Annotated in this window: 42 protein-coding genes (1 of these 42 running past the window's edge); 25 read left to right on the top strand and 17 right to left on the bottom strand. The window is 68.5% G+C overall.

What is annotated here, in order from left to right:
- The 4 genes in view from hutU to hutI are tightly spaced (each overlapping or abutting the next) and all read right to left on the bottom strand, a layout consistent with a single transcriptional unit that may run on beyond the window.
- On the bottom strand, positions 1-48 hold the 5' end (the start) of the coding sequence (hutU, locus tag ACIQCS_RS22200; RefSeq protein ID WP_345847978.1) for a urocanate hydratase. It extends 1,608 nt beyond the left edge of the window; only the first 48 of its 1,656 coding nucleotides appear in the window; its start codon is at positions 46-48; its stop codon lies beyond the left edge, outside the window.
- On the bottom strand, positions 45-857 hold the full coding sequence (gene hutG, locus ACIQCS_RS22195) for an N-formylglutamate deformylase (protein ID WP_345847976.1): 813 nt from the start codon (positions 855-857) through the stop codon (positions 45-47). The genes hutU and hutG overlap by 4 nt, the downstream gene beginning before the upstream one ends.
- The gene (gene hutH / locus ACIQCS_RS22190; protein ID WP_345847974.1) at positions 854-2,383 is read right to left on the bottom strand and encodes a histidine ammonia-lyase; all 1,530 of its coding nucleotides are present in this window, start codon (positions 2,381-2,383) and stop codon (positions 854-856) included. The genes hutG and hutH overlap by 4 nt, the downstream gene beginning before the upstream one ends.
- Positions 2,380-3,567: an imidazolonepropionase gene (gene hutI / locus ACIQCS_RS22185; protein WP_345847973.1), complete on the bottom strand. Its 1,188-nt coding sequence runs from the start codon at positions 3,565-3,567 to the stop codon at positions 2,380-2,382. The genes hutH and hutI overlap by 4 nt, the downstream gene beginning before the upstream one ends.
- Before the next feature lie 184 nt (positions 3,568-3,751).
- Here hutI and ACIQCS_RS22180 point away from each other — a divergent pair, with 184 nt between their 5' ends.
- The 7 genes from ACIQCS_RS22180 to ACIQCS_RS22150 all read left to right on the top strand — a co-directional run bounded on the left by ACIQCS_RS22180 (position 3,752) and on the right by ACIQCS_RS22150 (position 11,590).
- Complete coding sequence (locus ACIQCS_RS22180; RefSeq protein ID WP_345847971.1) at positions 3,752-5,092, top strand: formimidoylglutamate deiminase; 1,341 nt, start codon at positions 3,752-3,754, stop codon at positions 5,090-5,092.
- Positions 5,089-5,781 carry a UTRA domain-containing protein gene (locus ACIQCS_RS22175; RefSeq protein WP_345847969.1) on the top strand — a complete coding sequence of 231 codons (693 nt, stop codon included), beginning with the start codon at positions 5,089-5,091 and terminating at the stop codon, positions 5,779-5,781. Before ACIQCS_RS22180 ends, ACIQCS_RS22175 begins: the two co-directional genes overlap by 4 nt.
- A gap of 71 nt (positions 5,782-5,852) precedes the next feature.
- On the top strand, positions 5,853-6,737 hold the full coding sequence (locus ACIQCS_RS22170) for a LysR family transcriptional regulator (RefSeq protein ID WP_280278835.1): 885 nt from the start codon (positions 5,853-5,855) through the stop codon (positions 6,735-6,737).
- Positions 6,738-6,808: 71 nt separating this feature from the next.
- Positions 6,809-7,843: an N-acetyltransferase DgcN gene (dgcN, locus tag ACIQCS_RS22165; protein WP_345847966.1), complete on the top strand. Its 1,035-nt coding sequence runs from the start codon at positions 6,809-6,811 to the stop codon at positions 7,841-7,843.
- Positions 7,801-8,790, top strand: coding sequence for an N-acetyl-D-Glu racemase DgcA (gene dgcA, locus ACIQCS_RS22160; RefSeq protein WP_345847965.1), 990 nt, complete (start codon positions 7,801-7,803; stop codon positions 8,788-8,790). Before dgcN ends, dgcA begins: the two co-directional genes overlap by 43 nt.
- Positions 8,787-10,349, top strand: a complete 1,563-nt coding sequence (locus ACIQCS_RS22155; protein WP_345847964.1) for an amidohydrolase family protein — start codon at positions 8,787-8,789, stop codon at positions 10,347-10,349. The genes dgcA and ACIQCS_RS22155 overlap by 4 nt, the downstream gene beginning before the upstream one ends.
- Positions 10,349-11,590 (top strand): dicarboxylate/amino acid:cation symporter, encoded by a 1,242-nt coding sequence (locus ACIQCS_RS22150; protein ID WP_208413820.1) that lies wholly within the window; start codon positions 10,349-10,351, stop codon positions 11,588-11,590. The genes ACIQCS_RS22155 and ACIQCS_RS22150 overlap by 1 nt, the downstream gene beginning before the upstream one ends.
- Before the next feature lie 30 nt (positions 11,591-11,620).
- Here the strand turns inward: ACIQCS_RS22150 and ACIQCS_RS22145 are convergent, their stop codons facing one another.
- Positions 11,621-12,886 carry an amidohydrolase family protein gene (locus ACIQCS_RS22145; protein ID WP_345847961.1) on the bottom strand — a complete coding sequence of 422 codons (1,266 nt, stop codon included), beginning with the start codon at positions 12,884-12,886 and terminating at the stop codon, positions 11,621-11,623.
- An 8-nt stretch (positions 12,887-12,894) separates the two neighbouring features.
- The gene (locus tag ACIQCS_RS22140) at positions 12,895-14,904 is read right to left on the bottom strand and encodes a prolyl oligopeptidase family serine peptidase (RefSeq protein WP_401531830.1); all 2,010 of its coding nucleotides are present in this window, start codon (positions 14,902-14,904) and stop codon (positions 12,895-12,897) included.
- A 128-nt stretch (positions 14,905-15,032) separates the two neighbouring features.
- Here ACIQCS_RS22140 and dacB point away from each other — a divergent pair, with 128 nt between their 5' ends.
- Complete coding sequence (dacB, locus tag ACIQCS_RS22135; protein ID WP_345847959.1) at positions 15,033-16,472, top strand: D-alanyl-D-alanine carboxypeptidase/D-alanyl-D-alanine-endopeptidase; 1,440 nt, start codon at positions 15,033-15,035, stop codon at positions 16,470-16,472.
- A gap of 90 nt (positions 16,473-16,562) precedes the next feature.
- Here the strand turns inward: dacB and ACIQCS_RS22130 are convergent, their stop codons facing one another.
- A complete protein-coding gene (locus tag ACIQCS_RS22130) occupies positions 16,563-17,750 on the bottom strand; it encodes a dipeptidase (protein WP_345847957.1) in 1,188 nt (395 codons plus the stop codon).
- Positions 17,751-17,817: 67 nt separating this feature from the next.
- Here ACIQCS_RS22130 and ACIQCS_RS22125 point away from each other — a divergent pair, with 67 nt between their 5' ends.
- Positions 17,818-18,231 carry a hypothetical protein gene (locus tag ACIQCS_RS22125; protein ID WP_345847955.1) on the top strand — a complete coding sequence of 138 codons (414 nt, stop codon included), beginning with the start codon at positions 17,818-17,820 and terminating at the stop codon, positions 18,229-18,231.
- On the opposite strand, the gene ACIQCS_RS22120 is transcribed toward ACIQCS_RS22125, so the two are convergent.
- Together ACIQCS_RS22120 and ACIQCS_RS22115 are read right to left on the bottom strand one after the other, a co-directional pair.
- On the bottom strand, positions 18,228-19,232 hold the full coding sequence (locus ACIQCS_RS22120) for a serine hydrolase (RefSeq protein ID WP_345847954.1): 1,005 nt from the start codon (positions 19,230-19,232) through the stop codon (positions 18,228-18,230). The genes ACIQCS_RS22125 and ACIQCS_RS22120 overlap by 4 nt on opposite strands.
- Positions 19,229-20,776 (bottom strand): permease, encoded by a 1,548-nt coding sequence (locus ACIQCS_RS22115; protein ID WP_345847953.1) that lies wholly within the window; start codon positions 20,774-20,776, stop codon positions 19,229-19,231. Before ACIQCS_RS22115 ends, ACIQCS_RS22120 begins: the two co-directional genes overlap by 4 nt.
- 261 nt (positions 20,777-21,037) lie before the next feature.
- On the opposite strand from ACIQCS_RS22115, the gene ACIQCS_RS22110 reads away from it, so the two are divergent.
- From ACIQCS_RS22110 to ACIQCS_RS22100, 3 genes are read left to right on the top strand one after another with little or no spacing between them, the layout of a single operon-like run.
- A complete protein-coding gene (locus ACIQCS_RS22110) occupies positions 21,038-24,037 on the top strand; it encodes a TonB-dependent receptor domain-containing protein (RefSeq protein WP_345847952.1) in 3,000 nt (999 codons plus the stop codon).
- A 37-nt stretch (positions 24,038-24,074) separates the two neighbouring features.
- Positions 24,075-25,244, top strand: a complete 1,170-nt coding sequence (locus ACIQCS_RS22105) for a serine hydrolase domain-containing protein (protein ID WP_345847950.1) — start codon at positions 24,075-24,077, stop codon at positions 25,242-25,244.
- Between the two features lie 4 nt (positions 25,245-25,248).
- Positions 25,249-26,490 carry a threonine synthase gene (locus tag ACIQCS_RS22100; protein WP_345847947.1) on the top strand — a complete coding sequence of 414 codons (1,242 nt, stop codon included), beginning with the start codon at positions 25,249-25,251 and terminating at the stop codon, positions 26,488-26,490.
- 96 nt (positions 26,491-26,586) lie between these two features.
- On the opposite strand, the gene ACIQCS_RS22095 is transcribed toward ACIQCS_RS22100, so the two are convergent.
- The gene (locus ACIQCS_RS22095; protein WP_401531826.1) at positions 26,587-27,147 is read right to left on the bottom strand and encodes an alpha-ketoglutarate-dependent dioxygenase AlkB; all 561 of its coding nucleotides are present in this window, start codon (positions 27,145-27,147) and stop codon (positions 26,587-26,589) included.
- A 150-nt stretch (positions 27,148-27,297) separates the two neighbouring features.
- Here ACIQCS_RS22095 and ACIQCS_RS22090 point away from each other — a divergent pair, with 150 nt between their 5' ends.
- Positions 27,298-27,606, top strand: coding sequence for a metalloregulator ArsR/SmtB family transcription factor (locus ACIQCS_RS22090; protein WP_345847944.1), 309 nt, complete (start codon positions 27,298-27,300; stop codon positions 27,604-27,606).
- Here the strand turns inward: ACIQCS_RS22090 and ACIQCS_RS22085 are convergent.
- The 4 genes from ACIQCS_RS22085 to manD all read right to left on the bottom strand — a co-directional run bounded on the left by ACIQCS_RS22085 (position 27,585) and on the right by manD (position 31,954).
- Entirely contained in the window at positions 27,585-28,508 is a 924-nt protein-coding gene (locus tag ACIQCS_RS22085; protein ID WP_345847942.1) for a 1-phosphofructokinase family hexose kinase, read from the bottom strand. The two genes, ACIQCS_RS22090 and ACIQCS_RS22085, sit on opposite strands and share 22 nt — an antisense overlap.
- Entirely contained in the window at positions 28,508-29,509 is a 1,002-nt protein-coding gene (locus ACIQCS_RS22080; protein WP_345847941.1) for an AAA family ATPase, read from the bottom strand. The genes ACIQCS_RS22085 and ACIQCS_RS22080 overlap by 1 nt, the downstream gene beginning before the upstream one ends.
- A gap of 80 nt (positions 29,510-29,589) precedes the next feature.
- The gene (locus ACIQCS_RS22075; RefSeq protein WP_345847940.1) at positions 29,590-30,726 is read right to left on the bottom strand and encodes an endo-1,4-beta-xylanase; all 1,137 of its coding nucleotides are present in this window, start codon (positions 30,724-30,726) and stop codon (positions 29,590-29,592) included.
- 16 nt (positions 30,727-30,742) lie between these two features.
- Positions 30,743-31,954, bottom strand: coding sequence for a D-mannonate dehydratase ManD (gene manD / locus ACIQCS_RS22070; RefSeq protein WP_345847939.1), 1,212 nt, complete (start codon positions 31,952-31,954; stop codon positions 30,743-30,745).
- A gap of 132 nt (positions 31,955-32,086) precedes the next feature.
- Here manD and ACIQCS_RS22065 point away from each other — a divergent pair, with 132 nt between their 5' ends.
- A complete protein-coding gene (locus tag ACIQCS_RS22065; protein ID WP_345847938.1) occupies positions 32,087-34,243 on the top strand; it encodes an alpha-glucuronidase family glycosyl hydrolase in 2,157 nt (718 codons plus the stop codon).
- A 197-nt stretch (positions 34,244-34,440) separates the two neighbouring features.
- Here the strand turns inward: ACIQCS_RS22065 and ACIQCS_RS22060 are convergent, their stop codons facing one another.
- Complete coding sequence (locus ACIQCS_RS22060; protein WP_345847935.1) at positions 34,441-35,460, bottom strand: cupin-like domain-containing protein; 1,020 nt, start codon at positions 35,458-35,460, stop codon at positions 34,441-34,443.
- Positions 35,461-35,520: 60 nt separating this feature from the next.
- Here ACIQCS_RS22060 and ACIQCS_RS22055 point away from each other — a divergent pair, with 60 nt between their 5' ends.
- Positions 35,521-36,225: a DUF6445 family protein gene (locus tag ACIQCS_RS22055; protein ID WP_401531823.1), complete on the top strand. Its 705-nt coding sequence runs from the start codon at positions 35,521-35,523 to the stop codon at positions 36,223-36,225.
- A gap of 56 nt (positions 36,226-36,281) precedes the next feature.
- Here the strand turns inward: ACIQCS_RS22055 and ACIQCS_RS22050 are convergent, their stop codons facing one another.
- Positions 36,282-39,623 carry a TonB-dependent receptor gene (locus ACIQCS_RS22050; RefSeq protein WP_345847931.1) on the bottom strand — a complete coding sequence of 1,114 codons (3,342 nt, stop codon included), beginning with the start codon at positions 39,621-39,623 and terminating at the stop codon, positions 36,282-36,284.
- Between the two features lie 272 nt (positions 39,624-39,895).
- Here ACIQCS_RS22050 and ACIQCS_RS22045 point away from each other — a divergent pair, with 272 nt between their 5' ends.
- From ACIQCS_RS22045 to ACIQCS_RS22020, 6 genes are read left to right on the top strand one after another with little or no spacing between them, the layout of a single operon-like run.
- The gene (locus ACIQCS_RS22045) at positions 39,896-41,347 is read left to right on the top strand and encodes a tryptophan halogenase family protein (RefSeq protein WP_345847929.1); all 1,452 of its coding nucleotides are present in this window, start codon (positions 39,896-39,898) and stop codon (positions 41,345-41,347) included.
- Positions 41,344-42,765, top strand: coding sequence for a tryptophan 7-halogenase (locus tag ACIQCS_RS22040; protein ID WP_345847928.1), 1,422 nt, complete (start codon positions 41,344-41,346; stop codon positions 42,763-42,765). The genes ACIQCS_RS22045 and ACIQCS_RS22040 overlap by 4 nt, the downstream gene beginning before the upstream one ends.
- Positions 42,762-44,279: a tryptophan halogenase family protein gene (locus ACIQCS_RS22035; protein WP_345847925.1), complete on the top strand. Its 1,518-nt coding sequence runs from the start codon at positions 42,762-42,764 to the stop codon at positions 44,277-44,279. Before ACIQCS_RS22040 ends, ACIQCS_RS22035 begins: the two co-directional genes overlap by 4 nt.
- Positions 44,276-45,796 carry a tryptophan halogenase family protein gene (locus ACIQCS_RS22030; RefSeq protein ID WP_345847924.1) on the top strand — a complete coding sequence of 507 codons (1,521 nt, stop codon included), beginning with the start codon at positions 44,276-44,278 and terminating at the stop codon, positions 45,794-45,796. The genes ACIQCS_RS22035 and ACIQCS_RS22030 overlap by 4 nt, the downstream gene beginning before the upstream one ends.
- Positions 45,793-47,457, top strand: coding sequence for a glycoside hydrolase family 43 protein (locus ACIQCS_RS22025; protein WP_345847922.1), 1,665 nt, complete (start codon positions 45,793-45,795; stop codon positions 47,455-47,457). The genes ACIQCS_RS22030 and ACIQCS_RS22025 overlap by 4 nt, the downstream gene beginning before the upstream one ends.
- A complete protein-coding gene (locus tag ACIQCS_RS22020) occupies positions 47,454-49,298 on the top strand; it encodes a glycoside hydrolase family 9 protein (RefSeq protein ID WP_345847920.1) in 1,845 nt (614 codons plus the stop codon). Before ACIQCS_RS22025 ends, ACIQCS_RS22020 begins: the two co-directional genes overlap by 4 nt.
- A gap of 150 nt (positions 49,299-49,448) precedes the next feature.
- On the opposite strand, the gene ACIQCS_RS22015 is transcribed toward ACIQCS_RS22020, so the two are convergent.
- The gene (locus ACIQCS_RS22015; protein ID WP_345847919.1) at positions 49,449-51,851 is read right to left on the bottom strand and encodes a glycoside hydrolase family 3 N-terminal domain-containing protein; all 2,403 of its coding nucleotides are present in this window, start codon (positions 51,849-51,851) and stop codon (positions 49,449-49,451) included.
- 140 nt (positions 51,852-51,991) lie between these two features.
- Between ACIQCS_RS22015 and ACIQCS_RS22010 the strand changes: the two genes are divergently transcribed.
- The 4 genes from ACIQCS_RS22010 to ACIQCS_RS21995 all read left to right on the top strand — a co-directional run bounded on the left by ACIQCS_RS22010 (position 51,992) and on the right by ACIQCS_RS21995 (position 57,532).
- A complete protein-coding gene (locus ACIQCS_RS22010; protein WP_345847917.1) occupies positions 51,992-53,086 on the top strand; it encodes a LacI family DNA-binding transcriptional regulator in 1,095 nt (364 codons plus the stop codon).
- Positions 53,087-53,370: 284 nt separating this feature from the next.
- Positions 53,371-54,780 (top strand): sugar porter family MFS transporter, encoded by a 1,410-nt coding sequence (locus ACIQCS_RS22005; RefSeq protein WP_345847916.1) that lies wholly within the window; start codon positions 53,371-53,373, stop codon positions 54,778-54,780.
- A gap of 232 nt (positions 54,781-55,012) precedes the next feature.
- Positions 55,013-56,788 (top strand): IlvD/Edd family dehydratase, encoded by a 1,776-nt coding sequence (locus ACIQCS_RS22000; RefSeq protein WP_345847915.1) that lies wholly within the window; start codon positions 55,013-55,015, stop codon positions 56,786-56,788.
- A 51-nt stretch (positions 56,789-56,839) separates the two neighbouring features.
- Entirely contained in the window at positions 56,840-57,532 is a 693-nt protein-coding gene (locus ACIQCS_RS21995) for a GNAT family N-acetyltransferase (protein ID WP_345847914.1), read from the top strand.
- Positions 57,533-57,671: the final 139 nt, after the last annotated feature.

The following is a 57,671-nucleotide window of genomic DNA, read 5'->3' as shown; positions in this document are numbered from 1 at the left end:
CGTGCCGGTGGCGGGCTTGATGATGCGGCTGTTGTCGAGGCGAGTCATTCCGGGGCTCCGGCGAAATTGAGGCAGGCGGTGAGGATCTGGGCGAGCGCGTCGCGCATCGGCGCGGCGCGGGTCTCGTCATAGGGGGTGGGCCAACGGCCCTCGTCGAACGTCGCGGGTTCGTCGATATAGCCGCGGCAGGCCAGCTCCATCTGGATGGCGTGGACGCCTTGTTCGGGCCGGCCATAATGGCGTGTGGTCCAGCCCCCGCGAAAGCGGCCGTCGGTTACCTGGCTCCACGGCGTGGCGGCGCAGGCGGCCTCGACTGCTCGGGTGAGCGCGGGCGCGCAGGTGGTGCCGCCATTGGTGCCGATGTTGAACTGGGGCAGTTCGCCATCGAACAGACGGGGGACATGGCTGCGGATCGAATGAGCGTCGTAGACGACGACTTTCGGATGGATTGCACGGAGGCGAGCGATCTCGGCTTCGATTGCGGCATGGTACGGCTCGAAGAAATGCTCTCGCCGCCAGGCGATCTCCTCCGCACTCGGGACAGGGCCTCGGTAGAGAGGCTCATCATCGAACGTGGTGGTCGGGCACAGCCCGGTCGTCGCCTGGCCCGGATAGAGCGAGGCGCCGGAAGGATCGCGGTTCACGTCGATCATGGTGCGGGAGATCGACGTGCGAATCGTCGTCGCGCCAAGATCGGCGGCAAAATCGTAGAGCCGGTCGATCCACCAGTCCGCGTCCTTGCGCGCCAGCCAGCTTGAAGAGAGATGGCGCTCGAGATCGTCGAGGATGTCCGTTCCGGTATGTGGAAAGGCGACGATCAGCGGCGCCTCGCCGTGATGGACCTCCAGCCAGCTCATGCGATCCCCGGCAGCGTGATCGCCGCCGCCTCGGCTACCGCACCGGCGCGGACCAGCGTGGTCGCAGTTTCGATATCGGGGTGGAAATGCCGGTCATGGTCGAGCGTCGGCACGTCGCGCCGCAGCCGGGCGCGAACGCGCTCCAGTGCCTCCGACGAAGTGAGCCCGCCATGGAAGTCGCAGCCCTGCGCGGCGGCAAGCAGCTCGATGCCGATTACGCCGGCGCAGTTCGCCGCCATGTCGAGCAGGCGGCGGGCGCCGTGCGCGGCCATCGAGACATGGTCCTCCTGGTTCGCCGAGGTCGGGATCGAATCGACACTGGCCGGCATGGCGCGCTGCTTGTTCTCGGAGACGAGCGCGGCGGCGGTCACCTGGGGGATCATGAACCCGGAATTTAGCCCCGGTCGGGGAGTGAGGAAGGCCGGCAGGTTGGAAAGGGCCGGATCGACCAGCATCGCGATCCGGCGCTCGGCGATCGAACCGATCTCGCAGATTGCCAGCGCGATCATGTCCGCCGCGAAGGCGACCGGCTCGGCGTGGAAATTGCCGCCGGACAGCGCCTCGTCGGTATCCGGGAAGATCAGCGGGTTGTCGGAGACGCCGTTCGCCTCGGTCTCCAGCGTCGTCCCCGCCTGGCGCAGCAGATCGAGCACCGCGCCCATCACCTGGGGCTGGCAGCGCAGGCAATAGGGGTCCTGCACGCGCGGATCATTGTCGCGGTGCGAGGCGCGGATCGCGGAGCCCTGCATGAGGGTGCGCAGCGTCTCGCCCACCGCGATCTGGCCGGGGTGGCGGCGCAGCTGGTGGATGCGCGGGTCGAACGGCGCGTCGGTGCCCTTGGCCGCCTCGGTCGAAAGCGCGCCGGTGACGAGGGCGGCCTGGAACAGCGTCTCGGTCTCGAACAGCCCGGCAAGGGCGTTGGCGGCGGAGAATTGCGTGCCGTTGAGCAGGGCGAGCCCTTCCTTGGGGCCGAGGGTGACGGGCGCGAGGCCGGCCTCGGCCAGCGCCTGCACGGCCGGCAGCACGCGGCCATCGACCTCGATCGAGCCGACGCCGATCATCGTCGCCGCCATGTGGGAGAGCGGGGCGAGGTCGCCGCTCGCGCCCACCGATCCCTGGCTCGGCACCACCGGCGCCAGCCCCCGGGCCAGCATCGCCTCGAGCAGCGCCACCGTTGCCGGCTGCACGCCCGACGCGCCCTGGGCGAGGCTGGCGAGCTTGAGCGCCATCATCAGCCGGACGATCGCGGCGGGCGAGGGGGCGCCGATCCCGGCGGCATGGCTGAGCACGATGTTGCGCTGGAGCGTCGCCAGGTCCTCGGCCTCGATCCGCACGCTGGCGAGCTTCCCGAAGCCGGTGTTGATGCCGTAGACGGGCTCGCCCCGCGCCAGGATGCGCGCCACCGCTGCCGCGCTCTCGGCGATGCGCGGAGCGGCGGCGGGATCGAGCTTCGGCACCGCGCCGCGCCAGATCGCGCGCCATTCGGCCAGCGGCACCGCGCCGGGGATCAGCAGGATTTCGGTCATTCGCCCTTCCAGATGCGGGCATGGAGCGGGTTCAGCCCCATGCGGTAGACAAGCTCGGCCGGCCGCTCGACGTCCCAGATCGCGAGGTCGCAGGACTTGCCGGGTTCGATGGTGCCGATTTCGTGATCGAGGCCCAGCGCCCGCGCCGCCTCGCGGGTCACGCCGGCCAGGCATTCCTCCACGGTGAGGCGGAACAGCGTCGCGGCCATGTTCATCACCAGCAACAGGCTGGTGAGCGGCGAGGTGCCTGGGTTGCAATCGGTGGCAAGCGCGATCGGTACGCCCGCGTCGCGCAGCGCCTGGACCGGCGGCAATCTGGTCTCGCGGACGAAATAATAGGCGCCGGGCAGGAGCGTGGCCACCGTGCCCGCCCCGGCCATTGCCGCGATCCCGGCATCGTCGAGATATTCGAGATGGTCCGCGGACAGCGCGCCATGGGAAGCGGCGAGTGCCGCGCCATGCTGGTTGGAGAGCTGCTCGGCATGGAGCTTCACGCGCAGCCCATGCGCCCGGGCGGCTTCGAAGACTCGCCTGGTCTCGTCGGGCGTGAAGCCGATATCCTCGCAAAAGGCGTCCACCGCGTCCGCCAGCCCGGCCTTGGCCACGGCCGGGATCATCGTCTCGCAGACGAGATCGACATAGCCGGCGCGGTTATCGGCATATTCGGGCGGCAGGGCATGGGCGCCGAGGAAGGTGGCCGCGATCCGGACCTTGCGCGCGCGGCCCAGCGCCCTGGCCGCGCGCAGCATCTTCAGCTCGTCCTCGAGCGACAGGCCATAGCCGGACTTGACCTCGACCGTGGTCGCCCCTTCGGCGATCAGCGCGTCGAGCCGGGGCAGCGCGCTCGCCACCAGCTCGGCCTCGCCGGCCGCCCGGGTGGCGCGCATCGTCGAGACGATCCCGCCGCCGGCCCGCGCGATCTCCGCATAGCTCGCGCCTTGCAGGCGCAGCTCGAACTCATGGGCGCGGTCGCCGCCATGGACCAGATGCGTGTGGCAATCGATCAGCCCGGGGGTGATCCAGCGGCCCGCGCAATCGACCGTCTCGGCGGCCGCGGGCGCCTCGCCGGCCCGGCCCACCCAGGCGATCCGGCCGTCCTTCGCCGCCACGGCGCCATGCTCGACGACGCCCATCCCGGGGGCCGCCATCGTCGCGATCCGTGCATTGGTCCAGAGTCGGTCCATGCGCGCATCCTTGCCTGCCTGGTTGATTATGTCTAGACATAATGAAAGGCCCGTCGCACACTTTGTTCGTCATCCCGGCGGAAGCCGGGATCTCGCGCGGCTCTTGCCCCGCAATCGCCTGAGATCCCGGCTTCCGCCGGGATGACGGCAATGGGGCGGGAATGACGGGAATGGGAAGGCCTGGATGGATCTCTGGTTCGAAACCGCACTGCTCCCCACCGGCTGGGCCGAGCGTGTCACCGTGCGCATCGCCGAGGGGCGCATTGCGCAGGTGCTGATGGGCACCGATCCGGCGCCCGGTGCCGGGCGCCACCGCGCTGCGGTTCCGGGCCTCGGCAATGTCCATAGCCATGGCTTCCAGCGCGGCATGGCCGGGCTCAGCGAGCGTCGCGGCCGGCCCGACGACGATTTCTGGAGCTGGCGCGAGATCATGTACCGGTTCCTCGACCGGCTCACGCCCGAGGATATCACCGCGATCACCGCCCTCGCCTATGCCGAGATGCTGGAGACCGGCTACACGCGCGTCGGCGAGTTCCACTATCTCCACAACGACGTGGATGGCGCGCGCTATGCCGATCCCGCCGAGACCGCCGGGGCGATCGTCGCCGCGGCCGGGCAGACCGGCATCGGCCTGACCCTGCTCCCCGTCTTCTATGCGCACAGCGATTTCGGCGGACTGCCCGCCAAGCCCGGCCAGCGGCGCTTCCTCTCGGATATCGACGGCTTCGCGACGCTGGTCGAGGCGAGCCGCGCCAAGCTGCCCGCCGACGCGGTGCTCGGTGTCGCACCGCATTCGCTGCGCGCGGTCACGCCGGAGGAACTGCTGGCGGTCACCGCGCTGACCACCGGCCCGCTCCACATCCATGCCGCCGAACAGACGAAGGAAGTCGAGGCCTGCCTCGCCTGGAGCGGTGCGCGGCCGGTGGAGTGGCTGCTCGACAATCTGGACATCGGCCGGCGCTGGACGCTGATCCACGCCACCCATCTCACCGAAACCGAGACCGACCGTCTCGCCGCCTCGGGCGCAGTGGCCGGTCTTTGCCCGGTCACCGAGGCCAATCTCGGCGACGGCATCTTCCCCGCCGAGCGCTATCTCGCGGCCGGCGGGAAGATCGCCACGGGCACCGACTCCAACATCCAGATCGACGCTGCCTACGAACTCCGCGCGATCGAATATTCGCAGCGTCTGGCGCTCCGGCGCCGCGCGATCCTGTCGCCCGAAGGCGCCTCGGTCGGCGAGACGCTGTTCGGCGCGGCGCTCCGAGGCGCGGGGCAGGCGCTCGGTGTCGAAACGGGGATTGCGCCCGGCGCGCCCGCCGATATCGTGAGCCTGAACATGGACCATCCAGGCTTTGCCGGCGCTTCGGCCGACACGCTTCTCGATCGCTGGATCTTCACTGGCCGTGCCGGCGCGATCGACTGCGTCTGGCGTGCCGGCACGCTGCAGGTCGTGGGCGGAAGGCACCGGGAGAGCGAGGCTATCGCTATTCATTATCGGAAAACCCTGGAGCGCCTGCTCGGGTGACGCTGCAGGAACGCATCCGCTCGGACATCGAGGCGCGCATCCGCTCGGGGGAATTGCGGCCGGGCGACCGCATCCCCTTCGAGCATGAGCTGGTCGCGCATTATGGCTGCGCCCGCGCGACGGTCAGCAAGGCGCTGGAGCGGCTCGTCCATGCCGGGCTGATCGAGCGGCGTCGCAAGGCCGGCTCCTTCGTCGCGCATCCCCAGGTCCATGCCGCGGTGCTGGCGGTGCCCGATCTCGCCCAGCTGATCGCGGCGCGGGGCGAGGCCTATGGCTGGGCGCTCGACACTTGCCGGGTGGTCAATCGCGATCCCGACATCGAAGTCTCCGGCATCCCGGCGCCCGCGCTGCTGATCGAGGGCGTGCACTTCGCCGGGGAACAGCCCTTTGCGCTCGAGCGCCGGCTGATCGCGCTCGATACCGTGCCGGTGCCCCGCGCCGACACGTTCGAGACCGAGGCGCCCGGCTCGTGGCTGCTCCACCATGTCCCCTGGACCGATGCGCGCCACCGCATCCGTGCCGTCTCCGCCGGCGGCCCGCTGGCCAGGAAATTGAAGCTCGATGCCCATGCGGCCTGCCTCCAGGTCGAGCGCTGGACCTGGCGCACGGGCAGGGCGGTGACGTTCGTCCGCCAGACCTTCCCGGGGGATCGTTACGACCTGGTCGCGGAGTTCACGCCGGGGGGATGACGAAGATGGGCGGGACAATCACACCGAACCGGGGCCTTTCCCCCTTTCGCGCAGTTCGATAGGCTGGCCGGATGAACCTGCGGCACATCGAAATCTTCCACGCCGTCTATGTGAACGGCTCGGTCAGCGGCGCCGCGCGTGCGCTCAACGTGTCGCAGCCCTCGGTTTCCAAGATGCTGCGCCATGCCGAGAGCCTGCTCGGCTTCCAGCTCTTCCACCGCACCAATGGCCGCCTCGTCCCCACCGAGGACGCGCACACGCTGTTCACCGAAGTCTCAGAGATCCAGGACCGCGTCTATGCGCTGCGCGAGGCGGGGCGGAACCTCAAGCGCGGCGCCGGCGGCATGCTGCGCGTCTCGGCGCTGCCGTCGCTGGCCCTCAACGCGCTGCCCACCGCCGTCGCGCGCTTCATGCGGGGGCATGAGGGCGTCCGCTTCGATCTCCAGACCGTCCATCACGACGATCTGCTCCGCAAGCTCTACGAGCGCGAGACCGATGTCGCGATCGCCTATGAAGTGCCCCATGCCGCGCCGATCGGCCATCGCTGGCTGGGCGAAGGCGAGCTGGTGGTGCTCTATCGCGAGGAGGACATGCCCGACGCGCCGCCGCGTATCGAGCTGGAGCGGCTGCGCGGCCGCCCGTTCATCAGCCTCGCCAACAGCGGCCCGATCGGCCAGTTGTTCAGCCAGGAATGCGCGCGGCTCGAGCTCGATCTCGACGAAGTGATCTCGGCCCGCACCTTCTACATCGCCACCGCGCTGGTCGCGCAGGGCGTGGGCATGACGGTCGTCGACAGCTTCACCGCCCAGGCCTCGCTCGTGCCCGGCCTGGCGATGCGGCCGCTCAAGCCGCAGCTCACCTTCGACGTGCACGCCATGTTCCTGCTCAACCGGCCGCCCACCGCGCTCGCCACCGATTTCCTCAAGGCGCTCGCCAAGGTGATCGATACGCCATAACGGCTGGCTATGCCGAGGCGCGCACTCGCTATGCGCGGTGCCCGATGCGGGCGGGATAGCGTTATCACCCAATGATACCGGCACCTTACCTCCTCTACCTCGGTCACAGCACCGATTTCGTGGGCATCAAGACCTCGCGCGGCCTGGCCGAATTCCGGCGTGGCGATTGCGTGGGCGAGTTCCGTCACGACGACAGTCCGCTCACGCTCGGCCTGCCGCGCATGACCATCGCGGAAGGCGCGGCGGCGGGCGCGAAGACGCTCGTCCTCGGCATCGCCAATTCGGGCGGCACGCTGGGCGGCGACCTGGTGCGCGACGCGGTGGCGGCGCTCGATGCGGGGATGAACATCGCCGCCGGCCTCCACCAGCGGCTGCGCGACGTGCCCGAGCTGGCGGCGCTCGCCAAGGAGAAGGGCCTGCAGCTGTTCGACGTGCGCGATCCCCCGGCGGACCTGCGGGTGGGCACCGGATATGCCCGGGCCGGCCGCCGCCTGCTGACGGTCGGCACCGATTGCTCGGTCGGCAAGATGTACACCACGATCGCGCTCGCCGATGCGCTCAAGGCGCGCGGGGAGAAGGCCGATTTCCGGGCCACCGGCCAGACCGGTATCCTGATCGCCGGCGCCGGCGTGCCGATCGACGCGGTCGTCGCCGATTTCATCTCGGGCGGCATCGAGATGCTCGCGCCCGAGCGCACCGATGGCGGCTGGGACCTGATCGAGGGCCAGGGCTCGCTCTTTCATCCGAGTTTCGCGGGCGTCTCGACCGGCCTGCTCCACGGCGCCCAGCCCGAGGCGATCGTGCTCTGCCACGATCCCAGCCGCGGCCATATGCGCGGCTTGCCGGGCCGGGCGCTGCCGAACCTGCGGGAATGCCTGGAGGCCAATCTCCAGGTCGCGCGCCTGACCAGCCCGGACGTGCGCGCGGTCGGGGTGTGCCTCAACACTTCCCGCATGGAAGCGGAAGCGGCGCGCGCGCTTTGCCGGCAGATCGAGGCGGATCTCGGCCTGCCCTGTACCGATCCAATCGCCTTCGGGGTCGAGGCGATCATCGACGAGTTGCTATGCACCGAACCCTCACGGCCCGCCACGACCGCTTCGCGCTGACCAGGCCCTTCCGCATCGCGCGCGGAGTGAAGACCGAGGCCGATATGGTCACGGTCTCGATCCGCGCCGGGGAGCTGGAAGGGAAAGGGGAGGGTGTGCCCCATGCCCGCCATGGCGAGAGCGTCGAGAATGCGCTCGCGGCGATCGAGAGCGTCCGCCCGGCGATCGAGGCGGGCGCGGGGCGCGAGGCGCTGCTGGCGCTCCTCCCGGCCGGTGCCGCCCGCAACGCGGTCGACTGCGCGCTCTGGGACCTGGAGGCCCGCGCGGCCGGGAGGAGCGTCGCCGCGCTGCTCGGCGCCCCGGAGCCCGAGCCGGTCGCCAGCGCACGCACCATCGTGATCGACACGCCGATGATGATGGGCTGCGCCGCCCGCCGCCTCGCGCATGCGCCGCTGCTCAAGGTGAAGGTCGATGGCCGCCTGCCCGATGCGCAGATCCGTGCCGTCCGCGCCGCCGCGCCCGATGCCCGGCTGATCGTCGATCCCAACGAGAGCTGGGACGCCCGGCTGGTCGAGGCGATGCAGCCGGTGCTGGCGGCGCTGAAGGTGGACTTGCTCGAACAGCCCGTGCCGGCCGAGATCGACGCATGCCTCGAGACCTTCCGCCCGCTCGTTCCGATCGCCGCCGACGAGTCCCTCCACGCCCGCGAGGATCTCGAGCAGGTCGCGCGTCGCTACCAGGTGGTGAACGTCAAGCTCGACAAGGCCGGCGGCCTGACCGAGGGGTTGCGCCTGGCCAAGGCCGCCCGCGCGCGCGGCCTTGGCCTGATGACCGGTTGCATGGTCAGCTCCTCCTTGTCGGTCGCGGCGGCGCTGCACCTTGCCCGCATGTCGGATTTCGTCGATCTTGACGGTCCGATCTGGCTCGCCAAGGATCGCCCCGGTGGGGTCGAGGATCGGGGCGGGACGCTTCATCCACCACTTCCGGGATTTTGGGGAACGCCATGAAGGTCGCGCTGCTGCTGGGGATTGCCGCCATCGCATTGGGCGCCGCCGCGCCGCATCCGCCGCAAAAGGTCGATCTGCTGATCCGCGGCGGCACGATCTATACCGGCTCGGACGCGCCCTTTGTCGGCGATGTCGCGGTCAAGGGCGATCGCATCGTCGCGGTGGGGGCGCGTGCGAACCTGCTCGCCGCGCGCGTGATCGACGCGAAGGGGATGATCGTCGCCCCCGGCTTCATCGATCCGCACACGCATATGGGCGACGATCTCGCATCGGCGGATCCGAGGAAGCGCCTGATCCCCGCCTTTCTGATGCAGGGCGTCACCACTGCGTTCATCGGCAATGACGGCGGCGGCAGCCCGGATCTGGCCAAGGTCCTCGGCAGCGCGGAGGCTCGGCCGGTGGGTATCAACTATGCCGCCTGGGTCGGCTTCGGCGCGGTGCGCGAGATGGTGGTGGGCGAGGATGCCCGCGATCCCACGCCCGCCGAGCTGGCGCGGATGAAGGGCCTGGTCGCCGGCGCGATGTGTCAGGGCGCGCTCGGCCTCTCCACGGGCCTGTTCTATGCCCCCCAGAGCTTCGCCAAGACCGAGGAAGTGATCGAGCTCGCCAAGGAAGCGGGCAAGCGCGGCGGCAGCTATGACAGCCATATCCGCGACGAGAGCAGCTATACCGTGGGCCTGGCCGCCGCGATCGACGAGGCGATCCGCATCGGTCGCGAGGGCAGGCTGCCCGCGCATATCAGCCACATCAAGGCACTGGGCGTCGACGTGCAGGGGCAGGCGCCGGCGATCATCGCCAAGATCGACGCCGCCCGCGCTCGCGGCGAGAAGGTCACCGCCAACCAATATCCCTGGTCCGCCTCGGGCACGAGCCTGGTCGCCTCGCTCGTCCCGCTTTGGGCGCAGGACGGGGGCCGCCCGGCGCTGCTCAAGCGCTTCGACGATCCCTCGCTGACCGAGAAGATGCACGCCGGCATGGTCGAGAATCTCCGCAAGCGCGGCGGGGCGGGCAAGCTGCTGATCGTCGAGGGCAAATACCGGAACCGCTATCTCGATGCGGTCGCGAAGGAGATGAACCTGTCGCCGGTCGACGCCGCGATCGCCGTGATCCGCATCGGCGATCCCGGCACCGTCTCGTTCAACCAGAGCGAGGCCGATATCGCCGCCTTCATGCAGCAGCCCTGGGTGATGACCGGGTCCGATGCCTCGGGCGGCCATCCGCGCGTCTATGGCTCCTTCGCCCGCAAGTACGACAAATACGTCAAGACCGATCATGTGATCACCCTGCGCCAGTTCATCGAGCGAAGTTCGGCGCTGACCGCCGATACGTTCGGGCTGGAGGGCCGCGGCCATCTGCGTGCCGGCGCCTTCGCCGATATCGTGGTGTTCGATCCGCGCACCTATGCCTCGCGCGCCACCTATGAGCAGCCGGCGCTGCTGGCGGCGGGGGTGCGGACCGTGCTGGTCAACGGCGTGCTCGCGGTCGACAAGGGGGCGATGACCGGCAAGGCCGCCGGCCGCGCGCTGGCGCACAAACCCACCCCCGGGACCTGCAACTGATGGGCTGGTGGTTCGGCATCGCCCTGTGGAAGCGCGTGCTCGCCTTCCTCGTCCTCGGCGTCGTCTTCGCGCTGCTGGTGCCGCAGGGCGCGCCCTGGGTGCAGTTCGTCGGCGACCTGTTCGTCCGCGCGATCCGCATGCTCGTCGCGCCGATCGTGCTGGTCACCATCGCCTCGGGCATCACCACGCTTGCCGATCCCAAGCGGCTCGGGAGCCTCGGCGGGCGCACGGTCGGCATGTTCGCGCTGACCACTTTCATCGCCGTCTCGGTCGGCATGCTGGTCGCGGCGATCGTGCAGCCCGGCATCGGTGCGCCGCTCGGCACGGCCGAAGCGCATGTGCTCGGCAAGCCGGTCACGCCCTATGAGCAGCTGATCAACATCATCCCGACCAACATCTTCGATGCGCTGGCCAAGGGCGACATGCTGGCGCTGATCTTCACTTCGATCCTGATCGGCTGCGGCACGGTGGTGGCGGGAGAGGCGGGCAAGCCCTTCGCCAACCTGCTGCAATCGACTTCGGCGGTGCTGCTGCGCGTCGTCGGCCTGGTGATGGAGGCGACGCCGTTCGGCGTGTTCGCGCTGATCGCCAATGCCGTCGCGGCGAACGGGGCGGCAGTGTTCGTCCATGTCGGCTGGCTGGCGCTGGCGGTGGTGCTCGGCTCGCTGATCCAGATGCTGGTGGTGCACAGCCTGCTCCTGCGCTTCGTCGCGCGATTGCCGCTGCTGCCCTTTTTCCGCGGCATCGTCGACGCGCTGGCGGTGGCCTTCTCCACGGCCTCGAGCGGCGCGACGCTGCCGGTGGCGATGCGTGTCTCCGAGCAGAATCTGGGCATCGGCCGCTCGGTCTTCTCCACCGTGCTGCCGCTCGGCGCCAGCATCGGCAAGGACGGCACGGCGATGTATGTCGGGCTGCTCTCGATGTTCGCGCTGCAGGCCTTTGGCGTGCACCTGACGCCCACCGTCTATGCGACGGTGCTGTTCACCGGCGCGCTCGCCGCGTTCGGCACGGCGCCGGTGCCATCGGCCTCGCTGTTCATGCTCGCGGCGGTGCTGAGCGCCGTGGGCGTCTCGCCGGAGCAGACCGCGCTGGTGGTCGGCTTCGTGCTGCCCTTCGACCGGCTGCTCGACATGACGCGGACGGTGCCGAGCGCCTCGGCCAATCTCACCGTGGCGACCCTGGTGGCGCGCTGGGAAGGCGAGCTGGACGAGGAAGTCTACCGCGCGGCGGACCGGGCTTAGCGTAATTCCCCTCCCTTTCAGGGAGGGGAGTCAGTCGAGCGACACTTCTTTCCCCGCCACCCAAACCCGCTTGACCGAGTAGAGATCCAGGAAGGTCAGGTCCGGCGCCCCGCCGGTCAGCACCAGGTCGGCGCGCATGCCCTTGCGGATCGTGCCTTCGGTCTTCCCGCGCCCCATGATGTCGGCGCTCACCCGCGAGCCGGCCTCGATCGCTTCGGCCGGAGTGAAGCCCAGCTCGTTCAGGATACGCATCTCGCGCAGTGCGCCGAAGCCGGGATAGACGCCCTCGATGCCCGTGTCGGTGCCCACGCCGATGCGGATTCCGGCCGCCTTCAGCCGGCGGATATTGTCGCGCATGATCTGCCAGCGCTTGCTGTCATAGGGCGCGATCGCCTCGCCCTTGGCCAGCCGTGCGGTCTCGCGCTCGCGCTGTTCGGGGGTGAGCATCGCCAGCTCCTCGGGGGCCAGCACGCGCGTCTCGAGCGGCTCATAGGTCGCCAGCGTGGCGACATAGGCCATGTGGTGCTTCCGCATCAGGCCGATCAGCTCGTCGTCGACCAGCGCGTCGCCAACGCCGTGCGCCACCGAATCCACCCCGGCGCGCGCGGCGCTCTTGGCGCCCTCCAGCGTCACCGTGTGCGTCATCACCTTGATCCCCGCCCTGTGCGCATCGGCGACGATCGCGGCGAGGGTCGGCTCGTCCATGCTCGGACGGTCGGGACGGTTGGGGTCGCCGTAGCGCCAGCCGTCGTTGAACACCTTCACCATGTCGGGCTTGTAGGGCAGCGCCTTGGCCATGGCGGCGTGTGCCTCGGCCGGGGTGGTGACCTGGAGCGTGATCGCGTTGGTGAACTGGCTCTCGGTGCCGTGCCCGTCGGGCACGCCGAGCCGCACCGCGAGGGTGAGGTGCGGGGTGTCCGCCTGGAGCGCGCGGATGCCGGGCATCATCTCCGTGGAGACCGAGAATTCGTTCACGCTGGTCACGCCGGCGCGCAGATAGGGCAGATAGAAGCGGTGGAGCGACGCGACGTCGGTGAACGCCTCGCGCCGCGTGTGGATGTGCAGGTCGTGCAGGCCGGGAATCAGCGTGAGCCCGGTCGCGTCGATCACTTGCGTCCCCTCGGGCACGCGCAGCTTCTTGCCCACCCGGCTGACCTTGCCGCCTTCGATCAGCACGTCGGCGATCTTCGCCGGCTTGCCGGTGCCCTCGAACACGCGCGCGCCATGGATCAGCGTCGCGCGTTCCTGCTCCTGCGCCTGCGCCCCATTCGCCCCGGCCAGTGCCGCCGCTGCCATCAGCCACCTCATTTCAGATGCTCGTCGAAGAAGGAAATGGTGCGGCGATAGGCAGTGAGCCAGTCGGCATAGCGGAAGAATTCGTGGCGCTCGTTGGGGAACACCAGCTCTTCGTGCGGGATGCGCCGCGCCGCCAGCTCGCGGGCGAGCAGCAGCGACTGGCCGAAATCGACGTTCCGGTCGTCATCCCCGTGCACGAGCAGCACCGGCGAGCGCCAGGTGCCGATCGCGCCCATCGGCGAGCTGTCCCACTGCTTCTGCCGCGCGGCCGCCTGCTGCTCGGGCGACAGGTTGTTCTCGACGTTGCGCAGCATGGTGTGGACGCCGTGGAAGTCCGCGCCCGCCTTGAACAGGTCGCTGTTCCGCGCCAGCGCCAGCGCGGTCAGATAGCCGCCCCAGCTGCCGCCCCAGATGCCGATCCGGTCGGACGCCACGTCCTTCTGCGCCGCGAGCCAGCGCCCGCCGGCGAGCACGTCGCGATATTCGGAGGCGCCGTCGCGCGCGATCCCCGGCGCATCGCGGAACGCCTGTCCATAGCCGGTGCCGCTGCGATAATTGACCGAGAGCACCGTATAGCCCCGCGCCGCCAGCGCCTGGTTCATCACATAGGCGTTCGAATAATATTGGGCGTGGTGGAAGCCGAGCAGCATCTGGCGCCGCGGCCCGCCATGGACGAAGATCAGCGCCGGGCGCGGGCCCTTGCCCTGGCCGCGAAACAGCTGGCCATGGACGGTCACGCCGTCCTCGGCCCGATAGGTCACCGGCTCAGGCGCCACCGCGCCCTTCAGCTCGGCCACTTCGCCCAGCGGCGCCAGCCCCTTCGCCAGCACCGGATGGGCCGGATGGCGCGTATCGGCGGCGATCCCCGCCAGCAGCCCGCCCGCGAAGACGGGCAGGCTCTCGCTGCCCTTGCCGTCGGTCACGCGCTTCGCCGCCCCGCCGCTTGCCGGCACCTGCCAGAAATGCCGCCGATCCGCCTCGTCGGCATTGGCCGCGAAGGTGACCATGTCGTCGGCACCGAGCACGAAGGTCTCGACCTCGAACCCGCCGGCGGTCAGCGCCCGGGGCACGCCGCCCCTGGCCGCGTCGATCGCATAGACGTGCAGGAAGCCGCTTCGCTCCCAGGGGAAGAGCAGCTGGCCGCCCTTGCTCCACCACAGATTGTGCTGGCGCGTGCCGTAATAGCGGCCGCCCATGCCCTGCGGCGCGGTCCACAGCGTGCGGGCCTTGCCCGTCGCGGCATCGGCCACCCGGATCGACCAATAGGGGCCGCCGTCCCGCGCCGCGCCTGCCGGCGGATCGAGATACTGGATATAGGCGACCTGATCCCCGCCGGGCGAAAGCGCCGGCTCCACCGAATAGCCGAGCGCCGGCTCCATATAGGTCAGCCGGCCGTCGTCCGCGTCGAGCAGCGCGACGAAGGCGTGGTCGTTGCGATTGTCGACGAAGAGCAGCCTTTTGCCGTCGGGCGTCCATTTCAGGTCGCTGACCTCGCCCGGAACCGCGGCGATCCGCGCGGCCTTGCCCGCCTGCCACAGCCACAGCTCGCCGCGCCGGGTGAAGGCGATGCGCTGCCCGTCGGGCGAGAAAACGGGCAGGTGTCCGTCTCCGATCGGTGTGGGATCTCCACCGTCTTCAACGACGAACACCTGCTGCCCCGGCGTGAACGCGGCCGAGGCGGTATTGGGGATCCTGCCGTCGGGGAACTCGTCGTCCCCACCGCGCACATATGCCAGGCGCCGGCCGTCGGGGCTGAGCGCCGTATCGTAGAGCATCATGCCGTCGTCCCCGGCATGGCGGGTGACCTGCCGGGCCCGCTGCCCCGCATCCGCCACCCACAGGTTGCGCACGCCGGCGCGGTTCTCCACCCAGGCGAAGCGCGGCACGTCACGCGCCCCGGCCATCTGGCTGGCGACCGGCAGGGCGAGCGCCGCGGCCAGGTCGTCGGTCTGTGCCAGCGCCGGCGGGGCGATCGCCACCACCATCACGGCAAAAGGGTTCAGGGCGGCCCGCATCATGTTCATGGCGCGAAGGTGCCGGGCCGATGTTGCCCGTACAATGCCGGCATGCGCCATGGTTATGCCCGGGCGACTCCTCTGAATGATCGCGGGTTTGCAGGCTCGGCGGCGGGAGTTACGCTTGCGGCATGAAGCATTTCGTCCTCGGCATCGCCCTCACGCTCGCCACGCCCGCGCTCGCCCAGCAGACGCTGGAGCAGCGCGTCGCCGCCAAGCTCGCCGAGGCGCCGGCCGGCACGCGCTTCGGCCTGGTCGTGGCCGACGACACGGGCAGGGAGATCGTGGCGATCAATCCCGACGGCCGCTTCGTCCCGGCCTCGAACACCAAGATCTACACCACCGCCGCCGCCTTCGCGAACCTGCCCGGCATCAACCAGCCCGATGCCATCGGCGGCGTCGCAGTGCGCCTGGAGGGCGAGGACGTGGTACTGGAAGGGCACGGTGATGCCCGCCTGTCGAGCGCGGAGGACTGCACGGTCGACTGCCTCGCCACGCTCGCCGACGCGGTCGCCGCGAGGACGAAGCAGGTCCGCAACATCATCGGCGACGATACTTTCTTCCCGGACCAGCGCTGGAGCCCGGGGATGAGCTGGAACAACATCCCCAGTTCGTCGGGCACCGGCATCTCGGCGTTGACGCTCGACGACAACGAGCTGAAGCTCACCGTCTCGCCGGCCCGGGCGGGTGAGCCGGCCAGGGTGGAGCTCTGGCCTTATTTCGCCGTGACCAACGCCGCGAGGACCGTGCCCGGCGGCGAGACCCGGCTCGGCTGGGACCGCGATCCCAACGGCAAGCAGCTCCGCATCACCGGCACGATCGGCGCGGATGCCCAGCCGAAGAGCTGGAAGCTCGGCATCGACGATCCGGCCGATTATGCCGCCTGGCGCCTCAAGGCGCTGCTCGAGGCACGCGGGGTGAAGGTGAAGGGGCATGTCGAGGTGCGCCATCGCCCGGTGACGCCGCAGGACGATCCGGCCGATCCCGGCTATGCGGCGGCCCGTGCCGTCCTGCCCCGGCTTCCGGTGCCGCTCGCGGCGCTCACGCCAGCGCCGCTCGCCGAGGACCTGAAGCACATCAACAAGGTCAGCCAGAACCTGCATGCCGAGCTGGCGCTGCGCCGCGTCGGGCAGCTCCAGGGCGGCAGCGGCTCGATTCCCGAAGGCGTCGCCCGGGTCGGTAAGATGCTCGCCGCGGCGGGGGTGCCGCGCACCGCCTGGGATTTTTCCGACGGCTCGGGCATGTCGAGCTACAACCGGGTGAGCCCGCGCGGCTCGGTGCTGCTGCTGCGCTGGGTCGCCGCCCAGCCCTGGGGGGCGCAGTTCCGCGACACGCTGCCGATCGGCGGGGTGGATGGCACGCTGGCCCGCCGCTTCAAGGGCACGCCGCTGGAGGGCAGGGTCTTCGCCAAGACCGGCACGCTCAACGCCACCAACGCGCTTGCCGGCTATTTCACTGCGGTCAGCGGCAAGACCTACACCTTCGCCTTCTACGCCAACGACGTGCCGCAGGATGCGAGCGCGGCCAAGTATATGGACGACGCGCTGAACCTGGTGGCGGCGGGGAACTGACAGGCCGTCACCCCGGCGAAAGCCGGGTCTCAGGCCGAGCGCCGTTCGCTTGCCGCACGAGATCCCGGCTTTCGCCGGGATGACGTTTCCCTACTTGTTCTTCGCCGCGCCGTCCTCCGCCTGCTTCAGCACGCGCAGCACGTTGCCGCTCCAGATCTTCTCGATATCGGTGTCGGAGAAGCCCTCGCGGCGCAGTCGGGCAGTGATCTTGGGCAGGGCGGTGATGTCCTCCATGCCGCGCACGCCGCCGCCGCCGTCCCAATCGGCGCCGATGCCGACATGGTCGACGCCCATCACCGCGATGCAGTGGAGCAGGCTCTTCATGAACAGCTCGAAATCCGCGCCCTGATAGGGATTGGTCGCGTCCGCCTTGGCCTTGTCGGCGATCAGCTTGCGCTGGTCCTCGGCGGAGAGCGCCCACCAGTCGTCCTGCCGGTTCGAGATCCTGTTCCGCGCCTCGTCATGGTCGCCCTCGACCAGATAGACGCTGTTCACCTGGAGCACGCCGCCCGCCTTGGCGAGCTTGCGCATGCGCTCGTCGTCCAGGTTGCGCGGGTGGTTGAAGATCGCCCTGGGCCCCGAATGCGAGGCGATGATCGGCACCTTGGACAGCGCCAGCGCCTGGTCGAACACGTCGTCCGACGAATGGCTGACGTCGATCAGCATGCCCAGCCGGTTCATCTCGGCCACCCATTGCTTGCCGAGCGGCGACAGGCCGTTCCACTGCTTCACCTTGTCGGTGGCGCTGTCGCCGAACTGGTTGTTGCGGAAATGGATCGGGCCGGCCATCCGCACGCCCTGGTCGTAATACCATTTGAGCAGCGTCAGGTCGGTGCCCAGCGGATAGCTGTTCTCGATCGACTGGAAGACGATGCGCTTGCCCGTCTTGGCGATGCGATAGGCATCCTCGGGCGTGGTCGCGAATTCCATCTTGTCGGCATTGGCAGCGACGACGCGCTGGATCCACATCTCGCGGGTCAGCGCCGCGTTGCGCGCCTTCGCATAGCCTTCGGGCGTCAGCGGCCCCTGGCCGGTATAGATCACGAAGAAGCCGCCATCGAGCCCGCCCTGTTCCATGCGCGGCAGGTCGACCTGGCTCTTGTCGAAGTCGCGGTCGTGCCAGCGATCGAACTTCCAGCCCGGATGCTCGAACAGCTCGGGGGTATCGAGATGCGTGTCGAGCACCAGCATCTGGTCATGCGCCAGCCGGTCGGCGGGGCTGGGCGTGTCGCTATCCGGCCCGGACAGGGCGATGGCAAGGGCGAGCAGGGAAAGCATGGGACCTCCTGTTTTGTCGTTACGCTAGTGCTGGATTTCCTGGGGCGCGAAGGGCAGCTTCGGCGGCATGATCGCTCGCCTGATTCTCGCTTCTGCCGCGCCGTTCGCCATGGCGGCGCAGGACGTGCCCGCGTTGCCGCGTGCGGGTATTCTTTGTGAACTCGCGCTCAACGGCTGGTTCGAGCAGATCGCGACCCGCTGCAAGCCGGCGGCGTCTCCCGCTGTGCAGGCTGCTTTCCGGGACGGCGTCGTGCGGATCGGCCAATATGTCCGCGCACGGAGCAAGTTCAGCGAGGCGGATCTCGCCGCGTTCGTGCGCGACCAGGGCGGCGGCAAGCTGAGTGACGCCGAGCTTTGTGACAATGATGACGCGCGCGATATGCAAGTGAATTTCGGCAAATCCACGCCCGAGCAGATTCGGGCCGAGACCGACAAAGCGATCACTGGCGAGCGCAAGATCGCGATGGATCCCTGCCTCTAGCACGCGTCAAATGCTCCGATCACGGCATCCCCCGTCGCGGGGCGCAGCACGAAGATGCCGCTGTCGAAATGGCGCGTCGGATGGACGCGATTGGTGAGCAGGGTCCAGGCGAGCCCGCGGTCGAAATCGATCCACAGCCCGGTGCCGGTGAAGCCGGTGTGGCCGATCGTTTCGTCCGAACAGGCCTGCCCGCCCGACCAGCCGGCGAACTTGCGCTCCCAGCCGCAGGTGCGGTGCGAATATTGCGGGGTGCGGATCGCCGCGAGCATCGCGGCCGAGAAGCTGCCGGCCAGCACGCCGTGCGCGAAATCGAGCACGCCGGCCACGGTGCCGAACAGCCCGGCATGGCCGGTCTGCCCGCCCATCGCCGCGCAATTCTCGTCATGCACCTCGCCCTTGAGCACGCGGTTCCGCCACATGCAGCGCTCGGTCGCCACCGCCGGTCCCGGCGGCGGGCCATAGCTCAGGCCCGGGCCCAGCGGCCATTCGCCCAGGGGCGCGCCCGTCACGCGCTCGATCGCGATGCCGAGCAGCAGGAAGTTGATGTCCGAATAGACCGGCTCGGGAATGTGCTTCCATTCGCGCTGGAGCACGAAGGCGCGCAGCCGCTCGGGATCGTCGCCATAGGTGTAGATCGGCTCGACCGCGGGGAACAGCGTGCGGTGCGCCAGGCAGTCCCTGAACGTCAGCGTGCGCTCATAGGCGCCCGTCAGGTCATATTGGCGCAGGTCCGGGATCGCGCTGGTCAGCGGCGCGTCGAGGTCGATCCGCCCTTCCTCGGCCAGACGCAGGATCATCGTCGTCGTCGCCACCACCTTGGAGACCGAGGCGAGGTCGAACCAATGGTCGAGCGTCAGCGGCTCGGGCTCGGGGACGCGCGCGGCCATGCCGCTATGCGTCACCCAGCGGCGCCCGTCCGCGGCTACCACCCCCAGCGTGGCGCCGGGGATGCGTCCCGCGGCCACCGCTTCGGCGGCCGGAGCGAAGGCAGCCTCGATCATGCCGCCACCGCCTCCCCGTCGGGCCGGGGCTTCGCGCGGACGATGAACGGCACGAAGACCAGCGCCGCGACGCTCATCGTGCCCGCCATGATGAAGAAGCCGTCATAGCCGATCGCCTTCTGGAACACGCCCGAAAGGCCGGCGAGCAGCCTGGGGATCAGGAAGGCGAGGCCCGAGAGCAGCGCATATTGCGTGCCCGGGAAGCGCGGATTCACCAGCAGGGAGAGGTAGACGACGAACACCGCCCCCTCGAAGCCGTGCCCGAACTGGTCGAGCGCCATGGCGAGGTACAGGTCGAAATCGCCCGCGGTCACCTGCACGCCGAGCAGCGAGAACCAGACCGGTCCGCCCGGTGCCTGATAGGCGAGCCAGGCGAAGATCCAGTTGCTGAGCGCGGACATGATCGCGCCGATCACCAGCGCCCAGCCCATCGGAGCCTTGGCCGCCAGCCAGCCGCCCAGCGCCACGCCGAGCATGGACGAGAGCAGCGCCACCGCGCCATCGGCGACGGCGATCGCCTCGAGGCTGTAGCCCAGCGCGTTGAACAGCGGATGCGAGAGCGTGAGCGCCATCACGTCGCCCATGCGATAGACCGAGACGAACAGCAGGATCGGGATCACCACCAGCCCATAGCGCCAGGCGACGTTGAGATAGGGGGCGAGCCCGGAAGTGGTGAGCAGTCGGTGGCTCGGCGGCAGCTTCCTGATCCACGGCACCGCCGCGCCCAGCGCGACGAAGGGCAGCAGCGCGACCGCGAATACCCAATATTTGACGATGTCCGGATTATCGAGTCCGACCGATCCCAGCGCGGCGAGCAGCGCCCAGCCGACCGCGGCGGCGACCGCCAGGCTGCCGCCGAGCACCACCGCGCTGGCGAGGATGCCGGTGACGAGCGCGGTGCCGCGCCCGCCGCCATGCCCGGAATCGGGCCGCATGCAGGCGAGGATGGGGAAGGGGAGGAAGGCGGCGGCCGCGATTACCAGATAGGCGGTGGTCCAGTCGCTCTTCGCCGCGATGTAGATCGCGCCGCTGCCGGCCGCGACCATCGCGCTGCGATAGCCCCACAGGTTCGCCGCCACCATCGGGCCCTGTTCCTCCTGGGTCGGCGCCAGCTCGATGCGCCAGGCATCGGCGGCGACTTCCAGTGTGGTGGTCCAGAAGGCGAGCAGCACCGCGAACAGCGCGGTCACCTGCAGATTGGCGTCGGACGAGGTGAGCGCCATCGCCACCGTCGAGAGGAAGATGCCCAGCTGCGACAGCATGATCCAGCCGCGCCTCTTGCCCCAGAAGCGGCCGAAGCCGGGCACGTCATATTTGTCGAGCAGCGGCGCCCAGGCGAACTTGAAGGTGGGCAGCAGCGCCACCCAGGCGAAGAAGCCCACCGTCACGATGTCCACGCCATGCTTGGCCAGCCGGAGCAGCAGCACGGCGTTGAACATGTAGAAGGGCAGGCCCGCGGCGAAACCGAGCAGCAGGTACAGCGCCAGCCTGCCGAAACCCGGGCGGATCGTGGGCGCCGCGGGGGGACTCGGCGCGTCAGTCACGCGGCACCGGACGGTCGAAATGCGGCATCAAGGGCTCCCCTGGGGCTGGTTTCCCTAACGCTCGGACGCCGCGCGCATGCAGTCAATGGCCAGCCTGACAGGCTTGTGTTGCAGTCGTGTCACGTTTTCGCGCGTAATTGTCACATTTGATGCCCCGGGGTTATGGCGCGGGGAACAGAAACTATGGCGCGCCGCAACATTCTTGGTACCTAATGCCCTCTCACCGCGCGGGATATTGCGGGCTTCAGGGGGTTTTAGGAAATGATCGAAGCAACGGCGTTCAGGAAGGTTCTGGCCAGCAGCACGGCTTTCGCGGCCATGGCGATCGCGCTGCCGGCCTGGGCGCAGACCGGCAATCCGGAGACCCCGCAGGCAGCCGCTCAGCCGGCGCCCGCCGAGGAAGGCGAGATCCTCGTCACCGGCTCGCGCATCCGTCGCGACGGCTTCCAGGCCCCGACGCCGCTCACCGTGCTGACCCAGCAGGACATCCAGAACACGTCGCCGACGAACAATATCGCCGACTTCGTCAATCAGATGCCGCAGCTTGCCGGCTCGACCAAGCCGGCCAATTCGCGCCTCAACCTGTCGAACGGTTCGGCGGGCATCAACGCGCTCAACATGCGCAACCTGGGCGAGGGCCGCGTGCTGGTCCTGCTCGACGGCCGCCGCTCGGTCGGCTCGACCATCTATGGCTGGGTCGACATCAATACGATCCCGCAGGCGCTGGTCGATCGCGTCGAGGTCGTCACCGGCGGCGCCTCGTCGGCCTATGGCTCGGACGCCGTCTCGGGCGTGGTGAACTTCATCCTGAACAAGAAGCTCGAGGGCCTGAAGATCGAGGCGGATTCGGGCATCACCACCTATGGCGACGGCGGCAACTACTCGGCCAGCATCGCGGGCGGCAAATCCTTCGCCGGCGGCCGCGGCCACATCCTGCTCAGCGCCAACATCGCGCACCAGGACGGCATCTTCGAGGTCGGCGACGATCGCGAATGGAATCACACCGGCTATGTGCGCATCCAGGATCCGAACTGGACGAGCACCAGCACGACGCCGCAGTTCATCACCACCCGGCGCCAGATCGGCGCGGCGAACTCGACGCCCGGCGGCCTGATCACCGGCTCGGCCGGCGGCACCGCGAACGGGCTGCGCGGCCTGTATTTCGGCTATGGCGGGGCCGTGAACACCTTCGACTATGGCAGCTTCGCCTATCCGGCGTTCACGCGCGCGGCCGGGTCCTCGGCACCGAGCCTGGTCCAGGGCGGCTCCTGGCAAGTCAATGATTCCGGCACGCGCATCGGCCTGATGCCCAAGGACGATCGCTGGGGCGTGTTCGGCCGGCTGAGCTTCGAGGTCTCGGACGGTGTCGAGCTCTTCGCCGAAGGCTCGTACAACCGGCAGAAGGTCTTCTTCAACGCGGGCCCGAACCTGTCGACCGGCATTGCGATCAACACCACCGGCTGCACCGTCGTTCCCGTCCCCGTGACCTGCAATGCCTTCGCGCTGCAGTCGCTGGGCGCGGCGCGGCTCGCCGGCGTCACCGGCATCACGCTGGCGACCACCGCCGCCGACCTGCCGTTCCGCGCGATCGACAATGAGCGCAAGGTGCAGCGCTACGTCGTCGGTGCCGAGGGCAGCTTCGAAGCGTTCGGCCGGACCGCGCACTGGGACATCTATGCCCAATATGGCCGCTCCGACCTGCGCGAGCAACTGCGCAACATCATGAACCTGACCCGCATGGCCAACGCGACCAACGCGGCCTTCGCCCCGGCGGGCAATGCGCGCGGCTATACGACCGGCTCGATCCAGTGCCTGATCAACGTCGATGCCAACCCCGCGAACGACGATCCGAACTGCGTGCCGCTGAACCGCATGGGCGTGGGCGTCGCCAGCCAGGACGCGATCAACTATGTGCTCGGCAATCCCTATCGCGATCAGGTGATGGAGCAGTTCGTCGCCGGCACCAACTGGTCCGTCACGCCGTTCGCCACCTGGGCGGGCGATGTGAGCGTCGCGGTGGGCGGCGAAGTCCGCAAGGAGAAGATCCGCGGCAGCGTGCCGAAGGAATTCCAGCCGGTCGTGACCACCACCGGCACGACCAACGCATGGTCGGTGGGCAACTATCTGCCCTTCACCGGCGAGTACACCGTCAAGGAAGCCTATCTCGAGACGGTGGTCCCGCTGGGCTTCGGCCTGGAGTTCAACGGTGCGGTCCGGGCGACCGACTATTCCAATTCGGGCTATGTCACCACCTGGAAGCTGGGCGCGACCTGGGCGCCGATCCCGGATATCCGCTTCCGCGTGACGCGCTCGCGCGACATCCGCGCGCCCAACCTGAACGAGCTGTACCAGGCCGGCACCGCCAACAGCGACTCGGTGCGCAATCCCAAATACACCTCGGACGGCCTGAACGGTCCGGCGACCTGGGGCTATTCGGGCCTGACCACCGGCAATCCGAACCTGCTTCCTGAAATCGCCAATTCGTGGAACATCGGCGCGGTGGTCTCGCCGCGCTTCCTGCCGGGCTTCACGGCATCGGCCGATTATTTCCGCATCAATCTGGCGGGGGCGATCGACTCGATCAGCGCGCAGGAGATCGTCAACCGCTGCTCCGACGGCAATGCGGTCTATTGCGCGGCCATCACCAACGACCCGACCCGTTCGGTGCCGGGCGCACCCTATCTGCTGATCCGCAGCCAGCCGTTCAACTTCGTGCGCAAGCTGGTGCGCGGCATCGATTTCGACGCGGCCTATCGGATTCCGCTGGGCGCCGCGAGCAGCTTCACGCTGAAGGGCGTGGCGACGCGCTATATCGAGAATCTCTCCGATACCGGCATCGCGGGAAGCGTGGCGGTGAACACCGTCGGCGCGAATGGCGGCCAGGCCAGCACGCCCACCTGGATCTTCCGCGGTAGCGCGACCTATGAGACCGACACCTTCTCGGCCACCGTCACCGGCCGCGGCGTCAGCGCGGGCAAATATGTCGCCAACGGCATCGAGTGCACCAGCGGCTGCCCGGTCTCGACCACCAACTTCCCGACCTATGACAACAACCGCGTCTCGGGCCTGTTCTACGTCGACCTCAACCTGTCGCAGACCGTTCGTTTCGGCGGCAACCAGGCGCAGTTCTTCGTCAACGTCACCAACCTGTTCAATCGCTGGCCGCTGCTGGTGCCGGAAACCGGCATGGCGGCGAACACCACCTATTCGGACATGCTCGGGCGCCAGTTCCGTGCGGGCATCCGCATCAGCCTGAAGTGATCCGCATGCCGGCTCCATCCGCCGTGATGGAGCCGGCATGATCGCCGCCGCGCTCCTGCTCGCGGCGGCATCGGACCCGGTCGCCGCGGTCCGGGTAACGTTCAATGCGGGGGGAGAGATGTCGGTCAGCGCGAAAGGGCTGGCCGACATTTCCGCATCCAGGCCCGTCACCGCCGACGATCCCGTGCGGGTCGCCTCCATCTCCAAGCTGGTCGTCGCGATCGGCGTGCTGCGGCTGGTCGAGCAGGGCAGGCTCGATCTCGATGCCGATGTCTCGCGCTGGCTCGGCTGGACGCTGCGCAACCCCGCCTTTCCCGACGCGCCGATCACGCTGCGGCTGCTCCTCTCGCATCGCTCGAGCCTCACCGATCGGGTCGACTATGTCCTGCCGCTCGATGCGGACATGCGCGCAGTGCTGGCGAACCCCAAGGCCTGGGATGCCGGCCACGCCCCCGGCAGCTGGTGGGCCTATACCAATTTCAACTTCCCGGTGATCGCCGCGGTGATGGAGCGCGCCACCGGCGAGCGGTTCGACCGGCTGATGGACCGGCTGGTCCTCACCCCCATGAAGCTCGACGCCTGCTACAATTGGGCGAGCTGCCGGCCCGGGACCGCCGCCCGCGCCGTCGTCCAGTATCGCGGGCGCGTTGCCGCCAAGGACGACAATCGCGGCGCGGCGCCGGCCTGCCCGGTCACCTCGGCGCGGGACGGCGGTTGCGACCTGTCCGCCTGGCGCCCGGGCGCCAATGGCGCGATCTTCTCGCCCCAGGGCGGGCTGCGCATCTCGGCGCGCGGCCTGGCGCGGATCGGCCGCATGTTCCTGGGCGGCGGCAGGCTGGACGGCGTGCGCATCCTGCGCCCCGCCTCGGTCCGCATGCTGGAGACGCCGCTCTGGACCTGGAACGGCCATGACGGCGATGTCGGCGGCGACATCTCGGTCGCCAACCCGGTCGGCGGCGCCACTTGCAGCTATGGGCTGGCCATGATGTTCACCGCCACCGGCGCGGCGGGATGCCGCGACGATCCGTTCGGCGACGGCCGCCGGCGCTTCGGCCATTCGGGCGATGCCTATGGCCTCAAATCGGGCCTGTGGATCGATCGCGCCACCGGCACCGGCGTCGCCTATTTCGCCACCGATGTTCCGGATGTGCCGGGGAAACGATCGGCCTATACGCCGACGGAGGAATCGCTCGCCCATCCGGAGTAGCATCTTGCGCCACGACGCCAATCTGACGACCGACCGCCCCACCTTCGTCACTCATCTCGAGTGCTCGATGACCGGCGAGCGCTACGAAGCGGACCGGCTGCACGGCCTTTCGCGCGCCGGCCGGCCGCTGCTGGTGCGTTACGACCTGGCGGGCGTGAAGGCCGCGCTGCCCAGGGAAGCGCTTGCCGGCCGCCCCGCGGACCTGTGGAAATATCGCGAGCTGCTTCCCGTCCGCCGGACGGAGAATCTGGTCAGCCTGGGCGAGATCGCCACGCCGATCATCCCGCTCGACGGGCTGGCGCGCGAAGCCGGCGCGGCGCATCTCTGGGTCAAGGACGAGGGGCGCCTGCCCACCGGCTCGTTCAAGGCGCGCGGGCTGGTCATGGCGATCGCCATGGCGAAGGAACTGGGCGTCTCCACCATTGCGATGCCGACCAACGGCAATGCCGGGGCGGCGGCGGCGGCGTATGCCAGTCGGGTGGGCATCGAATCGGTGATCTTCTGCCCGGCGGACACGCCCGAAGTGAATGTGCGCGAGATCGCCGCCCAGGGCGCGCGTGTCTACCGCGTCAACGGGCTGATCGACGATTGCGGCAAGCTGGTGGGCCGGGGCGCGCAGGAGCGGGGCTGGTTCGATCTCTCGACGCTCAAGGAGCCCTATCGCATCGAAGGCAAGAAGACGATGGGCCTCGAGCTGGCGGAGCAGCTCGCCTGGGAGCTGCCCGACGTGATCTTCTACCCCACGGGCGGCGGCACCGGCCTGATCGGCATGTGGAAGGCCTTTGCCGAGATGGAGGCGCTGGGCTGGATCGGGGCGAAGCGCCCGCGGATGATCGCGGTGCAGGCCGAAGGCTGCGCGCCGATGGTCCGCGCATTCGAGGCGGGGGAGCGCCATGCGACTCGCTGGGAGGATGCGCACACGATCGCGATGGGCATCCGCGTGCCGCAGGCGGTGGGCGATTTCCTGATCCTCGACGCGGTGCGGGAAAGCGGCGGCGTCGCGATGGCGGTGAGCGACGAGAGCATCGCCCGGGCGGTCGACGATGCCGCGCGCAAGGACGGGCTGCTGCTCTGCCCCGAAGGCGGCGCGACGCTCGCGGCATGGCGCAAGGCACTGGCCGAAGGGCTGGTATCGCCCGAGGAGAAGGTGGTGCTGTTCAACTGCGCGACGGGGCTGAAATACCCGCTCGCCGATCAGTCCAGGATGCTCGACAAGGATGGACCGATCGATTTCGGTGCGCTCTAGATTGGGGTCTCTTCCCCGGCATCCCCTCCTGCGCGGGGATGCGGGGGTTGCCGGATAGTTGCGCCCCCTGGCTCGCCTGTCTTCCCGGGGAGGGTGCTACTTGACCAGGCTCCGGAACGTCACTGACCAGCGCGGCGCGTCCATCGGCGCGATGCTGTGTTCCCAGAGATGTCGCGCCTCGCCGGAGAGGTGATAGGCCCCGCGCGGTGCCAGCGGCAGCTCGACGCGGTCGAACTTCCCGTCCGGGCGCCGCCGGCGCAGCCGCAGCACCGCCGGCGCGCCAAGCGATACGCCGACGATGTGCTCGAACACCGGGCGGTCGCGATGCCAGCCGATGCCGGCGCCCGGATCGTACCGGATCGCCAGCGCCTGGACGAGCGCCGTTGCCTCCAGCCCGGCCAGCGCAGCGGCGCGAGCGCGCAGCGGCATCAGCCAGTCCGGGATCGCTTCCGTCTCGGTAAAGCTCGAATCGGTGAAGTCGTAGCGCCAGCCGAAGCTGCGCGTCAGCCGCTTGCCCTGCCATTGCCGAAAGCGGAAGGGCGCGAGCCCGGTCCCATCGATGGACCGGATCAGCTCGGCTTCTTCATCCGGCGAAAGGATATTCTTCGCCTGTTCGATGCCGGGGGGCAGGGACTCTTGGAAAAGCGCGGGAAACAAAGAGGACACCACCGGGATATGGGAAGCCGGTCTATGTTCTTCCAGCCGGAGATATCTTCATACTCGAATGGAATTCCTTTGTCTTTCCCGCAAGATAGCGGTTGCAACCGGCGTTGCGGCGCCCTAGCTGTTCGCCCCGTGAAGAACGAAATGATCGCCGTGGTCGATCGCGCCTCGTCGTTCCTGAAGGCGCTGTCGGGTCGAAGCCGTTTTCTGTTGCTGTGCCACCTTCTCGAGGGCGAGAAGTCGGTGGGCGAGCTCGCGCGCCTCACCGGCGCCCGTGATACCGCGGTGTCGCAGCAGCTCGCGCTCCTGCGCCGCGAAGGGATGGTCGCCGCGCGCCGTGACGGCCAGATGATCTTTTATTCGCTCGCCAGCGACGAGGCGCGCCACATGCTGGAAGCGATGCACAGCCTGTTCTGCCGCGCCGATGCGGCTCAGGAAACCGTTCCGGCATAGAGCCGCTCCACATCTTCCTTGCGGGCCAGCTCGGTCGCGGGGGTCATCAGCGTCGCGGCGCCCGCAGCGATGCCGTAGCGCAGCGCCTCCTCGATCGCCTTGCCCCGGGCGGAGGCCAGCGTGATCGCCGCCACCATCGAATCCCCGGCGCCGACCGTGCCCTTGGCTTCCACGGGAATCGCGGGCAGGCGCAGTTCCTTGCCCTTGCCGACGAGCAGCGCCCCGCGCTCGGCGAGCGAGATCACCACCAGTTCGGCAAAGCCGCGATCGTGCAGCGCGTGCGCCGCCGCCCTCTCGTCCGCTTCGCCGGTGATCTTGCGCCCGAGCAGGTCGGCCACCTCGCGCAGGCTCGGCTTGATCAGCCATGCCCCGGCACCTTCGCAGGCGGCCAGCGCCGGCCCGGAGGTGTCGACCACCAGCTTCGCGCCCGCGCCATGGCAGCGCTCGGCGATGCGCGTGAAGATCGCCGGGTCGCAACCCGGCGGCAGGCTGCCGCTCACCACGACATGATCCACGTCCGCCACGCCGAACAGCGCGTCGAGCAGCCTGGCCAGCTCGTCCGCGCGCAGCTCGGGGCCCGGCAGCACGAAGCGATACTGATCGCCCGGCCGGCCCTCGTCGACAGTGAAGCTCTGGCGGGTCGCGCCGGCGATCGGCACCGGCAGGATCGGCACCCGTTGCTCCTCGAGCAGCGAGACGATGGTCGCGCCCGTGGGGCCGCCGCTGGGAAACACCGCCATCGCCCGGCCGCCGAGATGCGTCACCACCCGTGCCACGTTGATCCCGCCGCCGCCGGGATCGAAGCGCGGCGCGGTGCATCGCAGCTTGTGCCCGGGGCGCACCTTCTCGGTACAGGTGGTCACGTCGAGCGCCGGGTTGAGCGTCAACGTGGCGATCGTCATCAGCGCGTCCGGTCCAGCGCGGCGCGCGCGGCGGCGACGATCAGCTCCTGCGGGCGGTTCACCCGGATGCGATGCCAGTGGATCTCGCCGACCGAGCGGCGCGACTGCTCGCGCACCACTGCCTCCGTCGCGTCCGAGGCGTCGTTCGCGCGCGCGGTCACCCGGGCGATCCGGTCGCGTTCGGGCGCTTCCAGCCAGATGCCGGTGAAGGCGGCGCGATAGCGATCGGCCAGCGCCTCGGCCACGTCGCGCTCGCCGCGGCTCATGAACACTGCGTCCAGGATCACGCTGTTGCCGCAGGCGAGGTGATCGTCGGCGGATTCGAACAGAGCCTCATAGGTCTCGTCGTCATTGTGACGTGTGTAATGCCTGGGCGGCAGCCTGGTTTCCGGGCTCACTCCGGCCAGCCGCTTGCGGAACACGTCGGAGCGCAGCACGCGGGCGCCGGGCAGGCGGCCGATCCGGCTGCCGAGCAACCGCGCCAGCGTCGACTTGCCGGTGCCCGAAAGCCCGCCGATCACCACCAGCCGTGGCCTGGCGGGGGCGAGCAGGCTGTCGGCCAGCTCGGCGTCGCCGTCCGCGCTCGCGCGCAGCGAGAGGTAGAGCGGCAGCAGCGACCAGCCGGCGGCGCCCTGCGGCGCGATATCGAGATAGCGATTGGCCAGCGTGTTTGCCTCGCCTGCCATGCCGCTGCGCATCACTTCCAGCACCGGCCCGGCGAAGTCATGGAGCAGATCCGCGGGCTCGCCCGCCACGGCGCGTACCCGCCCCGCGGCAATGCGGCGGGCGATCGCATCCTGGTGGCGGGCAAGTTCGGCGCGCTGGGCGTCGCTGGCGGCGGCGAGCGCCAGCGTCTTGCGAAAGGCGACGCCGTCGCCCTTGGGCGATGCGGCGTGGCGCGCGGCGATATGATCGGCAACGGCGCGCAGCTGATCCGTGTCGAGATCGCCGGCCAGCAGCGCCTCGAAGCTCGGTTCCTGGCTCGCGGCCACCGCCGCCATCGTTCCACCCTCTCGTTCGGATCCTTCGAATCAGCCCCTAGCACGAGTTTTCTGAACGATCTTGGACAAGATCGACCTATCTAGCGTGCCGTTGCGCCCGCAAAGGCATCGCGGATCGCCCCATGGAGCGCCTTGGGCTGATATTCGACATTATAGGGAGTCGCGCGCTGCAGCGTCCTGTCCTTGCGCGGCGTGAAGCCGTTCAGCCAGGTGAAGCGGTCGCACATTCCCCAGGCGAGCACGTCCCTGAGCTGCGGGTAGGAGAACATGATCTCGAGATATGCGGCGGCATAGTTGGCGATGATCCCGTCGCGGACCTTCGCATCGGTCGGCAGCGCCTTGTCGTTCACGTCGAATTCGGTGACGGCCAGCTTGTAGCCCATCCCCACCGCGCTATCGAGGAAGCCGCGCCAGGGCTTTTCCTGCCGGGTCACCAGCGCCCCCACCGTGGCGCCGTCCGTCAGCCCGATATGCGACTGCACGCCCAGCGTGTCGCAGGGGACGCCGCGCTTGCGGAACCCTTCGAGCAGCTTGAGCACGCCGGTGCGGTGCCCTTCATTGCCCGGCTCCCAGCTCATATAGTCATTATAGACCAGCTCCACCCCCGGCGCATGTTCGCGCGCGGTGTGATAGGCGAAGTCGAGCATGGCCTCGGTCCCGCCGAACGCCCTGGACAGCGACGAGGTGCGCAGCGCACCCGTGCCTTCCTCCACCGTCTCGTTGACCACGTCGAAGCTCACCACCCGGTTCGCATAGAGCTTGCAGAGCGTGCGGATATGCGTGCCCAGGACGCGCTCGGCTTCCCTTGCAGGCGTGGCGCCGAAATCATGGTCGTTCAGCCATTTCGGGAAATATTGCGTCTTGTGCCACAGCAGGGTGTGGCCGCGCATCGCCATGCCGTTCGCCTCGGCATAGTCGAGCATGTCGGAGAAATGATCGAGGTTGAAGGTCTTGGCATCCGGCCGGATCGCCTGCCATTTGAACTCGTTCTCGGGCACCAGGATGCCGCAGTCGCGCTTGAGCAGCTCGGCATATTTGGGATTGGCGAACGAAGCCCGGTCCGCCCCCGGCGGACTCCAGGACAGGCAGGAGCCGAAGCGCATGCCCCTGGTCCTGGCGACGGCGTTCAGCCCCTCCATCGCCTGCGCGACGGCAGGGAAGGGGAGGGCCAGCGCGGCGCCCGCGCCCAGCAACCCACGGCGTGTCAGTTCGATCATCGCAAGCCTCTCCCGCTCACCAGTTGAACAGCGTTCCGTCCTCGAGCCGCGCGACGGGGAGATAGGCGCGCCGATATTCGTATTTCGCGGCCAGTTCCTCGTCGATGTCCACGCCCAGCCCCGGCGCGTCGCCCGGATGCATCATCCCGTCCCTGAAGCCATAGGCGTGCGGGAAGACCGCGTCGGTCTTCGCGGTGTGCGGCATCAGCTCCTGGATGCCGAAATTGGGCACCGACAGGCCGAAATGCAGCGCCGCCGCCATGCACACCGGCGACAGGTCGGTCGCGCCGTGGCAGCCGGTGCGCACCTGATGGAGGTCGGCGAACGACGCGATGCGCCGCATGTGCGTGATCCCGCCGGCATGGACGATCGTCGCACGGACATAGTCGATCAGCTGCTCCTCGATCAGCTGCTTGGCGTCCCAGATCGTGTTGAAGATCTCGCCCACCGCCAGCGGCGTGGTGGTCTTCTCGCGGATCAGGCGGAAGCCGGCCTGGTTCTCTGCCGGAGTCGGGTCCTCCAGCCAGAACAGGCGATAGGGCTCCAGCTCCACGCCCAGCCGCGCCGCCTCGATCGGAGTCAGCCGGTGATGGACGTCGTGCAGCAGGTGCACGTCCCAGCCCAGCACCTCGCGCGCCTTTTCGAACAGGGGCGCCACCGAGCGGAGATATTTCTCCGTCGACCACAGGCTCTCCGTCGGCAGTGCGCCGTCCGCCGGCTCGTAGCGCTGGCCAGGCTTGGCGACGCCATAGGTGGATTTCAGCCCCGGCACGCCTGCCTGGAGGCGCACTGCCTTATAGCCCTGCTCGACATGCCGCACGGCCTCCGCGATCGTTTCCTCGATCGTCGCGCCGTTGGCATGGCCATAGACCATGCAGCCTTCACGGCTCGCTCCGCCGAGCAGCTGGTAGAGCGGCAGGCCCGCCACCTTCGCCTTGATGTCCCACAAAGCCACGTCCACCGCGGCGATCGCGCACATCGTCACCGGGCCGCGCCGCCAATAGGCGCCCTTGTAGAGATATTGCCAGATGTCCTCGATCCGGTGCGCGTCGCGCCCGATCAGGCAGGGGATGACGTGATCCTGCAGATAGCTGACCACCGCCAGCTCGCGCCCGTTGAGCGTGGCGTCGCCGATGCCGGTGGTGCCGTCCGCCGTCTCGATCCTGAGCGTCACGAAATTGCGGTCGGGGCAAGTGACGATCACGCGCGCGGATATGATCTCGGCCATGACGAGCCCTGCTTCCCCTTCCTGTCCGGCGCGTCGTCCGTCGCGCGCCTTCATGCTTGGTAGCGCTACCATTGTTGCCCTGTTACAAGCTTGTCAACGGCGGCGTATGACCGCGAACTGGTAGGAAGAGCGATGCTTCGGAAATTGCTGGCTATTTTGTCTGCGTTTTTGTGTTTTGGCCTTGCGAATCAAGGCCATGCCGAGGACGGATATGATCTCTGGCTGCGCTATCGGCCGCTCGAATCCGCCGCGGCCGAGCGCTACGCGCCGCAGATCACCACTGTCGTCGCACCTGCCGATCGCCCGACGATCGGCGCGGCGGTCGAAGAACTCCAGCGCGGGGTCAAAGGGCTGTTCGGCCACGACCTTGTTCGGCGCGAGACGGTGATGCACGATGGCGCGGTGCTGCTCACCCGCGCGGACTCGCCGCTGCTGCGGGGGCTCGACTTGCCGTTCGCCCGGCTGGGTGGGGAGGGCTATCTGCTCCGCAGCGCCACCGTGCGGGGCAAGCGCGTGACGATCATCGCCGGCAACAGCGATATCGGGGCGCTCTACGGCGTGTTCCGCTTCCTCGCCCTGGTCCAGGCCGGCCAGCCCATCGACCGGCTCGACATCGTTGACGCCCCCAAGCTCCAGGTCCGCGTCCTCAACCATTGGGACAATCTCGATCGCCATGTCGAGCGCGGCTATGCCGGCCAGTCGATCTGGGACTGGCAGAAGCTGCCGCTGCACAAGGACCCGCGCTATACCGATTATGCCCGGGCCAATGCCTCGATCGGCATCAACGGCACGGTGCTGACCAACGTCAACGCCAATGCCGACATCCTGCGGCCCGATTATCTGCAGAAGGTGAAGGCGCTGGCCGAGGTGTTCCGGCCCTATGGCATCAAGGTCTATCTCACTGCGCGCTTCTCCGCGCCGATCGAGCTGGGCGGGCTCAAGACCGCCGACCCGCTCGATCCCGCGGTCCGCGCCTGGTGGAAGGCGAAGATCGACGAGATCTACGCGGTCATCCCCGATTTCGGCGGTCTGCTGGTCAAGGCCAATTCGGAGGGCCAGCCGGGGCCGGCGGACTATCACCGCACCCATGCCGAGGGCGCCAACATGCTGGCGGACGCGCTCGCCCCGCATCACGGCATCCTGATGTGGCGCGCCTTCGTCTATGCCGCCGAGAATGTCGAGGATCGGCACAAACAGGCCTATACCGAGTTCCAGCCGCTCGACGGCAAGTTCCGCGACAATGTCCTGGTCCAGGTCAAGAACGGTGCGATCGACTTCCAGCCGCGCGAGCCCTTCCATCCGCTGTTCGGCGCGATGCCGAAGACGCCGCTGATGATGGAATTCCAGATCACCAAGGAATATCTCGGCTTCGCCACCCACCTCGCCTATCTCGGCACGATGTGGGAGGAGGTGCTCGAGGCCGATACCTTCCGCCCGGCCAGGGGCAGCACCGTGGCCAAGGTGATCGAGACGCCGGTCGATGCAGGCGCCGCCACCGGCATGGCGGGCGTTGCCAATATCGGCAGCGACCGCAACTGGTCCGGCTCGCAGTTCGACCAGGCCAACTGGTACGCCTTTGGCCGCTTCGCCTGGGACCCGGACGCGAAGGCCGAGGCGATCGCGCGCGATTGGGCGCGGATGACCTGGGGTGGCGACCCCGTGGTGACCGGCACGGTGGTCCGCATGATGATGGCCTCGCGCGAGGCGGTGGTCGACTACATGACGCCGCTCGGGCTCACGCATCAGATGGCGACCGGCCATCACTATGGCCCGGGGCCCTGGGTCTCCGATCTCAAGCGGCCCGAATGGAACCCGGTCTATTATGCGCAGGCCCGCCCCGACGGCATCGGCTTCGACCGCACCGCCAGGGGCAGCGACGCGCTCGCCCAATATGCGCCGCAGGTCGCGAGGAACTGGGGCAGCCTGGCGACGGTGCCGGAGGCGCTGCTGCTCTGGTTCCACCATGTCCCCTGGGACCATCGGATGAAGTCCGGGCGCACGCTCTGGGACGAGCTTGTGGTCCGCTACGATGCCGGGGTGGACCAGGTCCGCCGCATGCAGGCCGATTGGGCGGGGCTGCGCGGCAAGGTCGACGAGACTCGCTGGGCCGAGGTCCGCGACTTTCTGGCGATCCAGCTGGACGAGGCGATCTGGTGGCGCGACGCCTCGATAGCCTGGTTCCAGTCGATCTCGAAGCGCCCGCTGCCGGAAGGGCACAAGCCACCCGCGCACGACCTGGATTACTACAAGGCGATCACCACTCCCTATGCGCCGGGGCAGGGGAAGTAATTCTCCCTTTCCCTTTCAGGGGAGAGGGGCGGGGAGAGGGGCATAACGGGGCAGCAGGCGCTTGCCTCCCGGTCATGCCCTACTCCCGGCTTCGGCTGCGCCTCGCCACAGCATCGGGTAAACAGCGCCCCGCACTGTTTAGGTCATGCCGGGGCATGACCGGCCCGATGCTCCGCCGAAAGGGAGAGAGAGATGCGCTATGGTCTCGCCAATCCCCGCGCCAGATATTGCCTGATATACTGGCGCAGCTGCGGCGTCGGCTCGCCCAGCACGCTGCGATGCTCGGGTGCCAGGTGCGCCGCCGGGTCGCCATGTTCCTGGAACACGAAGGTGTCGAAATATTCGGACCAGGCCGCGCGCCGCTCGGGCGGCAAATGGCTGAGCGCCAGCACCGCATGGATCATCGCGTCGAAGCGCGCATCCTGATCGGGCGAATCCGGCCACCAGAAGTTCACCAGCACGTTGAACGGCGCGCGCGCCTCCACCTGATGCCACCAGAGCGCCGGGATGTAGATCGCGTCGCCCGGTTCGAGCTCCGTGGTCCGCGCCGCCGCCAGCGCCTCGCGGAAGCGCGGGAAGCGCGCGAAATCGGGGTCGGCCATGTCGACCATGCTAAGCGGCTGCCCCGCCACATTATGGTCGAGCGGGCCGATATAGAGGTTCGCCGTCTGGTCGGGCGGGAACAGGGTGAAGCGCCGGTGCCCGGCCGCGACGCAGGCGATATTGTCCGACGCGTCGAAATGGGTGCTGATGCTGGTCCGGTTGCCGATCCAGATCCGCGGCTCGGCGTCCATGCCCAGCAGGGCCGGCAGGGCATTGGCGCTGGCCAGGCCCGGCAGCGCCTGCGTCGTCTCCACTGCGCCGGCATAGACGGCGGGCGGGTCGTCCCGGTCCCGCAATTGCAGCACATAGCGCAGCAGATCGGCGAACGGCCCCTTGCGCCGCTCGAAATTATAGCCGCGCATGTCCTCGGAATAGAAGAAGCGGCCGCGGATCGCCGCCGGGCCGACGAAAGCCTCGGCAACGGCGCCGCGATCGAAGCCGAGCAGATAGTCGCGCACCGCCTCGTCCGATTGCCCGGCGGCGGCCACCAGCGGCCAATCCCGCGCCACGCCGCGCAGCACGACGGGCGCATAGTCCCGGACGAGCGCGCCCAATGTGGCGGCGTCCAGCGGCCCCTCGATCTCGCGGATCCGTGCTTCCTCCCGCCTGGGCATTTTTCGCTATCCCGGAAATGCGCTGGTCATATCCGGGTGGTTCGTGTCCCCGGCATGTCCGTGTCGTCGCACGATTTTTCGCTCAATCCGCGTCCCGCCGCCCGGCTTTCGCACCTCGGACGGGAAGGGGAGCCGCTGCTCTGCCTCGACGGGCTGATGCGCGCGCCCGCGGCCCTGGTCGACTATGCCGCGCGCGAGACCCGGTTCGCGCCCGTCCATGGCCCGCAGGGCGGCTATCCCGGCATCCGCGCGCCGGCGCCGCTCGACTATGTCGAGGCAGTCGTCCGCGCGCTCGATCCTGCGGTGCGCGAGGCATTCGGGCTGGGCGCGGTCCGCCTCGGCCGGGCCGAGTGCAATTTCTCGCTGGTCACGCTCGCGCCCGATGCGCTCGCGCCGTCGCAGCGGGTGCCGCACATCGATACGACCGATCCGCTGCAATTCGCCTTCCTGCACTATCTGTGCGGGCCCGAGCAGGGCGGCACTGCCTTTTATCGCCACCGCGCCACCGGCTATGAGGCAATCACGCCCGAGCGTGCGCCGCGCTACGAAGCCGCCCGCGCCGCCGAGCCGGTGCCGGCGCCGGGCTATATCCATGGCGATACCGGGGAATTCGAGCGGATCGGCGCGGTGGACGCCGCGTTCGACCGGCTGCTGGTCTATCGCAGCCGCCAGCTGCATTCCGGGCTCGTCGCCGGCTCCGGCTCGGCCGATCCGCGCGATGGCCGGCTCACCGCGAACATCTTCCTCACCTATCGCCCGGCCTGAAAAAATCGGCGCCGCCGGCTGGGAACCGGCAGCGCCAGGCTGGGTGTCTCGCGGGATCAGAAGTTGAAGCGCGCGATCGCGGCGAACCGGCGATCGTTCATGTACCAGCCGCGCGGCACTTCCACATATCCCTTCGGGTCGCCGATCTTCGTGATCACCGCCGTGGTGCGCGTGATCTCGTTGGTCAGGTTCGAGCCCTGGACGCCGATCTTGATCTGCGGCGTGATCGTGAAGAAGATCGATGCGTCGAGCTGGCCGGTCGCCTTGTTGATGATCGGGTCGTTCGGCACGATCACGTCGCGGATGGTCAGCACGAAGTCCGACCGCCACGAATAGCTCGCCCGCAGCGACACCGGGCCATAATCGAAGAACGGGGTGATGTTCACTTGATGCTTCGACAGGCCCTGCAGCGGCAGCAGCGACAGGTCGACGGTGGTGACGCGGCCTGCCGCCACGTCCGGATCGGTCTCCGACAATGTCGACTGGGGCACGCCCGAACTGTCGATATAGGTGTAGTTCGCCTGCAGCCCCAGGCCCTTGAGCGGCCCGGGCAGGAAGTCGAAGGTTTGCTGGTAGCCGACTTCGACGCCCTTGATCTTGCCCTTCTGCGTCGCGTTGATCGGGGTGGTGATCACCACCGGATAGGTCTGGCCGTTGTTGGTCAGGTCCACGCGGCGGGTGTTGTTGGTCACCACGCCATCGAGCACCTTGTAGAAGGCCGAGACGGTCAGCGAGCCGACCCGCGAGAAATACCATTCCGCCGTCAGGTCGAAATTGTCGGCCTTCACCGGCATCAGATAGGGGTTGCCGGCAGTGGTGACGCCCTGCAGGCGGAAGCTGCCCGGGATCAGCGTGCCGCTGGAGTCGACATTCTGGACCGCGCTCAGATTGGCCTGGAGATAGTTGCGGATATAGCCGGTCTGGGGCGGCGACACGCCCTTGAAATAGGCGGCACGGAACTGCAGGCCGCCACCCACCTCGAGCTTGAAGTTCACGCTCGGCAGCCAGTAATCATAGTCGAGCTTGACGTGGGACGGGATGAGCGCCCCGTTGACGAAGGCGCGTGCCTGGTCGCGGACCGGCTTGTCGAACGAGCAGAAGGGCGATGCCGTCTGCCCGGCCGGCGGCGGCGTGGCGCAAGTCGTATCGGTCGGCAGCGCGGTCGTGTTGCTGAACGAGATATAGCCGTCGGTATTGCGCTTGGTCTTGGTGTAGCGCACGCCGACATTGCCGGTCAGGTGCAGCCCGCCCAGATGCGTGTCGATGCGCGCCATCAGATAGGCGGCATAGTTGCGCTCGCGGATCGGGTTGATCTCGTCGGGCAGGAACGGCGTGCCGGCGATCACGCCGCAACGATCGGCCAGCGCGTTCCAGCCGGCATTGACGACGCGACCGCCGGCGCAGGTGGTCGTGCCCTGCCATTCGCGCGCGATCGCATTGGCGTAGCGCACCATCGCGTCATAGTCGCTGACGGTGTTGCCCGAATAATAGAGGCGCCCGTCGCCGCCGAGCGGATTGGTTACCTGGCCGCGGAAGAAATTGTTGAAATAATAGGGCGAGTTGGCGTTGAACGGCTGCCCGTCGGTGCGGCTGGCATTGTTGCCGTTCACCGGCATGTCCATCCAGACCGGGCCGTTATTGCCCCATTGCTCGGAGAGCACGCCCCAATTGTAGCGCGAGAAGCGCGACACCTGGTCGCGATCGGCATAGCGCACGCCGCCCTGGATCGACTTCAGGAAGCTGCCCTGGGGCAGCGCATAGTCGAGGTCGAGGCGGAAGGCGTCCGAATTGCCGTCGCTCTGCTCGATATGGTCCATCGCCGCGCGCGGGAAGCTATTGAAAGGATCGGTGAAGCTGGTGTGGCCGGCGCCGAAATAGTTCGGCATGTACTGGTTGGGATTGCCGCCGGCGCGGCAGTCATTGTCCGTGCCCTGCGCATCCTGCATGTTGGCGGCCGGGCCGCTGCAGACCTGGGGCGGCAGGAAGGCCACGGTCGGGAAATTCGAGCCGTTCAGCCGGATCGACGCATTCTGATAGGTCGAGTTCCACACCGTGTTGTCGAGCAGGTCGGTGCTCGACTTCACATGCTGATAGTCGAAGACCACGCCCAGCCGCTCGCTGGCGTTCCACTTCAGGTTGAAGCCGTAATCGTCGGTGACGAGCTTCTCCTGGTGGTCGCGCCGCTGGTTGTTCGATTGCAGGCCCAGCATCGGCACGCGCGGGATCAGGCCGCTGTTGTTCTGGCCGAGATTCTGGTCGCCGCGCCAGCCGGTGGGGCCGGTGATGGTGCCGTTCACGAACATGCCGTCGCTGTCGAAGTCGAGCGTGGTGCCCGGCACGCGGCGGGAATCGCCGTTGGACGAGACGTTGTCGGTCGCGATCTCGATCGTGCGCTCGGTCCAGGCCTGGCGCGCGTCGGAGCGCAGGAACTGGGCGACCGCCTCGATCGAGCCGTCATTGCTGCGATACTGGAGCGCCGCCGCATAGCCATAGCGCTCGCGGTTGAACTCCTGGCGGCCCATCACCGCGCCGCGCGGGAAATAGACCTGGCGCTGGACGGTCGCGCCATTGCCGTTGTCGATGACGTCGCCGTCCGAATAGAGGTTGCGGATGCGGAAGCTCGAGACCTGAAAACGATCCGACTGGCTCTTCAGCTGCGAATAGGAGAAATTGCCGAGGATGCCGATCTCGCCGATGCCGGTCTCCCAGCGGTCGCTGATCATCAGCGAGCCGGTCGGCGTCCATTCCTTCTTGTAGTCGCCGTAATTCGCCTCGAGCGAGCCGGCGATCACCAGGCCCTTCTTGTTGTCGAACGGCTTGCGGGTGCGCAAGTTGACCACGCCGGCGATGCCGCCCTCGATGCGGTCGGCCGAGGGCGATTTGAACACGTCGACGCCGCCCATCATCTCCGAAGGCACGTCGGCGAAGCTCAGCGAGCGGCCGTTATTGGCGGTGAACGCCTCGCGCCCGTTGAATTCCGAGCGGACATAGGTGAGGCCGCGCACCACCACGCCCGAGCCCTCGACCGAGAAATGGTCGGGGTCGACGCCGGCGGCGAAGCGATTGATCGACACGCCGGGAATGCGCTGCAGCGTCTCGGTCACCGAACGGTCGGGCAGGGCGCCGATGTCTTCGGCGGTCACCGAATCGACGATCACGTCGGCATTCTTCTTGAGCGACTGGGCGCTCTGCAGCGACTGGCGATAGCCCTGGACGACGATCGTGTCTTCCGTGGTCTGCGCGTCGCCCGAAGCCGGCGCCGCCTGCGTGTCCTGCGCCCAGGCCGGCGCGGCGACCGACAGGCAGGCGAGCGCGGCGGCCGAGACGCCCGCGCGCAGGGCCCCGGTGCGGAACCTGCCCGCCTTGTCGGCATGATGAATAGAATCGTGCTTTCGCATCGCGCTGTCCCCTCCCGTGTTAGCGCTACCATATATTGGCGCGTTTCTTGTTTGGGCTGAACCTAAAGTAGGAGTTATCGAAAGATCAAGCCGTCTTGTGACGTTTCGCTCCAAGCCACGGATTTGTGGCGATTTCGCAACGGTTTCGTTGCGTCGCGGTACGAATCCCGCAGCTGCGAAGGAGGGATTTCGGCCTCGAATCGCCCCCGGATACGATTGACGGTTTCGCGACGGGAGCGCTAACATTCGCGGCGGAGAGGGGCATCGGAAGCATGCTGGCAGGGCGCATGGTCGTGGTCGGCGGGGGCACCGCGGGGTGGATGACTGCCGCCGCGCTGGCGCACAAGCTCGCCGGCACGCCCGCGCGGATCACGCTGGTCGAATCGGCGGAGATCGGCACGGTCGGCGTCGGCGAGGCGACGATCCCGCACATCCGCCATTTCAACGCGACGCTCGGCATCGACGAGGCCGAGTTCCTCGCCGCGACCAAGGGCACCTACAAGCTCGGCATCGAGTTTGTGGACTGGGGCCGCAAGGGCGATTCCTATATCCACCCCTTTGCGGAGTTCGGCGCGCCCATCGGCGGCGTGCCTTTCCATCAGCAATGGTGCGCGGCTCTGGAAGCGGGAGCGTTCGAGGAATATTCGCTGCCCATCCAGGCCGCCCGCCGCGGCCGTTTCCGCCGGCCCGACGGCGATCCCTACAACTATGCCTATCAGTTCGATGCGGGCCTCTATGCCGGGTTCCTGCGTACCTATTCGGAGGCGCGGGGCGTCGTCCGGCGCGAGGGCAAGGTGATCGATGTCGCGCGCGACGGCGAGAGCGGCTTCGTCCGCTCGCTCACGCTCGAGAGCGGCGAGACGCTGGAGGCGGACCTGTTCATTGATTGCTCGGGCTTTCGCGGCCTGCTGATCGAGCAGGCGCTCCATGCCGGCTATGAGGAATGGACGCACTGGCTGCCCTGCGACCGGGCGATCGCGCTGCCCTGTGCCAATGCCGGCCCGATCCCGCCGCTGACCCGCGCGACCGCGCAGGAGGCCGGCTGGACCTGGCGCATCCCGCTTCAGCACCGCACCGGCAACGGCCATGTCTATGCGAGCGGCTTCACCAGCGACGAGGCTGCGCTGCGGGTCCTGCTCGGCGCGATCGCCGCAGAACCGATGGCCGAGCCCAACCGCCTCCGCTTCGTCACCGGCAGGCGGCGCCGGCAATGGGTGGGCAATGTCGTTGCGATCGGCCTGTCCTCGGGCTTTCTCGAGCCGCTGGAATCGACGAGCATCCATTTGATCCAGCTGGCGATCGGCCGGCTGCTCGACCTTTTCCCCACTCGGAACTGGGACCCGCTCGACGCGGCCGAGTTCAACCGGCTGATGGCGCTCGAATATGAGCGGGTCCGCGATTTCCTGATCCTGCACTATCACTGCACCGAGCGCGACGATTCCGAATTCTGGCGCCATTGCCGCGCCATGCGCCTGCCGGACTCGCTCGAATACAAGCTCGCCCTGTTCCGCGAGCGCGGCGTGGTGGTCCAGTATCGCGAAGGCACCTTCCTCGAGCCGAGCTGGCTCGCGGTCTATCTCGGCCAGCATGTGACGCCGCGCCACTGCGATCCGCGCGCGGGCGGGGCGGGCGTCGCCGCCGCCATGGCTGCGATGCGGGCCAGGGTCGCGGCCATGGCGGAGGCGATGCCCATGCATGAAGCCGCATTGGGGACGCCGGCATGATCCGCAGCATCGGCATCGTCGGCGGCGGGGTCGCCGGCTGGATGGCGGCGCTGGCGCTCCTCCGGGCACTTCCCGGGATCCAGGTCTCGCTGATCGAGACCGAGGGGGCCGACTGGAGCCTGGGCCCCTTCGGCCCGGCCGAGGCCAGCCTGCCGGATTTCCCCGCCTGGCTTGGCGAGCACGGCATCGACGAAGGCACGCTCCTGCGCGCCGCGCGTGGCAGCTTCTCGCTCGGCACCGCGGTCTCCGGCTGGGCGGAGCGCGAGGCGGACTGGTTCCTGCCCTTCGGCACGATCGGGGCGCCGCTCGCCACCATCGCCTTCCACCAGCTCGCCGCCCGCCTCCGCGAAGGGGGGCAGCCCGTGCGCCTTGCCGATTATTCGCTCGCCGCGATCGCCGCCGCCGCGGGCCGCTTCGCCCGGCCGAGCCCCGATCCGGGCTCGATCCTCTCGAGCTTTGGTTATGGCCTGCATCTCGATCGCACCGGCCTGGCCGACGCGCTGCGTGCCGCGGCCGGGCTGGAGCCGGCCGGCCGTTTCCGCCGGGCGATCGGCGAGGGAGCGGTCACCGCCGTCGAGCTTCGCGACGGCAGCCGGGTGACCGCCGATCTCTGGCTCGACTGCTCCGGCCCCGGCGCATCGCTCGCGCGCCGCCTGGACGATCGCTGGGAGGACTGGTCCGCCTGGCTTCCCTGCGACCGCGTCATCGAAACCTGGACCGAGGTGGAAGGCGTGCCGCCGCCGCATGCCCATGCCGGCGCCTTCGAGGCCGGCTGGCAGCGTACCGTGCCGCTGGTCGGCGGGCAGGGCGGGGCGCTCTTCTATGCCGCCGCGCAGCTTCCCGATCAGCCCGGCGCCATTCCGCTCGTCCAGGGGCGCCGCGCGGCCGCCTGGACCGGCAATGTCGTCGCGCTCGGCGCCGCGGCGCTGCTGGTCGAGCCGCTCCATGGCTGGAACCTCGCGCTGCTCGCGAATGCGCTGACCCGGCTGATCGGCCTGCTCCCCGCCGCGCCGGACGGCCCCGAGCCCGCCGAATATAACCGCCTGACCGCGGCCGAGGCCGATAGCGTCCGCGACTTCGCGATCCTCCACTACAAGACCAATGGCCGCACCGGCGAGGCGCTTTGGGACGCCGCCCGCGCCATGCCCGTCCCGGACGCGCTCCGGCACAAGCTCGATCTCCATGCCAGCCGGGGCCGCGTGCCGTTCGGCGACGAGGAGCTGTTCGGGGCACATGACTGGATCGCCGCGCTCGACGGCCAGGGCCTGCGCCCGCGCCGTTACGATGCGCCGGCCGATGCCATTCCCGAAGCGCGGCTGCGCGACCATGCCGGGCGGGTCCGTGCGCTGATCCTCGACGCGGTCCGCGCGATGCCGCATCACGGCGCCACGCTGCGCGCCGAGGGACTGATCGCATGACCGCGCCGGCGCCGATCCGCCGGATCGTCATCGTCGGCGGCGGCACCGCCGGCTGGATGGCGGCCGCCGCGCTCGCCCGGCTGATCCCTACCGGCGTCTCGGTGACGCTGGTGGAATCGGAAGAGATCGGCACCGTCGGCGTCGGCGAGGCGACGATCCCGCCGATCCGCAACTTCAACGCGCTGCTCGGCCTCGACGAGCACGACTTCCTCAGCCGCACCCAGGGCACGATCAAGCTCGGCATCGAGTTCGTGGACTGGACGCGCGAGGGGCATCGCTATGTCCATCCGTTCGGCGAGTTCGGCTTCGACATCGAGGGCGTGAAGTTCCACCAGATCTGGCGCAAGCTCCACGCCGAGGGCCGCGCGCGCGAGATCGACGCGTATAATGTCTGTGCGCTGGCGATGGCGGCGGGGCGCTACCAGCCGCCGGTCGCCGATCCCGGCTCGATCCTTTCGCGCATGGCCTATGCCTATCAGTTCGATGCCTCGCTCTATGCCCGGTACCTGCGCGCCCATGCCGAGGCGCACGGCGTCGCCCGGGTCGAGGGCAAGGTCGCGCATATCCCCTTGCGGGCCGAGGACGGCTTCATCGAGGCGGTGGTGCTCGAAGGTGATCGCCGCATCGCAGGCGAGCTGTTCATCGACTGCACCGGCTTCCGCGCGCTGCTGATCGAGCAGGCGCTGGGGGCCGGTTGGGAGAGCTGGGCGCACTGGCTCCAATGCGATCGAGCCGTCGCCGTGCCCAGCGCCAGCCCGGGGCCGGAGATCACGTCCTTCACCCGCAGCACCGCGCACCGGGCCGGCTGGCAATGGCGCATCCCGCTCCAGCACCGCGTCGGCAACGGCCATGTCTATTGCAGCGCCGACATCTCGGACGATGCGGCGCGCGAGGCGCTGCTGGCGAACCTAGATGGAGAGCCGCTCCGCGATCCCTTCATCCTCAGGTTCGAGGCCGGCCGCCGCAAGCGGGCCTGGCACCGCAACTGCGTCGCGCTCGGCCTGTCCTCCGGCTTCCTCGAGCCGCTGGAGTCCACGTCGATCCACCTGATCCAGTCGGGGATCCACAGGCTGATGGCCTTGCTTCCCGATACCGGCTTCTCGCCCGTGGAACGCGACGAATATAACCGGCTGACCGACGTCCAGATGGAGCAGGTCCGCGACTTCGTGATCCTGCATTACCACGCCAATGCGCGGCGGGAGGGCGATCTGTGGCGCCGCGCCCGCGAGATGGCGATCCCGGAGACGCTGGCGCGCAAGCTCGCTTTGTTCCGCAATCGCGGCCGCTTCTTCCGCACCGAGGACGAGCTGTTCGCCGAATCGAGCTGGATCGCGGTGCTGCTGGGGCAGGGCGTGATCCCGGCGGGCTGGGATCCGCTGGCCGACGGGCTGGACGAAGACAAGCTCGCGCTCAGCTTCGAGCGCATCCACGAAATGTTCGCGCGCGCCGCCCGGGCGATGCCGCGCCACGAAGAATGGCTCGCCCGCAACGCGCCCGCAGGGACACCCGCATGACTGACACCCACATGACCGATAACCGCAACATCCGCTCCATCCTCATCGTCGGCGGCGGCACCGCCGGCTGGATGACCGCGGCCACCTTCGCCCGCATCCTCGGCCCCGATTACGCGAAGATCACCCTGGTCGAGTCGGACGAGATCGGCATCATCGGCGTGGGCGAGGCGACCATCCCCCAGATGGCCACTTTCAACCGCATGCTCGGGCTCGACGAGGACCAGTTCGTGCGCGAGACCAAGGGCAGCTTCAAGCTCGGCATCCAGTTCGTGAACTGGGGGCGGATCGGCCATCGCTATTTCCATCCCTTCGGCCGCTACGGGCTCGACATGAAGGGGGTGTCCTTCCACGCTTACTATCTCCGCCTGCGCCAGCTGGGCGAGGCGCCGGACGTGGACGCATGGTCGCTCCAGGCGATGGCGGCGCGCGACGACAAGTTCATGCGCGGGATCGATGCCGGCAACTCCCCGCTCTCCGACATCGCCTATGCCTATCATTTCGATGCCGGCCTCTATGCGAGGTTCCTGCGCCGCTATGCCGAGGAACGCGGGGTGGTGCGGCGCGAAGGCAGGATCGTGGATGTGAAGCTGCGCGGGGAGGACGGCTTCGTCCAGTCGGTGACGATGCAGGACGGCAGCGAGATCGAAGCGGACCTGTTCGTCGATTGCTCGGGCTTTCGCGGCCTGATCATCGAGCAGGCGCTGAAGGCGGGCTATACCGACTGGTCGCACTATCTCCCCTGCAACCGCGCCATCGCGGTGCCCTGCGCCAGCGTCGACGCCTGGACGCCCTATACTCGCTCGACCGCCCATGCGGCCGGCTGGCAATGGCGCATCCCGCTCCAGCACCGGATCGGCAACGGCCATGTCTTCTCGTCGCACCACATGTCCGACGACGAGGCGACGGCGATCCTGATGGCCAATCTCGACGGCGAGCCGCTCGCCGATCCGCGCGTCGTCCCGTTCACTACCGGCCATCGCAACCGGATGTGGGTGAAGAACTGCGTCGCCCTGGGCTTGGCGGGCGGCTTTCTCGAGCCTCTGGAGAGCACTTCGATCTGGCTGATCCAGTCGGGCCTGTCGCGCTTCCTGACCATGTTCCCGGACCGCGACTTCAACCAGGCCGACATCGATCGCTACAACCGGATCATGATTACGGACTATGAGGAGATCCGCGACTTCCTCGTCCTCCATTATCATGCGACCGAGCGCACCGATTCCGCCTTCTGGGACTATTGCCGCACCATGGCGATCCCCGAGCGGCTGGCCGAGAAGATGCGCGTGTTCCGCAGCCATGGCCGGGCCTTTCGCGAGAATGAGGAGCTGTTCAACGACACCAGCTGGTTCGCGGTGATGCTGGGCCAGCTGATCGAGCCCGCGTCGCACGATCCGGTGGCGGACGTGATGCCCCTCGACGAGACGCGCGCGCGCCTTGCCCATATCCGCGAGGCCGTCGCCAATTCCGCCGACTATATGCCCAGCCACCGCGACTTCATCCGGGAGCATTGCGCCGCATGAGAAGCCTTTCGACCGTCTTCGCCGCGCTGCTCCTCGCCGCGCCCGCCGCCGCCCAGCCGGTCGCGACCTTCGGCAGCTTCACTTATAGCGGCAAGGATGCGCCCGACGGCGCGCCGCTGCGGCCCGGCGACTATCGCAACCCGATCCTCAAGGGCTTCTATCCCGATCCCAGCGTGACGCGGGTGGGGGACGATTTCTATCTGGTCACGTCCACCTTCGCCTGGTTCCCCGGCATACCGGTCTTTCACAGCCGCGATCTGGTCAGCTGGACGCAGATCGGCAACGCGATCGATCGGCCCGGCCAGCTCGATTTCAAGCGGCTCGGCTTGTCGCGCGGCGTGTTCGCGCCGTCGATCCAGGCGCGAGACGGGATCTTCTACCTGCTCAACACCTGTGTCGATTGCGGGGGCAATTTCCTGCTCGCCGCGCGGAATCCCGCCGGCCCCTGGTCCGATCCGGTCTGGCTGCCCGATCTGGAGCGCGGCATCGACCCCTCGATGTTCTTCGACGAGGACGGCCGGACCTGGGTGGTCAACAACGGCCCGCCCGAAGGCGAACCGCTCTATCCGGGCCACCGCGCGATCTGGATCCAGGAGTTCGATCGCAAGGCGCTGAAGACCTTCGGCCCGCGCAAGGTGCTGGTGAACGGCGGGATCGACATCTCGAAGAAGCCGATCTGGATCGAGGGGCCGCACATCTTCAGGAAGGACGGCTGGTATTATCTCAGCTGCGCCGAGGGGGGCACCGCCGAGGGGCACAGCCAGGTGATTCTGCGTTCGAGGAGCGTCACCGGCCCCTATGTCGCCTGGAGCGGCAACCCGATCCTCACCCAGCGCGACTTGCCGCGCGATCGGCCGAACCCGGTCACTTCCGCCGGCCATGCCCAGCTCGTCACCACGCCCGACGGGAAATGGTGGGCGACCTTCCTTGCCGTGCGGCCGTACGAGGGCGATTTCTACGCCACCGGGCGCGAGACGTTCCTGCTGCCGGTGGAATGGCAGGACGGGTGGCCGGTGATCCTGCCGCCCGCCACGCCCATTCCCTGGATGCATGCCCGCCCGGCGCTGCCGCGGGGCGGGCCGCCGCTGCCGACCAGTGGCGCCTTCACCATCCGCGACGATTTCCGCGGCAAACTGCCCGCCTATTGGATGATGCTGCGCAATCCGCAGGGCGACTGGTACCGCACCGGCGCCGCCGGCCTGGCGCTCGTCGCACGGCCGGCCGGCCTGGGCGACAATGCCAATCCGTCGTTTCTCGCCCGCCGCCAGCAGCACATCAACGCCGTCGCCGAGACGGCGATGCGCTTCGTTCCGGAAAAGGAAGGCGACCGTGCCGGCCTCACCGTGCTCCAGAACGACGATTACTGGTTCTTCCTCGGCCTGAAGCGGGTGGGCGGCAGGGACGTTATCACCGTCGACCAGCGCGAAGGGCCCGACGGCCCGAAGCTCGGCAAGACGCTGTTCACCGTCGCCGCGCCTGCCGGCCAGCTCCGCCTGCGCATCGCCGTGCAGGGCCGCAGCTATGCGTTCAGCTATGCCGCGCCCGGCGCGAAGCCGGTCTGGAAGCAGCTCGGCACGGTCGAGACCGACAGCCTGACCACCAAGGTGGCGGGTGGTTTCGTCGGCTCGGTCTTCGGGGTGTTCGCGGGGCGGGGGGAGTGAGGGATCTTCACCGCCTTCCCCTCTCCGAAAGGGAGGGGCGCTGGCTGGCCTTCCTCCTTGCCCCCCTCCTCCTCGCCGCTGCTCCGCCGCAGCAGGAAGCTTCCGATCAGGACATCCCGATCAGCCTCAATCAGCTCGGCTTCCAGCCTGGCGACCCCAAGACCGCGATCGTAGAGGCGGACGGCGCATCGCTCGATTGGCAGCTGACCAATGCGGCCGGCAAGGTGGTCGCTCGGGGCAAGACGCTGTCCTATGGCCCCGATGTCGCCTCGGGCCTGCCCCTCCAGCGGATCGACTTCTCGAACTTCCGCACTCCGGGGCGAGATTATCATCTCCGCATAGCAGGGAGCGAGAGCGCCTCTTTCGACATCGCCCCGAACCTCTACCGGCCGCTCGCCCGCGACGCGCTCACCTTCTTCTACCACCAGCGCGCCGGCACGCCGATCGAAGCCAGCATCGTCGGGGCGAAATGGGCCCGTCCCGCCGGCCATGCGCGCGAGGTGGCGAAATGCTTCGCCGGCAAGGACGAGCGCGGCACCGAATGGGCCGGCTGTCCCTACACCCTCGACGTCACCGGCGGCTGGTACGATGCCGGCGACCACGGCAAATATGTCGTCAATGGCGGCATATCGCTCTGGACGCTGCTCGCCGCGCACGAGCGCGATCCCAGGGCGCTCGCCCAGGGAAGCGGCCCCGCGCCGGGCCTACTCGACGAAGCGCGCTACGAGATGGAGTTCCTGCTCCGCATGCAGGTGCCGGACGGCATCCGGCTGCGCGTCCCCGTCGGCAAACCGGAACCCGCCTCCGGCAAGCCCGCCTGGGAAGCTTCCCGGGCACCCTTTGCCGAGATCGACGCCTCGGGGATGGCGCATCAGAAGGTGGCGGACGCCAGGTGGACCGCGCTGCCCATGCCGCCCCAGGACGACATGCAGGAGCGGCTGCTCTATCCCCCCACCACCGCCGCGACGCTCAACCTTGCCGCCACCGCCGCGCAATGCGCCCGTGTCTGGAAGGGGACCGACCCTGGCTTCGCCGCCCGCTGCCTGAGCGCCGCCGAACGCGCCTTCGCCGCCGCCCGGCGCAATCCGGAAGTCTATGCCACCGGCAGCTTCACCGGTTCGGGCGGTTATGGCGACACGGACGTGTCGGACGAATTCTACTGGGCGGCGGCCGAGCTGTTCGTCGCCACCGGCAAGCTGGAATATCATCAGGCGGTGACGGCTTCCCCGCACTTCACCGCGCCCGCGGGCGAACCCGGCTGGCCGCAGGTCGCCACGCTCGGCACGATCACGCTGGCGACGCGGCCCTCCGCGTTGCCCAGGGCCGAGGTCGATCGCCTGCGCGGCCTGCTGGTCGCCGCCGCCGATCGGTTCCTCGCCGATGCGGCGGGCAACGGCTATCGCATCCCCTATCTCGCGACCGGCTATCCCTGGGGCTCGAACGGCGCGCTGCTCAACCGCGCGATGGTGCTGGGCATCGCCGGCGACCTGACCCGCGACCCGAGATACCGGGCGGGGATGATCGATGCGATCGACTATATCCTTGGCCGCAATCCCAATTTCACATCCTATGTCAGCGGCCATGGGCTGCTTTCGATGCGCAACCCGCATCACCGTTTCTGGGCGCCCTCGCTCGATCCCGCCCTGCCGGGCCCGCCGCCCGGCGCGCTTTCGGGCGGGCCCAACTCGACGGCGATGGTCGATCCGATCGCGCGCCAGCTGGAGGGACATTGCGCGCCCCAGCGCTGCTGGGCGGACGACGTCGAGGCCTATGCGCTCAACGAAGTCGCGATCAACTGGAACGCGCCGCTGGTGTGGGTGGCGATGTGGTTGGGTGCGTAGTCAATTCCTCCCCCGCGAAGCGGGGGAGGGGGACCGCTCGCGGAGCGAGCGGTGGAGGGGGCGTGGCCGCAAGGCCGCCGCTTGTGGAGAGGCCCCCTCCGTCGCGCTGCGCGCGCCACCTCCCCCGCTGCGCGAGGGAGGATCTTCGTCTCACCGCACCGTCAGCGTTGTGCTTTTCAGGTCCACCGAGTTCGGGCCGGCCGAGATGGTGAACGTGCCCGGCTCCACCACGCGCTTCATCTGCACGTTCCACAGCGACAGGTCCCTGGGCGTCAGCTCGAACGACACGGTCTTCCGCTCGCCGGGCTGCAGCGTCACGCGCTGGAAGCGCTTGAGCTCGATCAGCGGCCGGGTCACGCTCGCCTCGTCGTCGCGCACATAGAGCTGGACGACTTCGTCCCCGGCCCGCTTGCCGGTATTGGCCACGTCCACCTTCACCGTCACCTTGTCCGAGACCCCGATCGTGCCCGCGCCCAGCACCGGCGCACCCATTTCGAAGGTCGAATAGGAAAGGCCATAGCCGAACGGATAGAGCGGCGTGGTGTCGCCGAACAGATAGCCGCGCCGCGCGGTCGGCTTGCGGTTATAATAGATCGGCAGCTGGCCCACGCCGCGCGCGATCGATACGGGCAGCTTGCCGCCCGGGTTGAAGCGGCCGAACACCACATCGGCCAGCGCGTTGCCGGTCTGCTCGCCCAGATACCAGCCCTCGATCAGCGCCGGCGCCTTCTCGGCGAGATAGTTGACCGCATAGGGCCGGCCGTTGAGCAGGATCACCACCACCGGCTTGCCCAGCGCGAAGATTTCCCGGGCGAGCTGATCCTGCGGCCCGGGCAGGTCGAGCGTATCGCTGTCGCCCAGATGCTCGTCGGCCCAGGCCTCGCGGCTCAGCGCCTCGTTGCCGCCCAGCACCATTACCACGACATCGGCATCCTTCGCCGCCGCCACCGCATCGGCGCGCAGCCTGTCGTTGGTGGCTGCATCGGTGAGCGTCACCTTGTCCTGCGCCCAGACGCGCCCTTCGGTCAGCCGCACGCCTTCCGAATAATCGACCTGGAACTTGCCCTTGCCCTCGGCCTGCATGGCCTCCAGCACCGAGACGACATGGTTCGGCACGTCCGAATAGCCGCCGATCGGCGTGTCCCGCGCATGGGTGCCGATCACTGCCATCCGCTTGATGCCGGCGGCGTCGAGCGGGAGGAGGCCGTTCGCGTTCTTGAGGAGGACGACGGACTCCCGCGCCGCCTGGCGGGCCAGGGCGATCGCCTCGGGCGTGTTGGTCCGCCTGGCCGCCAGCTTCACATCGGCATAGGGATGCTCGAACAGCCCACCCTCGAACTTCATCTCGAGCACGCGGCGCACCGCATTGTCGATCTGGCCCTGGCTCACCTTGCCCTCGCGGACGAGCTGGACCAGGAAGTTGAAGCCCTCGCCGTCCGGCGTCTCGACGTCGACGCCCGCATCGATCGCGCGCGCGCCGGCGTCCTTGACGTCCTTGAACATCTTGTGCCGGGTGACGAGCTCGCGGATCGCGAAATAGTCGCTCACCACCGCGCCCTTGAAGCCCCATTCGCCGCGCAGCACATCGTGCAGCAGCCATTTGTTGGCGTGGCTCGGGATGCCGTCGATCTCGTTGTAGCTTGCCATCACCGCGCGCACCGGCAGCTGCGTCACTGCGTTTTCGAAGGGCGGGAAGAAATCCTCGCGCAACGTGCGCTCACCCAGCGAGGCGGGGCCGACATTGGTGCCGTTGTCCGGCTGGCCGTGCCCGGTCATGTGCTTCAGCGTGACGAACACCTTGTCCCTGGCCAGCGGCAGCGTGGTGCCCTGGAAGCCGCGGATCGCCGCCAGCCCCATTTCCGAGACGAGATAGGGGTCCTCGCCATAGGTTTCCTCGATGCGGCCCCAGCGCGGATCGCGCGCCACGTCGACCACCGGGGCCAGCACCAGGTTCGCGCCGCGGGCCCGCGCCTCGGCGGCGGCGACGGAGAAGACCTTCTCCAGCAGGCCCGGATTCCAGGTGGAGGCGAGGGCGATCGACTGGGGGAAGCTCGTCGCGCCAGGGGCGACCAGCCCGTGCAGCGCTTCCTCGTGCATGATCATCGGAATGCCCAGCCGGGTGCGCTCCATCGACCATTTCTGCGCGGCGTTGATATAGGTCGCGGTCTCCACCGGGCCGCGATTGGCCGCCACATCGGCGCCGGCATTGGCGGTGCCCGCGGCCACGCCCTTGCGGTCCGACGGGCGCGAGATCATGCCCAGGCCGCTGGGGAAGGCGGCGCTGGCCTTGGCGGCGTCGAAATCGCCCGCCGGCGTCTGGATCGCGTCCTTCTTCAGCCAGATCGCGACCAGCTGCGCCACCTTCTCCTCCAGCGTCATCCGGCCGAGCAGGTCGTCGACCCGCGCCTCGATCGGCTGGCCGGCGTCCTTGTAGAGCGGGCGCTCCGCCTTGCCGTCCGCCCTGGCGGCCTGGGCGTGCGCCGCGGGGGCGATGGCGGGGGTCAGCGCCGTGGCGGCGATGGCAAGCGCGGCGATGCGGCGGAAATTGCGCACGTTCCTCTCCTCTGGGTCGCGGCGCTCGGGCGCCGGCTGGTTCCGGTTATGGTAGCGCTATCACTATCAGTCGGAATCCGTAACGGTCAACCGGGTCACGCCGATTGCATTTATGCTAATCGCGGCATATCCCCGAAACGATGAGCAGACCCAGCCGCAGAAGCCGAGGCACGGTCACCGTACAGGACGTCGCGCGCGCCGCTGGCGTTTCCGCGATGACGGTCTCGCGCGTGGTCAATGGCGGATCCAATGTCAGGGAGACCACCCGCCAGGCGGTTCTCGAGGCGATCGCGACGCTGAACTATTCGCCCAACAGCGCCGCGCGCAGTCTGGCGGCGGGCGAGGCGACCCAGATCGGCCTGCTCTATTCCAATCCCTCGGCGGCCTATCTCTCGCAATTCCTGATCGGCGCGCTCGCGGCGGCCCGGCGGGCCGGCTGCCATCTGGTGCTCGAGGCCTGCGAAGGCGAGCGGGCGGACGAACAGGCCGAGGCGACGCGCCAGTTCGCTTCCACCAGCGTCGAGGGCGTGATCCTGCCGCCGCCGCTGTCCGAAGCCGCACCGGTCCGCGCCGAGCTGGAGACGGCGGGCATTCCCTGGGTCTCGGTCGCGATGGGCCTGCCGCCCGAGCGCAGCCTCAACGTGCGCATCGACGATGCTGCCGCCGCCGCCGCGATGACCCGGCACCTGATCGATCTCGGCCATCGCCGGATCGGCTTCATCCGCGGCAACCCGAACCAGACCAGCTCCGCCGAGCGCCATCGCGGCTTCGTCGAGGCAGTGGAGGCGGCCGGGCTCGACATGAAGGCGATGCCGGTGGAGCAGGGCTATTTCACCTTCCGCTCGGGCATCGTCGCGGCCGAGCGGCTGCTCGACCGCAAGGATCCGCCGACCGCGATCTTCGCCTCGAACGACGACATGGCCGCGGCCGCCGTGGGCGTCGCGCATCGGCGCGGCCTGCACGTGCCGCAGGACATCAGCATCGTCGGCTTCGACGACACGTCGCTCGCCACCACCATGTGGCCCGAGCTCACCACCGTCCGCCAGCCGATCGCCGCCATGGCGGAGAGCGCGCTCACTCTGTTGCTCGCCCGGCTGCGGGCTCACCGTGCCGGGACCACCCACAAGCTGGAGGAGCAGGTGCTCGACCATGAGCTGATCCTGCGCGAATCCTCGGGCCCGCCGCCGGGATCGACGGCAGCCAAACCGGCCCCGGCGAAGAAGAGCTGGCGCTAATCTGAGCCTCTCCCCGGAAGGGAGGGGCCGGGGTGGATGGAAGCCCGGCGATGCTGCCGTTCCGTCTTCGCCTCGCCATATTGCGCGCAAGGACCCATCCCCGACCCCCCCCTTCCAGGGAGGGGCGTGGAAGGGGCTTGGCCCCCGGCCCAAACCGGTCCAGCATGACAACGCGGGACAGAGTCGTCCGGCGGAAGCAACCCTACTTGCTTTTCCCCTCGGATCGCGCCACCGTTACCGCTAACAATTCGCCCGGACGGGGCGCAATGGAGGGGATAGAGCGAATGAATGATACGGCGCAAAGGGCCAATATGGGCCTGATCGGCGCCATCGTCGCGGTGGCGACGATCGGCGGCCTGCTCTTCGGCTATGACAGCGGCGCGGTGAACGGCACGCAGGAGGGGCTCAAGGCCGCCTTCGCGCTGGATGAGGTCTCGCTGGGCTTCACGGTCGGCTCGCTGCTGATCGGCTGCTTCATCGGCGCCTTCTTCGCCGGCACGCTTGCCGATTCGATGGGCCGCCGCAACGTGATGCGGCTGGCCGCGCTGCTCTTCCTCGGCGGCGCGATCGTGCAGGGCATCTCGCATGACCATATGATCTTCCTGATCGCCCGCCTGTGCGGCGGCATGGCGGTGGGCGCGGCCTCGGTGCTGTCGCCGGCCTATATCTCCGAAGTCGCCCCCGCGAACATCCGCGGGCGGATGACGACGGTGCAGCAGATCATGATCATCACCGGCCTCACCGCTGCGTTCGTGGTCAATTATTTCCTCGCCAAGGTGGCCGGCAATTCGCTCAACCCGCTTGGCGGGGTCGAGGCCTGGCGCTGGATGTACCTCGCCCAGGCAGTGCCCGCCGCCGTGTTCCTCGTCGCTCTGTTCTTCATCCCGGAGAGCCCGCGCTATCTGGTCTCGAAGGGCCGGAACGAGGAAGCGCTCGGCGTGCTCAGCAAGCTGTTCGGCACCACCGAAGGCGGGCTCAAGCTGGCCGAGATCCAGGCCAGCTTCTCGGCCGACCACCGCCCGCGCCTCGCCGATGTCCTCGCGCCGAACGGCGGCTTCCTGGGCATCCGCCCGATCGTCTGGGCGGGCCTGCTGCTCGCGGTATTCCAGCAGCTCGTCGGCATCAACGTGATCTTCTATTATGGCGAGACGCTGTGGAAGCTTGCCGGCGTGTCGGAGTCCGTGGCGCTCGAGCGCAACATCATCTCGGGCGCGGTCTCGATCGCTGCCTGCTTCGTCACTATCGCCGTGGTCGACCGGATCGGTCGCAAGCCGCTGTTGCTGATCGGCTCGGCCGGCATGGCAGCCACGCTGTTCGGCCTGGTCTATGCCTTCGGCACTGCCGGCCATGACGCCGCCGGCCAGCTCGTGCTCTCGCCGCAACAGGGCATGATCGCGCTGGTCTCGGCCAATCTCTACGTGATCTTCTTCAACGTCAGCTGGGGCCCGGTGATGTGGGTGATGCTCGGCGAGATGTTCCCGAACCAGATCCGCGGCTCGGCGCTCGCGGTGTGCGGCTTCGCCCAGTGGTTCGCCAACTATCTGATCGCGCAGAGCTTCCCGTGGATGGCGAAGCATCTCGGCCTCGCCGCCAGCTATACCTTCTACGGCGCCTGCGCGGTGATCAGCTTCTTCCTCGTCCAGAAGTTCATCCACGAGACCAAGGGCAAGGAACTGGAGGCGATGGAGGGGTGACGTCCCAATTCCTCCCCCAGCTTGCTGGGAGTGTTGGGTTGGATTGCCCCCGGCAATCCAAGCTCATGCTGGGAGCATGAGCGACCCAACACTGGGACCGCGCCCGTAGGGCGTGGTGGAGGGGCTGCCAACATCGTTGGCGCCCGCCGCTGCCCCTCCACCATTCGCTGCGCGAATGGTCCCCCTCCCCGAGACGAGCTCGGGGAGGAATTTGTTTGGAGCTTGTTGTCGAATGACCCGCACCCCCGTCCGTCCGTTCCGCTCGCGCGAATGGTTCGCCGCGCCCGGCCGCGCCGACATGGCGGCGCTCTATCTCGAGCGCTTCATGAACTACGGCATCACCCCGGAGGAGCTGACCTCGGGCAAGCCGATCATCGGCATCGCGCAATCGGGCAGCGACATCGCTCCCTGCAACCGCATCCATCTGGAGACGGTGAAGCGCGCCCGCGCCGGCATCCTGGCGGCGGGCGGGGTGCCGATGGAGTTCCCGCTCCACCCGATCTTCGAGAATTGCCGCCGTCCCACGGCGGCGCTCGATCGCAACCTCGCCTATCTCGGCCTGGTCGAGATCCTCAACGGCTATCCGATCGACGCGGTGATCCTCACCACCGGCTGCGACAAGACCACCCCTTCGTCCCTCATGGCCGCCTCCACCGTCGACATCCCGGCGATCGTCCTGTCGGGCGGCCCGATGCTCGACGGCTGGCACGAAGGCGAGCTGGTGGGTTCCGGAACGGTGATCTGGCGCAGCCGCCGCAAGATGGCCGCGGGCGAGATCGACGAGGCCGAGTTCCTCCGCCGCGCGATGGAGAGCGCGCCTTCGTCGGGCCATTGCAACACCATGGGCACCGCCTCGACGATGAACAGCATCGCGGAGGGGCTCGGCATGTCGCTCCCCGGCTGCGCGATGATCCCGGCGCCGTATCGCGAGCGCGGCCAGATGGCCTATGAGACCGGCAGGCGCATCGTCGAGATGGCCTATGAGGACCTGCGCCCCTCCCGGATCCTCACCCGCGAAAGCTTCCTCAACGCGATCCGGCTGCTCACCGCGATCGGCGGCTCCACCAACGCCCAGCCGCACCTCGACGCCATGGCCCGCCATGCCGGCATCGAGATCACGCCGGACGACTGGCGCGCGGGCTATGACCTGCCGCTGGTGGTCAACATGCAGCCGGCGGGCGAATATCTCTCCGAGCGCTTCCACCGCGCCGGCGGCATCCCCGCGGTGCTGGCCGAGATGCTGGCGAACGGCGCGCTGAACGGCGATGTGATGACCTGTACTGGCAGGACCCTTGCCGAGAATGTCGCGGGCCGTGCCGTCACCGATCGCCAGGTGATCTTCGAATGGGACCGGCCGCTCAGGCAAAAGGCCGGCTTCCTCGTCCTCTCGGGCAATCTGTTCGACATGGCGATCATGAAGACCAGCGTGATCTCCGAGGATTTCCGCGCCCGCTACCTCTCGCGCCCCGGCCGGGAAGGCGTGTTCGAGGGCCGGGCGATCGTGTTCGACGGCTCGGACGATTATCACCACAATATCAACGATCCGGCGCTGGACATCGACGAGAATTGCATCCTCGTCATCCGCGGCTCGGGCCCGATCGGCTGGCCGGGCTCGGCGGAAGTCGTCAACATGCAGCCGCCCGATCACCTGATCCAGCGGGGCATCATGAGCCTGCCGACGCTGGGCGACGGCCGCCAGTCGGGCACGTCGGACAGTCCCTCGATCCTCAATGCCTCGCCGGAGAGCGCGGCGGGCGGCGGCCTGGCCTGGTTGCGCACCGGCGACACGATCCGCATCGACCTGAATGCCGGCACCTGCGACGCGCTGGTCGCGCCGGACGAGATCGCCCGGCGCAAGGCCGATCCCGCGCCGCCGATCCCGGAGAGCAACACGCCCTGGGAGGAGCTGTATCGCGAGAAGGTCGGCCAGCTGGGGGAGGGCGGGGTGCTCGATTTCGCGCTGAAATACCGGCGGACGAGCGAGAAGGTGCCGCGGCATAATCACTAGCCCAAATTCCTCTCCCAGCTTGCTGGGGGAGGAATTGCTCCAGCCGCGCCGGTGGCGCAGAACACCGCCATGCACCCGCTCGACAATCCCGCCTGGTCCGCGCTCAGTTCCCGGCAGCAGCATCTCGCGCGCGGCGCGGGGCTCGCCCGGCGCTATGACGGCGACTATGCGACTTTCGCCACCGCGGTGAACCACAGCGACGAGCCGCTGGCGGCGCTCGGTGCGCTGGTTGCCCGCACCGGCCCGGCGATCGTGCTGGAGAAGGACCCGCTGCCCCCCGTCCCGGACGCGATCGCCCAGAAGCACCGCATGGGCGTGCAGATGGTCGCGGAGCATCCCGCGCCCGCCGATCCCGATTTCGCCTTTCTCGAGCTGGGCGATGCCGACGCGGCGGAGATGCTGGCGCTCGCCACGCTCACCGAGCCCGGGCCCTTCTTCGCTCGCACCCACCAACTCGGCCAGTTCATCGGCATCCGGCACGAAGGGCGGCTGATCGCGATGGCGGGCGAGCGGATGAAGCCGTTCGAATTCACCGAAGTCAGCGGCGTGTGCACCCATCCCGATTTTCGCGGCCTTGGCCTTGCCGGCAAGCTGATGCGCGTGGTCGCAGCCCGGATCGTGGCGCGCGGGGAGATACCCTTCCTGCATGCCTATGCGGACAATGCGTCCGCCATCGGCCTGTACGAGCGCCTCGGCTATCGCCACCGCATCGACGTGAACGTGACGGTGCTGGGGCCGGCCTGATATTCCGAGCGGCACCTTCTTCCCTCTCCCCGAGAGGGAGAGGGCTAGGTTGAGAACCTATATATCTGTTTGAGTTATTGTCGTAATATGTGTGGTAGATGAGTTTGGCGGAGGGGATGGATGTCACGTCATCTGTTTT

The organism is Sphingomonas sp. NPDC092440, assembly GCF_044754985.1.
Lineage (GTDB): Bacteria > Pseudomonadota > Alphaproteobacteria > Sphingomonadales > Sphingomonadaceae > Sphingomonas.
This window is presented reverse-complemented; position numbering and strand designations above follow the sequence as displayed.

What these genes read in the sequence shown, in the direction of transcription:
- hutI (WP_345847973.1), bottom strand. Translation starts at nt 3,567, where the DNA reads ATGGACCGACTCTGGACCAATGCACGGATCGCGACGATGGCGGCCCCC.
- dgcN (WP_345847966.1), top strand. Translation starts at nt 6,809, where the DNA reads ATGATACCGGCACCTTACCTCCTCTACCTCGGTCACAGCACCGATTTC.
- ACIQCS_RS22105 (WP_345847950.1), top strand. Translation starts at nt 24,075, where the DNA reads ATGATCGCCGCCGCGCTCCTGCTCGCGGCGGCATCGGACCCGGTCGCC.
- ACIQCS_RS22050 (WP_345847931.1), bottom strand. Translation starts at nt 39,623, where the DNA reads ATGCGAAAGCACGATTCTATTCATCATGCCGACAAGGCGGGCAGGTTC.
- ACIQCS_RS22060 (WP_345847935.1), bottom strand. Translation starts at nt 35,460, where the DNA reads ATGCCCAGGCGGGAGGAAGCACGGATCCGCGAGATCGAGGGGCCGCTG.
- ACIQCS_RS22025 (WP_345847922.1), top strand. Translation starts at nt 45,793, where the DNA reads ATGAGAAGCCTTTCGACCGTCTTCGCCGCGCTGCTCCTCGCCGCGCCC.
- ACIQCS_RS22085 (WP_345847942.1), bottom strand. Translation starts at nt 28,508, where the DNA reads ATGACGATCGCCACGTTGACGCTCAACCCGGCGCTCGACGTGACCACC.
- ACIQCS_RS22075 (WP_345847940.1), bottom strand. Translation starts at nt 30,726, where the DNA reads ATGATCGAACTGACACGCCGTGGGTTGCTGGGCGCGGGCGCCGCGCTG.
- ACIQCS_RS22000 (WP_345847915.1), top strand. Translation starts at nt 55,013, where the DNA reads ATGACCCGCACCCCCGTCCGTCCGTTCCGCTCGCGCGAATGGTTCGCC.
- dgcA (WP_345847965.1), top strand. Translation starts at nt 7,801, where the DNA reads ATGCACCGAACCCTCACGGCCCGCCACGACCGCTTCGCGCTGACCAGG.
- hutH (WP_345847974.1), bottom strand. Translation starts at nt 2,383, where the DNA reads ATGACCGAAATCCTGCTGATCCCCGGCGCGGTGCCGCTGGCCGAATGG.
- ACIQCS_RS22120 (WP_345847954.1), bottom strand. Translation starts at nt 19,232, where the DNA reads ATGATCGAGGCTGCCTTCGCTCCGGCCGCCGAAGCGGTGGCCGCGGGA.
- ACIQCS_RS22005 (WP_345847916.1), top strand. Translation starts at nt 53,371, where the DNA reads ATGAATGATACGGCGCAAAGGGCCAATATGGGCCTGATCGGCGCCATC.
- ACIQCS_RS22130 (WP_345847957.1), bottom strand. Translation starts at nt 17,750, where the DNA reads ATGCTTTCCCTGCTCGCCCTTGCCATCGCCCTGTCCGGGCCGGATAGC.
- ACIQCS_RS22125 (WP_345847955.1), top strand. Translation starts at nt 17,818, where the DNA reads ATGATCGCTCGCCTGATTCTCGCTTCTGCCGCGCCGTTCGCCATGGCG.
- manD (WP_345847939.1), bottom strand. Translation starts at nt 31,954, where the DNA reads ATGGCCGAGATCATATCCGCGCGCGTGATCGTCACTTGCCCCGACCGC.
- ACIQCS_RS22030 (WP_345847924.1), top strand. Translation starts at nt 44,276, where the DNA reads ATGACTGACACCCACATGACCGATAACCGCAACATCCGCTCCATCCTC.
- ACIQCS_RS22140 (WP_401531830.1), bottom strand. Translation starts at nt 14,904, where the DNA reads ATGATGCGGGCCGCCCTGAACCCTTTTGCCGTGATGGTGGTGGCGATC.
- ACIQCS_RS22180 (WP_345847971.1), top strand. Translation starts at nt 3,752, where the DNA reads ATGGATCTCTGGTTCGAAACCGCACTGCTCCCCACCGGCTGGGCCGAG.
- ACIQCS_RS22155 (WP_345847964.1), top strand. Translation starts at nt 8,787, where the DNA reads ATGAAGGTCGCGCTGCTGCTGGGGATTGCCGCCATCGCATTGGGCGCC.
- ACIQCS_RS22035 (WP_345847925.1), top strand. Translation starts at nt 42,762, where the DNA reads ATGACCGCGCCGGCGCCGATCCGCCGGATCGTCATCGTCGGCGGCGGC.
- ACIQCS_RS22010 (WP_345847917.1), top strand. Translation starts at nt 51,992, where the DNA reads ATGAGCAGACCCAGCCGCAGAAGCCGAGGCACGGTCACCGTACAGGAC.
- ACIQCS_RS22170 (WP_280278835.1), top strand. Translation starts at nt 5,853, where the DNA reads ATGAACCTGCGGCACATCGAAATCTTCCACGCCGTCTATGTGAACGGC.
- ACIQCS_RS22150 (WP_208413820.1), top strand. Translation starts at nt 10,349, where the DNA reads ATGGGCTGGTGGTTCGGCATCGCCCTGTGGAAGCGCGTGCTCGCCTTC.
- ACIQCS_RS22080 (WP_345847941.1), bottom strand. Translation starts at nt 29,509, where the DNA reads ATGGCGGCGGTGGCCGCGAGCCAGGAACCGAGCTTCGAGGCGCTGCTG.
- ACIQCS_RS22110 (WP_345847952.1), top strand. Translation starts at nt 21,038, where the DNA reads ATGATCGAAGCAACGGCGTTCAGGAAGGTTCTGGCCAGCAGCACGGCT.
- ACIQCS_RS22145 (WP_345847961.1), bottom strand. Translation starts at nt 12,886, where the DNA reads ATGGCAGCGGCGGCACTGGCCGGGGCGAATGGGGCGCAGGCGCAGGAG.
- dacB (WP_345847959.1), top strand. Translation starts at nt 15,033, where the DNA reads ATGAAGCATTTCGTCCTCGGCATCGCCCTCACGCTCGCCACGCCCGCG.
- ACIQCS_RS22090 (WP_345847944.1), top strand. Translation starts at nt 27,298, where the DNA reads ATGATCGCCGTGGTCGATCGCGCCTCGTCGTTCCTGAAGGCGCTGTCG.
- ACIQCS_RS22040 (WP_345847928.1), top strand. Translation starts at nt 41,344, where the DNA reads ATGATCCGCAGCATCGGCATCGTCGGCGGCGGGGTCGCCGGCTGGATG.
- hutG (WP_345847976.1), bottom strand. Translation starts at nt 857, where the DNA reads ATGAGCTGGCTGGAGGTCCATCACGGCGAGGCGCCGCTGATCGTCGCC.
- ACIQCS_RS22065 (WP_345847938.1), top strand. Translation starts at nt 32,087, where the DNA reads ATGCTTCGGAAATTGCTGGCTATTTTGTCTGCGTTTTTGTGTTTTGGC.
- ACIQCS_RS22045 (WP_345847929.1), top strand. Translation starts at nt 39,896, where the DNA reads ATGCTGGCAGGGCGCATGGTCGTGGTCGGCGGGGGCACCGCGGGGTGG.